Consider the following 56,849-nt stretch of genomic DNA (forward strand, 5'->3'; position numbering starts at 1 on the left):
CGGGTCAAGGAGTTGCACCCCTATTCTTGTCCTTGCGTCGCGGCCTTACCCATCGTCGCCGGAAATCCCGATTTCCTGGGCTGGATTCGCGCCGAGACGGGCTGCTAGATCGCGTTGCGTTTAGATTGAATCGCACTCGTTAGTCTGAGCGGGTAAGAGGGACAAAAGGGCGGGCTTCATCGTCTTATCCCTCGCCCCTTGTGGGAGAGGGAGGGGCCCGCGTTAGCGGGAGGGTGAGGGGGGAAGTCGCACGACGCCTGAGAATTTTCTTCCGCCTGTCGGCGTAATGCCCCCTCATCCCAACCCTTCTCCCACGAGGGGAGAAGGGCTTTTGCCCCAATTACCTGAGTGGCGTTTGAGCATTTGAAAAAACGGAGTTTTTTCAGCGTCACGCAAGCCTAGCGTGGCAGGCGCACCGTTGCCGTGGCTTGGGCGGCGATGCCTTCGCGGCGGCCGGTGAATCCCAGCCCTTCCGTGGTGGTCGCCTTGATGCTCACCCGATGTTCGTCGATTCCCAGGATCTCGGCGGTTCTTGCCGCCATGGCGGCGCGATGGGGGCCGACCTTCGGGCGCTCGCAGATGACGGTGACGTCGAGATGCACGATCTCACCGCCCAGCCCGTTGATCAGGGTTCCCGCATAGGCCAGGAAGATCGCCGAATCCGCACCTTTCCAGCGGGGGTCGGTCGGCGGAAAATGCCGTCCGATGTCGCCCGCCGAGATGCAGCCGAGCAGGGCGTCGGTCAGGGCGTGCAGGGCGACGTCGGCATCGGAATGACCTTCCAGGCCGGCATCGTGCGGTATGGCCAGGTTGCACAAGGTGACATGGTCGCCATCGGTGAAGCGGTGGACGTCGTAGCCGCTCGCCACCCGGATGTCGCCCGGTTCGGCCAGACGGGCGCCGGCGCGGCGCAGATCCTCGGTCGTGGTGATCTTCAGATTGTCTTCGCTGCCCTTGACCAGGACGACCCGCATGCCGGCCTGCTCGGCGACGGCGGCGTCATCGGTCCATTCATGGCCGATGGCGGCCTGATGCGCCGCCAGCAGGGCGGGAAAGTGAAATCCCTGGGGAGTCTGGGCCCGCCAGAGGCCGGCGCGCGGCACGGTTTCCTCGATCAGGCCGGTGGCGCCGGCGCGCTTCAGGGTATCGTGGACGGGCAGGGCCGGAATGGCGCCGGAATGATCCTTCAATCCGGCCAGAACGCGACCGATGACCCCACCGTCGACGAAGGGGCGGGCGCCGTCATGGATCAACACCAGATCGGGTTTCAGCTCGGCGATCGCCTCGAGCCCGAGACGCACCGAATCCTGTCTGGTCGGGCCGCCGGCGATCGGTTCCCCGAGGTGGAGCCCGGCGGCGGCCGTGTCGTAGAAGCCGCGATCATCGGGATGGATGACGGCGCGCACCGCGTCGACCGACGGATGGGCCGCGAAGGCGGCCAGGCTGTGGCGGAGTACCGGCCGTCCGCCGAGATCGCGCCATTGCTTCGGAATCTCGCCCCCGAAACGGCTTCCCCGTCCGGCCGCCACCACCAAAGCCACGCAACGCGTCATCGCCACAACTCCCATATCCTTCACCATCGAAGTGCGAGCGGAGACTATTCGCCGCGGGGAGTTATTGTAAACCCCCCCTTTGCGCCGCTGCCAAGCGACGCTATAGTCCTGGCCATGTGGAACATCATTGCCTGGAATTTGGCGGCATTGTTCGCCTTGATACCGGTCGCCCTGCTGCCGTTGCGGCGGAACGCCGGTCGTGATCTGCCTTATTGGGCGAGCCTCGTTTTGGCCATCGTCGTCCCCCTGGGCTGGGCCCTGGGGCAATTGAGCGACGGCTGGCAAACCAGCCTGTCCGTCGACCTGTGGGTCGGCATCGCCGGCAGCATGGTGGTTTTCGGTCTGATCGCCGCGATCAACCGCCAAGCCTGGCGTCTGACGCCGTTGCTGGTCCCTTATATGATCCTGCTGGGCCTGCTGGCGGTGTTGTTCGCCTTCGTGCCGGCCGAACCGCTGACGGAAGCCATGCCGGAGGCCTGGCTCGACCTGCATATCCTGGTGTCCATGGTGACGTTGGCCTGCCTGACCGTCGCCGCCACCGCAGCGTTGGCCTCCTTCCTGCAGGCCCGGGCGCTGAAGCTCAAGCGCCCGACAAGGCTATCGCGGTTCCTGCCGGCGGTTACCGAAAGCGAGCGGCTGTTCGAACGCCTGCTGATCGTCTCGGAATTGATTCTGGCCATCGGCGTGGTCTCGGGGCTGGCCATGAAAAAGGCCGGCACCGGCAGTGTTTTCACCTTCGATCACAAGAGCCTGTTCGGCATGATCGCCTTCGTCATCATCGGCCTGCTGCTGATCGGGCGAAGGGTCTGCGGTGTGCGCGGACAGATGGCGGCGCGGGTCGTCTTGATGGCCTATACCTTCGTGGTGTTGGGCTATTTCGGGATGAAGTTTGTCCATCAAGTGCTTCTATCCTAGGCAAGTATCGTTTTTTGCGCAAAGATGCGTAAATTTTTTGCATTGCGGTGCTGGCAATGCATATTTATTATGCACGCTCCTTTCATGAACAGTTTTACCAATGCCCCTTAAGATAGGTCCCATTTCTCTCGACAATCCGGTTGTGCTCGCCCCGATGTCCGGGGTCAGCGATATGCCGTTTCGTCGTCTGGTCAAGCGTTGCGGCGCGGGTCTGGTGGTCTCGGAGATGATCGCCAGCCAGGCGATGATTCGCGCCAACCGTCAGACCATGAAGATGTCGACGGGCTGCGCCGAGGAGTTTCCGATGGCCGTTCAGCTCGCCGGCTGCGAGCCCGAGGTGATGGCCGAGGCCGCTCGCCTGAACGAAGACCGGGGCGCGGCCATCATCGACATCAACATGGGATGTCCGGTGAAGAAGGTGGTCAATGGCGACGCCGGCTCGGCCCTGATGAAGGACGAGGCGCTGGCCGGGCGGATTTGCGAAGCGGTGGTCAAGGCGGTGAAGGTACCGGTGACCTTGAAGATGCGGACCGGCTGGGACGAGCGGAACCGCAATGCGCCGCGGCTGGCGAAAATCGCCGAAGAGGCGGGAATCCAGATGGTGACCGTCCATGGCCGGACCCGCAATCAGCTCTATACCGGTTCCGCCGATTGGCAATTCATCCGCCAGGTGAAGGATGCGGTCGGCATTCCCGTGGTCGGCAACGGAGACGTCACCACCCTGGACGACGCGCAGGCGTTGCTGGAGGCCTCGGGCGCCGACGGCGTTATGGTCGGGCGGGGAAGCTATGGGCGCCCCTGGTTTCCGGGGCAGGTCGCGCATTTCCTGATGACCGGGGAACGCCGCGAGGCGCCGCCTCTCTTTGAGCAGTTGGCTCTGCTACTCGAACATTTCGATTCGATGATCGAACATTATGGTCAGGAAACCGGATGCCGGCTCGGCCGCAAGCATGTGGCCTGGTACACCAAGGGTCTGGCGGGTTCGGCCGAATTCCGCGCGGCGGTCAATCAATCACTGGAGGCGGGCGTGGTGCGGCGGATGATAATTGAATATTACGATCCGCTGCTGCAACGGCTGGCAGCATGACGCGGAAACTGGTCTTCCTTCGTGGCCGCCACGCCAATGCCCAGATCGATGCCTCGACGGTCCTGAACGCGCTCACCGCGTCGGTTCTCGTCTTGGACGAAGACGGGGTCATTCAGCAGATCAACGCCGCGGCTGAACAATTGTTCGAATCCTCGGCCAGCCACTTGTGCGGCTTGCAGCTGTCCGAACTGTTGCCGCCGGACTGCCCGTTGTTCGGCCTGATCGAGCAGGTGCGCGCGGAAGCGGTCAACGTTTCGGAATATGGCATGGTGCTGGACAGTCCGCGCACCGGCAACCGGACGATGAATATCCAGATCTCGCCATTGGTCGAGATGAACCGCTGGGTCGTCGTCTCGATGTACGAACAGTCGATCGCCCTCAAGATCGGCCATCAGCTCAGCCATCGCAACTCGGCCCGTTCCGTGACCGCCATGGCCGCCATCCTGGCCCACGAGGTGAAGAACCCGCTTTCCGGAATTCGCGGCGCGGCCCAGTTGCTCGAGCAAAGCTGCCCGCCCGAGGACCGCACCTTGACGCGCCTGATTTGTGACGAGGCGGACAGGATCGTCGGTCTGGTCAATCGGATGGAGGTGTTCTCGGACAAGCGTCCGATCGAGCGCGGCGCCGTCAACATCCACCGTGTTCTCGAACATGTGCGCAGAATTGCCCAGGCCGGATTCGCCCGTCATTTGCGTTTCGTCGAGAATTACGATCCGTCGCTGCCGGCGGTGCTCGGCAATCGCGACCATTTGATCCAGGTCTTTCTCAATCTGGTGAAGAACGCCGCCGAGGCGGCGCCGGCCGACGGCGGCGAGATCGTTCTTACCACTTCGTTCCAGCATGGCGTTCGTCTGGCGGTGCCGGGCAGCGACAGCCGCATGCATCTGCCCTTGGTCGTCAGTGTCCAGGACAATGGCGATGGCATTCCCGATGATCTGAGGCCTCACTTGTTCGATCCCTTCGTCACCACCAAATCCACCGGAACCGGTCTCGGCCTGGCCTTGGTCGCCAAGATCATCGGCGACCACGGCGGCCTTATCGAGGTCGACAGCCAGCCTCGCCGCACGGTTTTCCGCATCATGCTGCCGATGGTCCAGAACGGGGAGGAAGCCTGATGGTTCCCTCGACCATTCTCGTCGCCGACGACGACCGCGGCATCCGGACCGTATTGAGCCAGGCCCTGGGCCGGGCCGGGTACGAAGTGCGGACCACCGGCAATGCATCCACCCTGTGGCGCTGGGTTTCCGACGGTGACGGCGATCTGGTGATCACCGACGTGGTGATGCCCGACGAAAACGGGTTGGATCTTCTGCCGCGGATCAAGAAAATCCGTCCCGATCTCCGGATTGTCGTGATGAGTGCGCAGAATACCCTGCTGACCGCCGTCAAGGCGGCGCAGCGGGGCGCCTTCGAATATTTGCCCAAGCCTTTCGACATTCGCGAACTGGTCAGCGTGGTCCAGCGCGCCCTTGCCGCGGCGAAGCCGGCCTCATCCGAGATCGACGCGGCGGAAGGCGAGGAGGAGCTTCCCCTGATCGGCCGTTCACCGGCCATGCAGGAGATCTACCGCACGCTGGCGCGCCTGATGGGAACGGATCTGTCGGTGATGATCACCGGCGAGTCGGGCACCGGCAAGGAATTGGTGGCCCGCGCGCTTCATGACTATGGCAAGCGGCGCAACGGTCCCTTCGTGGCCATCAATATGGCGGCCATTCCCCGCGAATTGATCGAAAGCGAGTTGTTCGGCCATGAGAAGGGCGCCTTTACCGGCGCCACGCAAAGGGCGGCCGGGCGCTTCGAGCAGGCGGAGGGCGGGACCCTGTTCCTCGACGAGATCGGCGATATGCCGCCCGAGGCGCAAACCCGTCTGCTCCGCGTCCTCCAGGAGGGAGAGTACACCACCGTCGGCGGGCGGACTCCGATCAAGGCCAATGTGCGCATCATCGCCGCCACCCATCGCGATCTCACCTTGCTGATTCGCCAGGGACTGTTCCGCGAAGATTTGTTCTACCGCCTGAATGTCGTGCCGATTCGGCTTCCCCCGTTGCGGGAGCGGACGGAGGACGTCGCCGAATTGGTCCGTCATTTCCTGAATATGGCGGCGGCGGAGGGATTGCCGACCAAGACCATCGATTCCCTGGCCATGGAACGGCTGAAACGCCACCGCTGGCCCGGCAATGTCCGCGAACTGGAAAATCTCGTGCGCCGTCTGGCCGCGCTCTATTCGCAGGAAGTGATCGGCATCGAGGTGGTCGAGGCCGAGCTGTCGGGGGCGGTGACCTCGGGCGAACCGCAGGCCGCCGCGGAAAGCGAGGGTTTGTCGGCCACCGTGGAGAGGCATCTGCGCGACTATTTCGCCGCTCACGCCGACGGATTGCCGGCCGCCGGCGTCTATGACCGCGTGCTGCGCGAGGTCGAACGGCCGCTGATCACCCTTGCGCTGGAGGCCACGCGCGGCAACCAGATCAAGGCCGCCCAGGTTCTGGGACTCAATCGCAATACCTTGCGCAAGAAGATCAAGGACCTGGATATCCAGGTGGTGCGGGGTTTGAAATAGCCTCCTTCCGGGCGGCGAAGCGATCATGATCAAAGCGGACGGGCAGGGACTGATCGAACGGCTGAGCCTTTGGGGGCAACGCAAGGGGCTGGGCCGCAAGCTGGCCATGACCCTCACCCTGGCGGTGATCACCTCGGGCATCGCCACCTACGCGGTGTTGAGCAGCGGCGGTCCCTTGCGGGGACCCAATCCGCAGACCGTCTTCTCCATGCTCACCCTCGATCTGGTGTTCATGCTGCTGCTGGCCGCCCTGGTCGCCCGGCGGCTGCTCAGGGTGTGGGCGCAACGGCGGGCGGGAACGGCGGGCGCCAGACTGCATGTGCGGCTGGTCGTCCTTTTTTCGGTGGTGGCCATTACGCCGGCGATCATGGTGGCGGCTTTTTCCACCCTGGTGATCAATTTCGGCGTCGAGCAATGGTTCAATAAGCGGGTCAGTACCGCCGTCGACGAATCGCTGGCGGTGGCCAAGGCCTATCTTGAGGAACATCAGCAGGTTATCGGCGGCGACGCCCTGGCCATGGCCAACGACATCAATCGCGAAGGTCCGGCCCTGTTGCGCAATCCTTATCGGTTGACCCAGATGGTGGGCGCCCAGGCCGCCGTGCGGGGTCTGTCCGAAGCGATCGTCTTCGATTCGACCAAGCAGGTCCTGGCGCGCGCCGGCCTCGCCTTTTCGATGGAATTGTCCATCGACGGCATTCCCCAGTGGGCGCTGGAACGGGCCCGCTCGGGAGAAGTGGCGGTCTTGACCAATTCGGGGGACCAGAGGGTGCGGGCCCTGGTCAAGCTGGATGGCAGCCTGATCGATTCCTATCTCTATGTCGGCCGCGCCGTCGATCCCAAGGTCATCGACCATATGGACCGCACCAATCGGGCGGTGGCCGAATATAAACAGCTTGAATTGACCCGGTCGGGTCTCGAAGTGACTTTTTCGGCGATTTTCGTGATGGTGGCGCTGCTTCTGCTGTTGGCCGCCATGTGGATCGGCCTGACCCTGGCGACCCAGATGGCCACTCCGATCATCCGTCTGATCGACGCCGCCGAACGGGTACGCACCGGCGATCTGACCTCCCGCGTCGCCGACGAGGGGGCCGTGGACGAACTGGGGTCCCTGAGCCGGGCCTTCAACCGGATGATCGGCCAGCTTGAGACGCAACGGCATGATTTAATGAGCGCCAACCGCGAGTTGGACGAAAGACGGCGGTTCTCGGAGGCGGTTCTGGCGGGCGTGTCCGCCGGTGTCATCGGGCTTGACCGGATAGGCCATGTGGAACTGCCAAACCGTTACGCGGCCGAATATTTGTCGATGGAACCAGAGCTGATGATCGGACATCGCCTCGAGGACCTCGTGCCGGAGCTGGCGGCGCTGTTCGGAATGATCAGAAGACGTCCCGAACGATCGGTCCAAGATGAGTTGAAAGTCGTCCGAAATGGCCGTTCCCGGACACTTTTGGTGCGGATCGTCGCCGAACAGGACGAGTGGGAGGTGACGGGCTTCGTGGTCACCATCGACGACATGACGGAATTGCTGTCAGCCCAGCGCAAGGCCGCCTGGGCCGATGTCGCCCGGCGAATCGCCCATGAGATCAAAAATCCGCTGACGCCGATCCAGCTTTCCGCCGAGCGGCTGAAGCGTAAATATCTGAAACAGATTCAAACCGATCCCGAGACGTTCCTGAACTGTACCGACACCATCATTCGGCAAGTTGGCGATATCGGTCGGATGGTCGACGAATTCTCGGCCTTTGCCCGTATGCCGGCCCCGGTGATGAAGCAGGACGATCTGGTCGAGACGATCAATCAGGCTGTTTTTCTGGCCAAAACGGGCTATCCCCAGGTTTCTTTCGAATGCGCCTTTTCCGGTGCGGCGGTCAGGATTCCTTGTGATACCCGTCAGGTCAGCCAGGCCTTGACCAATCTTTTGAAAAACGCGGTGGAGGCTATCCTGGGGCGGGAAGGGGAGAATCTCCCCAAAGGCCGCGTCGTCGTCGGCGTCGAGCAACGTTTGGGTTGCGTCGTCGTCTCGGTGGGGGACAATGGTCGCGGACTACCGGTTGAACAACGCGATCGCCTGGCGGAACCATATGTCACGACACGTGTCAAAGGAACGGGATTGGGTCTTGCCATCGTCAAGAAAATCATGGAAGACCATGGGGGTGAGCTGGTGCTGGAAGATATGGACGGGGGAGGCGCCCGTGTCAGTTTGGTCTTCCGCATCGAGGACGACCAACCACGCATCGGCGCGACGAACACGGTGACTTCCCATGGCGCATGACATTCTCGTCGTCGACGACGAATCCGATATTCGATCCCTGGTTGCCGGCTTGCTGGGCGACGAGGGATATCAGACCCGCGAGGCCGCCGACAGCGACGCCGCACTGGAAGCCATCCGCGCGCGTCGTCCCAGCCTGGTGCTGCTCGACATCTGGCTGCAAGGCAGCCGCCTCGACGGCCTTTCCATCCTGGCCGAGATCAAGCGTCATCATCCGACCGTTCCCGTGGTGATGATGAGCGGTCACGGCACCATCGAGACGGCGGTCGCCGCCATCAAGCAGGGTGCGTACGAATTCATCGAGAAGCCCTTCCAGTCGGACCGTTTGCTGCTTGCCGTCGAGCGGGCGATCGAGTCGGCCCGGCTTCGTCGGGAAATCGAGGAACTGAAGCAGCGCGCCGGCGGCGACGAGGAATTGCTGGGGCATTCCCCGGCGATCGGTCACCTGCGCCAGGCCATCGAGCGGGTGGCGCCCACCGGGTCGCGCGTTCTGGTCACCGGGCCGGCCGGGGTCGGCAAGGAAGTGGTCTCCCGTCTGCTGCATCGCCTGTCGAAGCGGGCATCCGGCCCCTTCGTCGTGGTCAATTGCGCCGCCATGCATCCGGAACGGATGGAGGCGGAACTGTTCGGCATCGAATCGATGCCCGAGGGCGAACGCAAGATCGGCACCTTCGAACAGGCCCATGGCGGGACCATGGTGCTGGACGAAGTGGCCGACATGCCCCTGGAAACCCAGGGCAAAATCGTCCGCGTCTTACAGGAGCAGACCTTCGAGCGGGTCGGTGGCGGCAAGCGGGTCGAGGTCGACGTCCGGGTGATGGCGACGACCAACCGTGACCTTCCCGCCGAGATCGCCGCCGGCCGTTTCCGCGAGGATCTCTATTACCGTCTGAATGTGGTGCCGCTGCGCCTGCCGGCCCTGCGCGAACGCCGGGAGGATATTCCCCTTCTGGCCAACCATTTCCTCCAGCGCGCGGCGCAGGTTGCCGGTTTGCCCGTGCGAACGATCGCCGAGGACGCGATGGCGGCCCTTCAGGCTTATGACTGGCCCGGAAACGCGCGGCAATTGCGCAATGTGATGGACTGGCTGCTGATCATGGCGCCCGGCGATTCCCGCGAGCCGATGCGCGCCGATATGCTGCCGCCCGAGATCGGCGCCATCACCCCGGCCGTCCTGCGTTGGGAAAAATCCAGTGAGATCATGACTTTGCCGCTTCGCGAGGCGCGCGAGGTGTTCGAGCGGGAATATCTGCTGGCACAGGTGACCCGTTTTGGCGGCAATATCTCGCGGACGGCCACCTTCGTCGGCATGGAACGCTCGGCGCTCCATCGCAAGCTGAAGTCTCTCGGCGTCAACTCGGACGAAAAACCGCGTGTTTGACGGGCTGTGAACGTCCTCGGAGAACCGCCAAGGGGTCGAAACGGCGCCCTGGCGGTTCGGGTTTCTTCCTTTCATCGATTTGATTCGGAAATTACGGTGCGATTATGAAAGTCATCGTCTGCGGTGCCGGCCAAGTCGGATTCAACATCGCGCGCTATCTGTCGAACGAGGACAATGACGTCACCGTCATCGATCAGCGCGCCGATCTGATCCGCAAAATGAGCGATACGCTGGACGTGCAGTGTGTTCTCGGTCATGCCTCCCATCCGCCGGTGCTTGAACAGGCGGGGGCGGCGGATGCCGACATGATCATCGCCGTGACGGCCGCCGACGAGGTCAATATGGTGGCCTGCCAGGTTGCCCATTCCCTGTTCAAGGTGCCGACCACCATCGCCCGGGTGCGCAGCCAGAATTATCTGCAGCCGATCTGGTCCAATCTGTTCAGCCCGGAACATCTGCCCATCGACGTCATCATTTCGCCGGAGATCGAGGTGGCCCGGGCCATCACCCGGCGACTCCAGGTGCCGGGCGCCATCGAGGTGATTCCGCTGGCCGGAGACAAGGTCCGCCTGATCGGCGTGCGCTGCACCGAGGATACGCCGCTGGTCAATACGCCTCTGCGGCAACTGACCGTTCTGTTTCCCGATCTCAATATCGTCATCGTCGGTATCGTCCGTCAGGGCAAGGCCATCGTGCCGACGGCCGAGGACCAGATGCTGCCCGGCGACGAGGTGATGTTCGTCGTCGATACCCTGCATATCGGTCGCGCCATGACCGCCTTCGGCCATGAGGAACCTGAAGCCCGCCGCGTGGTGATCTTCGGCGGCGGCAATATCGGCCAGTTCCTCGCCCAGCAGATTTGCGCCTGCTCGGCCGGATGCGCCGTCAAGGTCATCGAGGCCGACCGGGCCAGGGCCGAGGTCGTGGCGAAAAGCCTGCCCAATTCCATCGTCCTCAACGGCGACGTGCTCGACGCGGCCATGCTGGACGAGGCCAGCGTCGGTACGGCCGAGACCGTCGTCGCCGTGACCAACGACGACGAAACCAATATTCTTTCGGCCCTGCTGGCCAAGCGGCACGGCGCCAAACGGGTCATGGCGCTGGTCAACAAGACCGACTACGGGCCGTTGATGAGCACGTTGGGGATCGATGTGGTGATCAGCCCCAGGGCGATCACCGTGTCGAACATTCTGCATCATGTCCGTCGCGGCCGCATTCATGCCGTTCATTCCATCCATGAGGGGTTCGGCGAACTGATCGAGGCCGATGCCATGGAGACTTCGCCGCTGGTCGGCAAGCCGTTGAAGGAAATCAAACTGCCCAACGGCGTCTTGCTGGGCGCCGTGGTTCGTCAAGGCAAGGTGATCAGTCCGCGAGGGACCACGGTGGTGCAAAGCGGCGATCGGGTCATCCTGTTCGCCGAAAGCGACGTGGTCAAGAAGGTCGAAAAGATGTTTTCCGTGCGGCTGGAGTATTTCTGAGCATGCGGCGCGGCCTCGATGCGCGGATGGAACCGGCGCTGGTCAAGCCCAGGGGCATCATCTTCGATTGGGACAACACCCTGGTGGATAGCTGGGGCTGCATCGGAGAGGCGTTGAACCGGACCTTGTCGGCCATGGGACATGCCGAATGGGGCATGGAACAAATTAAATCGCGCGTCGCCTTGTCTTTGCGCGATTCCTTTCCCGCCTTGTTCGGCGATCGCTGGACCGAGGCGCGCGATATTTTTTACGCCGCCTTCGAGGCCATTCATCTCGATTATCTGAAGCCCCTGCCGGGTGCCGCCGAGATGCTTCGCTCGCTGGGGGCGAGCGGTGTCCGTCTGTCGGTGGTCAGCAACAAGAACGGCGGTTATCTTCGGCAGGAGGCGGCTCGCCTCGGTTGGCAGCCTCTGTTCGACCGTCTCGTTGGCGCGCACGACGCCCCTCGGGACAAGCCGGCCGCGCCGCCCGTGCTGCTGGCGATGGAGTCGATGGGCTGCGAGTCCGGTGACCCGGTTTGGTTCGTGGGCGACGCCGCCGTCGACATGGAGTGCGCCGCCAACACGGGATGCGTTCCGGTTCTGCTGCGCTGCGAGCCGCCGCGTCCGGGAGAGTTCGACGGCTTTCCGTTCCGGCATCGGCTTGAAAATTGTGCCGCTTTGTCCGGGCTTGTCAGCGAACTATAGGTTCCCATATCACTGAATTGATGCTAACGAAGGTACAGGGGCAAATCTGGTCGGCCGTCGGCCTGCCGCAACAAGGCCCGCCGCAATAAGAAAAGAGCCAAACCTATGTCGTCGGAAAAAAATCAAAACGTTCAGGACGTCTTCCTGAATTATATCCGCAAGAACAAGACACCGGTGACCGTTTTCCTGGTGAACGGCGTCAAGCTTCAAGGCATTGTCACGTGGTTCGACAATTTTTCGGTGCTGCTGCGCCGTGACGGACACACTCAGCTTGTCTATAAGCACGCCATTTCCACGGTCATGCCGGGCGGTCCGATCGCCTTGTTCGAACCGACGGGCAAGGACGACGAGGCGACCGAGGAGGCGTGAGCAGCGAACCTTCTGACGGGGACTGCGAAAAAACGCCGTCCCGGGCCATGGTCGTTTATCCGGCGCCCCGGCAGGCTGAAGCCGGACGGGGCATGGATCTTCGTCTTGCCGAATCCCGTCTGGCCGAGGCGGTCGGCCTGGCAGAAGCCATTGATCTCACCATCGTCGGTTCCGAAGCGGTTCCCCTGGGAAAACCCCGGCCATCCACGTTGCTGGGCCAGGGCACCGTCGAACGGTTGGGGCAGGTCATCGACGAGAAGGGGGCTGGCCTCGTTGTCGTCGATGGCCATTTGTCGCCTGTCCAACAGCGCAATCTTGAACGGGCCTGGAACAGCAAGGTCATCGACCGGACCGGGCTCATTCTCGAAATCTTCGGGGCGCGGGCGCGAACCCGGGAAGGGCGGTTGCAGGTCGAATTGGCCTCGCTGTCCTATCAGCGTTCCCGGCTGGTGCGGTCATGGACCCATCTGGAACGTCAGCGCGGCGGCTTCGGCTTTCTGGGTGGGCCGGGTGAAACCCAGATCGAGGCGGACCGCCGCTTGATCGGGGACAGGATCGTCCGTCTGAAGAAGGACCTGATCCTGGTGAAGCGGACCCGCGAACTGCATCGGCAGGCCCGCCGCCGCGTGCCTTATCCGATCATCGCCCTGGTCGGCTACACCAACGCCGGCAAATCCACGCTGTTCAACACCCTGACCCGTGCCGAGGTGCTGGCCAAGGACCAGTTGTTCGCCACCTTGGATCCGACCATGCGGGCCTTGTCCCTGCCTTCGGGGCGAACGGTGATCCTGTCCGATACCGTCGGCTTCGTATCCGATCTGCCGCATGAATTGGTGGCGGCGTTCCGGGCGACCCTGGAAGAGGTGCTGGAAGCCGACGTCATTGTCCATGTGCGCGACGTCGCCCATCCGGACAGCGAGGCTCAGCGCAGCGACGTCGAGGCCGTTCTACGGGAGTTGGGAACCGCCGATGCGGTTGATCGCGGCCTGATCGAAGCCCTGAACAAGATCGATCTTCTGGATCAGGCTCGCTTCGAAGCCCTGGCCAATCAGGCCGAGCGCTCACCGCGGGCCGTGCCCTTGTCGGCTGTCACCGGCGCCGGATTGCCTGATCTTTTGGCCTTGCTTGATAAAACGCTTTCGGCTGAGCGGCGGGTCTTGTCGCTCGACATCCCGCTGACCGACGGCGCGGCCCTTGCCTGGCTTTACCGGCATGGCGAAGTCCTCCATCGCGAGGATGACGAAACCGCGGCCCATGTGACCGTTCGGCTGGATCCCGCCGATGCCGGCCGGTTCGAAAAACGGGTCTGATCCTCTATTTTTTATTATGAATGTGCTTTTGATACTGTCGGTGTGCCCGATGGTATGCCTTGTTATTTGCGATATTACGAGGAATTTTATGAAACATACTGAGTGATGTTTCCGTCAAATGACTTGATAAGGAGTGGTTATACTGTTTTGAGTTGTTAGCTATATATTTCGTATATATAACGATCACCCTGAAGGTGGCGCCGGTCGCGGCTGGACAAATCGCTTGGGTTCCGATTGGCCGGTTCGATGGCCCCTCAAAAGCGCCGCTCGTGGATGCTTAATCAGAAGGGGGATGGTCGGAAATGCTGGGTATCACATCGGGAAAGGCGCTTTCAGCGGGGAAGGGTGTCGGGAAGGTGGCGTTTTCGCCACGGTAGCCGTCGGCGCCTTGAGCGGCGCGGCGCGGGCCGAGGATGTCGGCAAGGTCTTCTCCCTGGGCGAGGTGGCGGTCACCACATCGGCGCCGACCCTCGACGCCCAGGGCGGTTCGACGGTGACGCAGGACGATCTGAAGGAATTCAATCGCGACACCCTCGATCGGGCGATCAACCTGGTTCCGGGAGCCTCGACCAGCGCGGTGGGCGCGCGCAATGAAAGCAATATCTGGATTCGCGGTTTCGACCGCTGGCGCGTGCCGCTGACCATCGACGGGATCCCAATTTATCTTCCTTACGACAACCGCCTGGATTTCAACCGCTTCACCACCTCCGACATCGGCGAGATCCAGGTGACCAAGGGATTCACCTCGGTCATCGACGGTCCCGGTGCCCTCGGCGGATCGGTCAATCTGGTCAGCCGGCAGGTCACCAAACCCTTCGAGGGGGATGCCCGTCTGGGCAGCAGCTTCGACCAGAACGGCGCCTTCAACGGCGTGGTCACCGATATCTTCACCGGATCCAAGCAGGATAAATGGTACGTTCAGGCCTCGGGGACCGAAAACTACCGTAATCATTGGCGGCTTTCCGACGATTACACGCCGACGCGCTATGAGAACGGCGGCAACCGGAACATGTCCTATTCCCAGGACTATAAAATCAATCTTAAGGTCGGTTTCACGCCGTCGGCGCTGGACGAGTACAGTCTCAACTTCATCAACCAGATGGGCGACAAGGAGACGCCGCCCCCCTCGACGGCGACCGCCACCGCCAGCAAATACTGGACCTGGCCCGATTGGGACAAGCAAAGCGTCTATTGGCTGTCGAAGACGGCGCTCGACGACATCGGATCCTATGTGAAGGTGAAGGCCTACTACGACCGTTACTACAACGTGCTGAAGATCTGGGATAACGCCAACTACAACACGATGGCCAGTAAGGGCAGCGAGGTCAGCACCTACGACGACCGCGGGGCCGGAGGCAGCATCGAATACAGCCAGATGTTCCTGGGCGGCCAGGACAACCTGAGGACGGCTTTCCATTACCGCTGGGACGATCATAATGCCCAGGACAAGGGCAATCTGATCAAGGCGGGGTCCTGGATCACCAAGCCATGGACGGAAGACAGCGAAAACACCTATTCCGCCGCCATCGAGAATATCTTCCATCCCGCCCGGGCCTGGGATCTCACCACCGGCGTCAGTTATGATTACCGCCAGATGCTGAAGGCCGAGGACTGGAACGCTCCCAGCAGCGGCAACAGCCTCGTCCATGTGACCTATCCGCTGTCCGACAAGCGCGCGGTCAATCCGGAAGCGGCGCTGGCCTATCATTTCGATTCCACTGGCGTCGCCCATGTCAGCGTGTCGGATCGCACGCGCTTTCCGACCTTGTTCGAGATGTTCAGCAGCCGGTTCGGACTCGCCACCGGCAATGCCTATCTCCAGCCGGAAAAGTCGTTCAATGTCGAGACCGGCGTGGCGAAGAGCTTCGGCCAGACCCGTCTGGGCGCCAACATCTTCCACAGCCGGTTGAGGGATGCCATCGAATCCGTTCAGGTGACGAGTTCCGTATCGCAGAACCGGAATGTCGGCGCCGAGGTCCATCGCGGTTTCGAACTGGAGGCTTCCAGCCAAATCCTGCAGGAATTGGAAGTGGGCGCCAACTATTCCTATCTGCTGCGCCAGATTCAAAGCTACGCCACTTTGGCCACCGAAACCCCTAAACATAAGATCTTCGGCTACGTCAATTGGCAGCCGATCGACAAGCTGTCGGTTGTTCCAAGTATCGAAATCGGTGGTAAGCGGTGGCTGCAAAGCACCGCAAATACATCCTACTATTACCGTGGTGGAGATTCAGCGCTCGTCGATCTGAAAGTCTCCTATAAATTGACGGACAACCTGGAAATTGAAGGTGGCGCCAAGAACCTATTCGATACGAACTATGTCGTCGAGGATGGTTACAACGGTTATGGCAGAAGCTACTTCACCAATATCCGCGTGAAATTCTGACGCGAGGGTGGTCGTCCGTGTGGCTGGAATAATCCACCGCATGGACGACCGGTCGCGGACGGGAGGCTCTTTCCATTCATCCCGTTCGTTCGGTAATCTGTATATATGGCGGCCAGGCGCCCGTCGATCGGGCCCGCGCCGCCCCAAGGGGAAGGAGACCACCGATGTCCGAGTTAACGCTTGATGCCGCAGCCATCATCCATACGCGGGATCAGAAAGTCGAAAGTTTGCTGGCCAATTTCGCTTTCGAACTGAAAGACAAGGGCGTCGTGGTCAAAGGGGTCGTGCAGCGCAACACACCGGACCCCGACGGCGGTCATGACCAGATGGATCTGATCGACATCGAGACCGGGGATATTTTCGGCATTACGCAAAAGCTGGGACGCGCCGCCGGATCCTGCCATCTCGATCAATCGGGACTGGCGGCGGCGAGCACGGTGCTGCGCCGCGCCGTTGAAGAGCGGCCTGCCTTGCTGGTCGCCAACCGGTTCGGCGAGCAGGAGGCCACCGGCCGGGGATTTGCCGATGAAATGCTGGCCGCCATGTCGGAAGGCATTCCCATGGTCACGGCGGTCGGCGATCTGTGGCGGGAAAAGTGGCAGACCTTCACCGGTGGCGGCGCGACCCTGCTGCCCCCGACGCCCGTGGCGCTGCGCCGCTGGTTCGACACTCTGGGTAAAGGCGATCAAAGGGAGTACCCCGGCAGCGTCCTGACTGAAACCGTCCGCGCCCTGTCGACCATTCTCGGCGACGAGATGGACGGGCTGGTGGTCGAACGGGCGGTGGTCGGGCAGTTTTTCACCGCCGTCAAATTGAACAACGGCGCCACGGGGGCCTGTCACAGCCCCGCCAAGGCGCTCATCACCTCGGACTGTTGCGCCAGCCTGCCCAAATCGGTGCTGCTGGCCGGACATTTGACCGGGCGCCCGGTCGGCGAATTTCTCGCCGATCTGTGGGAGGACCTGGGCAATTGCCGGGCTCTCGGCATCGCCGTGATCAACGCCCTCGCCGAGACGGCCTGGCGGCGCCGACCGGCTCCCGGCTGGAAAATGATCACGGGCGTCGATGCCCTGAAAGCCGCCGGATTGCGCCCGGAGGAAAAGATGGTGATGGTCGGCGCCTTCGTTTCCTATATCCGGGCGCTGAAAACCCATCACGAGAAGCTTTCGGTGCTGGAATTGACCACGGCCCCCTTCCTGCCGGACGAGCTGCGCTACTATGTGCCGGCGGACAAGGCGGCGGAGGAAATTCCTGCGGCCGACGTCGTCCTGATGACCGGCTCGACCATCGTCAACGACACCATGGATGACCTGCTGGCCCTGGCCAGGCCCGATGCCCGCGTGATGGTGGTCGGCCCCAGCACCCCGATGCTGCCCGATGTGCTGGCGGCGAAGGGGGCGGATCTCCTGGCGACCATCCGGATCACCGACGGCGACCGCTTCCTCGATGTGTTGGCGGAAGGGGGCGGCACCCAGGGCGTTTTCGACAAGAGCGCCGAACTGGTCGTCCTGTCCAGGCAGCCCTGATGCGCTTCTTTTCCCGGGCGATCGGCTTTCCGGCGGCAAGTCTGGGCGGCCTGATCGGCTTGCTTGTTCTCGTCTCGCCGATGGGCGGCTGGGCGGCGGGTAGAACCGTCGTCGACGATGCCGGGCGCAAGGTGGAGATTCCCGCCGTCGTCGATCATGTTTTTGCGGCCGGGCCCCCCGCCGGCGTGCTGGTCTATGTCGTCGCCCCGGAAAAGCTGATGGGCTGGCCCTATCTGCGCTCCGAGGAGGCAAGAGCGTATTTGGCGCCTCGATACGCCGATCTTCCGGTGATCGGTCGTCTGGCCGGACGCGGCAGCACGGCCAGCAGCGAGATGGTCGCCCGCCTGCATCCCGATATGATCCTCGATGCCGGCTCCATTGATCCGACCTATGTTTCCCTGGCCGAGCGGGTACAAACGCAGACCGGCATTCCCTATCTGCTGATCGACGGCAGGATCGCCGATACGCCGGCCATGCTGCGCAAGGCCGGCGATCTGCTGGGCGTTCCCGAACGCGGCAATACCCTGGCCGGCTATGCCGAGGGGGTGCTTGCTGAGGTGACGGGGCGGATCGCCTCTCATGCCGGCGAAAAGCGGCCGAGCGTTTATTACGCACGCTCCGCCGATGGCCTGGAGACTGGGACGAAAGGGTCTAGCAACGCGGAACTGATCGACTATCTCGGCGCCGTCAATGTCGCCATCGAAGGCGACAAGGGCGGCATGGGGCGCGTTTCCATGGAGCAGGTGCTTCGTTGGGATCCCGATATGATCATCGTCGATTCGCCGGTGTTTTTCGCTGAAATCGCCAAGCTGCCCCTGTGGCGCGACTTGCGCGCCGTCCGCGAGCATCGGGTGTACCAGGCTCCGCCTTTTCCGTTCGGCTGGATCGACGCGCCGCCCGGCGTCAACCGTTTGATCGGCGTGCGCTGGTTGGCCGCCCGGTTCTATCCGTCGCTGTTTCCCGAGGATCTGTCCGGCATCGTTCGTGAGTTCTACCAACTGTTCTATGGCGTGGGCTTGAGCGACAAGGCGCTCGACGGGCTGTTGGGCGCTCGATGACGGCCTGTGCCGGCGTCGGTCGCCCGCCGCGCATCCGCGATTGGGGAAAACGCTGTCTCCCCCTGCTGTTGTTGGTGGCGGCGGTGGCGGTTTCGCTTCAGTTCGGCAAATATCCGGTGTCGATGGGCACGATCGCCGCCGTTCTGCGCGAACATCTGCTGGGAATCCCGGCGTCCCTCGATCCGGTGCTGCATTCGGTCGTCTGGAACATCCGTCTGCCCCGCGTCCTGGCGGCGGTGATGGTGGGGGCCGCCTTGTCGGCGGCGGGAGCGACGTTTCAGGGCCTGTTTCGCAATCCTCTGGTATCCCCGGAAATGCTCGGGATCTCGGCGGGCGCCGGATTGGGCGCCTCCTGCGCCATTCTCTATGGGCTGCCGGTGATCGCCATTCAGGGCGCAGCCTTCGCGGGCGGATTGCTGGCGGTGAGCTGCGCCTGGTATGCGGCGTCCCTGATCAAGCGCCGCGATCCGGTGCTGATGCTGCTGTTGGCCGGCATTTCCCTCGACAAGCTTTTGAAGGCCTTGTCGTCGCTGATCAAGCTGATCGCCGATCCCTACAGCCAGTTGCCCACCATCACCTATTGGCTGTTGGGGGGCTTGAACGGGGTGAGTTGGAACGACGTCGCCGCCTCGGCTCCGGCCCTGGCGGTGGGGCTGGTTCCGCTGTTCGTCCTGCGCTGGCAGATGAACGTCATGAGCCAGGGCGAGGAGGAGGCACGGACATTGGGCGTCGAAACCCGATATATGCGGGCGGCGCTGGTGGCCTCGGCAACCTTGATAACCTCGGCCAGCGTCGCCATCGCCGGACCGATCGAATGGATCGGTCTGTTGATCCCCCATGTCGCCCGCCTTTTGGTCGGATCCGATTTCCGCCGTCTGTTGCCGGCGTCCGTATTGTTGGGGGCCGGTTTCGTCGTCGCCATGGATTGCCTGGCCCGGATGGTCGGCACCACCGAGATGCCGCTCGGCCTCTACACTTCGGTCATCGGGGCGCCTTTCTTCCTTTGGCTGCTGATGTCGACCCGGCGAGGCTGGTGATGGGGCTGGAGGTCGACGGGCTGGCGATCGGATATGGCCGGACGGTGGTGGGGCGCGATCTGTCGTTCACGCTGGCCGCCCGACAGGTGATGTGCCTGCTGGGACCCAACGGCAGTGGAAAAAGCACCCTGTTCAAGACCATCCTGGGTCTTCTGCCGGCCCTGGAGGGCGAGGTGCGCCTAGACGGGGAGCGGGTGCGCGACTGGTCGCGACGGCGCTTCGCCAAGGCCATCGCCTATGTGCCCCAATCCCATCGTTCGTTCTTCTCCTTCACGGCGCTCGATCTGGTGATCATGGGCCGGACGGCCCATATCGGGGCCTTTGCCATGCCCTCGGGCGAAGACCACGATGTCGCCCACGCCAGTCTGGCGCGTCTGGGCATGGATCATCTGGCCACCCGATCCTTTCCCGAGTTGAGCGGTGGCGAACAGCAGATGGTCCTCGTCGCCCGCGCGCTCGCCCAGGAGGCGCGGATCCTGATCTTGGACGAGCCGACGGCCAGTCTCGATTTCGGCAATCGGGTGAAGCTGTTGCGGGAAATAAGGCGCCTGGCCGACGGCGGCCTGGGCGTCATCTTGTCGACCCACGATCCCGATCATGCCTTACAGATCGCCGATCAGGTTCTGCTTCTGCACCAGGGGCGGGCCCTGGCGGCGGGAAGCCCCGCCGAGACGGTGACGGCGGAAACCCTGCGGCAGGTCTACGGCGTCGATGTCGCCATTCTCGATGCCGGCGCCGGCCGGCGGGTCTGCGTCAGTTCCATCCAATCCTGAAGTGCCTTATCGCAACTGCGCGATATCGCGCAGGGGCGGCGCGCCGTAAAGCCGCCGGTATTCCCGGCTGAACTGCGAGGGGCTTTCATAGCCGACGCGATGCCCGGCCGACGCGGCGTCGACGCGTTCGCTCAGCATCAGGCGGCGCGCCTCCTGCAGGCGAAGCTGCTTTTGATACTGCAACGGGGTCATGGCGGTGATCATCTTGAAATGATGATGCAGCGAGGAGACGCTCATGTGGGCGGTCCGGGCCAGATCCTCGATGCGCAGCGGTTGGGCGTAGTTGTTCTTCAGCCAATCGATGGCGCGGGCGACCTGATGGGTCCGGCTGTCGCTCGCCGCCATATGGCGCAACCGTCCCCCCTGATCGCCGGTGAGCAACCGGTAGAGGATTTCCCGTTCGATGACCGGCAGCAGGATGGGAATGTCGACGGGATTGTCGAGCAGGCGGACCAGACGCAGCACCGCGTCTAACAACGGCGATGTCAGGCGGCCGACGCTCATGCCGCGGCGGACGGGTGCGACGGGATCGGAGGGCATCTCGCTCAACAGATCGGCGATCTTGCGGAGGTCGAGGGCGACGCTCAGGCACAGGAAGGGGGCGCCGGGCGTCGCCTTGACCACCTGGCAGACCACGGGCAGATCGACCGAGGTGACGAGATAATTGGCCGGATCGTATTCAAGGATTTCCTCCCCGAGCACGACCTGCTTCGTTCCCTGCGCCACGATGGTCAGCGCGGGTTCGTAGACGCAATAAGTGGGTTCGCTCGGCGCCGAGATGCGATGGAAGCGAAGCGAGGGGATGGCCGTGTGGTAGGAATCGTCGGTCTCGGCGAATCGGGCAATGGTGGCCGCCAAGGGCGCGCAATCGAGCGATGGGTCGGGCAGGGATATCACGGTCTGTAATCGTTGCATCGGCATGGGGATCGCCTAAGTTTTCTCTAAAGGAGTTTAGCCGTATTTTCCGGCCTAACCGATAGGCATCGTGTAGGTTTGCAGGATCGGGCAATAATCTCGGAGGATCGGTCTACCCCTTCCGGGGGCTCGGCGTGCACACTCCGGCAACGCTGGCGATCAGCCGGTTTCAAATGCCTCAGAGGAGAAAGCCATGAGTTTGACGATCCGTGGGTATGCCGCGCAGAACGCGACGACTCCATTGGCGCCGCATAATTTCACCCGCCGCGATCCCCGTCCCGACGACGTGGTGATCGATATTCTTTACTGTGGCGTCTGCCATTCCGACCTCCATCAGGCCCGGGACGAATGGCACAACAGCATTTTCCCGATGGTTCCCGGACATGAGATCATCGGCAAGGTGAGTGCCGTCGGCCAGGCCGTCACCGCTTTCAAGGCGGGCGACATGGTGGGCGTGGGCTGCATGGTGGATTCCTGCCAGCATTGCGCGTCCTGCGCCGAAGACCTGGAGCAATATTGCGACGAAGGGGCGACCTGGACCTACAACGCCCTGGATCGTCGCGACGGCATGCCGACCTACGGCGGCTATTCCGAGCGAATCGTCGTTTCCCATAAATTCGTCGTGCGCGTGCCGGAAAAGCTCGATCCCAAGACCGCCGCGCCACTTCTTTGCGCCGGCATCACCACCTATTCGCCTCTGCGCCATTGGAAGGTGGGCAAGGGGACCAAGGTGGCGGTGGTCGGCCTGGGCGGCCTTGGCCATATGGGCCTGAAATTCGCCAAGGCCATGGGGGCCGAGGTGGCGCTTTTTACCCGCAGTCCCGGCAAGGAGGCCGAGGCCCGGCGGTTGGGCGCCGACCAGGTGATCCTGTCGACCGATCCGGAACAGATGAAGGCGGTCGCCGAACATTTCGACATCGTCCTCGATACCGTGCCGAATGAGCACGACATCAATCCCTACGTGGCGACGCTGAAGCGCGACGGCACCCATATCCTGGTCGGTCTCCTGGGGCCGCTTGATCCGGCGCTGCATACGGTGCCCTTGCTGCTGAAGCGCCGGGCGGTCGTCGGGTCGGCCATCGGCGGCATTAAGGAAACCCAGGAAATGCTTGATTTCTGTGCGGAAAAAGGCATCACTTGCGATACCGAGATCATCCCGATCCAGCAGATCAACACGGCCTATGAGCGGATGCTGAAAAGCGACGTCCACTATCGTTTCGTCATCGATATGGCGACGCTGTAGTTCGGGGACTCACGTCGTTCGCGAGCGGCAGCGACGCAATCCGGAAACCGGCGACCGGACTGGATTGCGTCGCCCAAGGGCTCGCGAGCGACGGCCTATCGGACCAGCGCCAGATGGATGGCCAGCGTCGCCGGCGGAACCAGCCCGCGATTGAAGCCGGTTTGTGCGATGGTACGTTCCTCCCCGCTGTTTTCTTTATTTGTCGCCGCCGGTCCTGAGGCCGATGGTGCTGACCAATTCCCTTTCGTTCAGAGAATCCACCGCGCGGCGTGCCAGCGGGGCCAGGTCCTCGGGCGACTGGCCGGCGTAATCCTTGAGCTGGCGGCGCATCCGCGGATCCCAGAAATCCCTCAAATGCCTGGCTATTCCGACGACCCCCTGTTCCTCGGGATAAACATCGAAGAACTGGGCGATCTGGTTGGCCATTCTGATCAGATCCTGGTGGTGCATGAATTTTCCTCCGTGTCGTCAATCAGCAAGACGGCGCGATGTTTCATTCCGCCGCCGTATCGGGGGCCAGGACGCGCCGGCGCAGGGGATCGGTTTCCCGGCGCAGACGTTGCCAGTCGGAAGGATGGTTGCTGCGCGTCACCTGGACCGCGGTCACCTTGTATTCCGGGCAATTGGTCGCCCAGTCGGAATAGTCCGTGGTCACCACGTTGGCGCCGGTTATCGGATGGTGGAATGTGGTGTAGACCACGCCTTGCGGCATGCGTTCCGAGATGACGGCGCGCAGGCTCGTGGCGCCGACCCGGCTGGCCAGCGAGACGGAATCGCCGTCCCGGATGCCGCGTTCCTCGGCGTCGTGAGGATGAATTTCCAGCAGATCCTCGGGGTGCCATTGGACGTTGTCGGTGCGCCGGGTCTGCGCCCCCACATTGTATTGGCTCAAGATCCGTCCCGTGGTGAGGATCAGCGGGAAGAAACGCGAGGCCCGTTCCTCGGTGGGGACGAATTCGGTGATCATGAAGCGTCCCTTGCCGCGCACGAAACCGTCCCGGTGCATGATCGGCGTGCCCTCCGGCGAGGCCTCGTTGCAGGGCCATTGCACGCTGCCCAACCGGTCCAGCTTGGCGAAGCTGACGCCTTGGAAGGTGGGGGTGAGGCGGGCGATCTCGTCCATGATGCCGGCGGCATTCGGCCAGGACATGGGATAGCCCAAGGCGCCGGCCAATTCGGAAACCACCTGCCACTCCTGCTTGCCGCTCCGTGGCGCCATCACCGGACGGACCCGGTTGATCCGGCGTTCGGCGTTGGTGAAGGTGCCATCCTTTTCAAGGAAGGACGTGCCGGGCAGGAAGACATGGGCGAAGGTCGCCGTCTCGTTCAGGAAGAGATCCTGAACGACAAGGAGTTCAAGGGCTTCCAGGGCGGCGCTGACATGATGGGTGTTGGGGTCCGATTGGGCGATGTCCTCGCCCTGGACGAACAGGCCCTTGAAACTGCCCTCGATGGCGGCATCGAACATATTGGGAATGCGCAAGCCCGGTTCGCCGTCGAGGCCGATTCCCCAGTCGATTTCGAAGAGCCGGCGCGTCGCCTCGTCGGACACATGACGGTAGCCCGTGAATTCGTGGGGGAAGGAGCCCATGTCGCACGAGCCTTGGACATTGTTCTGTCCGCGCAACGGATTGACGCCGACGCCGTCCCGGCCGATGTTGCCGGTGGCCATGGCCAGGTTGGCCATGGCCATCACCATCGTCGAGCCCTGGCTGTGTTCGGTGACGCCCAGGCCGTAATAGATGGCCCCGTTCGCCGCCCCCGCGTAAAGGCGGGCGGCCCGGCGGACGTCTTCGGCGGGGACGCCGGTGACGGCCTCCACCGTTTCGGGGGCATGGCGGAGATCGGCGATGAAGTTTTCCCAGCGGATGAAATCCCGTGGGTCGCAGCGCTCCTTGACGAACGGCTGATCGACCAGTCCCTCGGTGACGATCACATGGGCAAGGGCGTTGATCATCGCCACATTGGTTCCCGGCCTGAGCGGCAGATGGGCGGCGGCCCGGACATGGGGCCCGCGCACCAGGTCGATGCGGCGCGGATCGACCACCAGCAACTGGGCTCCCTGACGCAACCGCTTTTTCAGGCGCGAGGCGAAGACCGGGTGGCCGTCGGTCGGATTGGCTCCGATCAGCAGGATCACGTCGGCCTTGGCGACGCTTTTGAAGTCCTGCGTGCCGGCCGAGGTGCCGAATGTCTGCTTGAGCCCGTAGCCGGTCGGCGAATGGCAGACGCGGGCGCAGGTGTCGACGTTGTTGTTGCCGAAGGCGGCGCGGATCATCTTCTGGACCGCATAGACCTCCTCATTGGTGCAACGCGACGAGGTGATTCCGCCGATGGCGCCGCGACCGTGCCGCCGCTGGATATCCTTGAACTGCCGGGCCGAATAGGCGATGGCCTCGTCCCAGCTCACCTCGCGCCAGGGGTCGGTGACCCTCTCGCGGATCATCGGCTTGGTCATGCGGTCCTTGTGGGTCGCGTATCCCCAGGCGAAGCGTCCCTTGACGCAGGAGTGGCCCTCGTTGGCGCCGCCGTCTTTCAGCGGCACCATGCGCACGACGCGGTCGCCCTGCATTTCAGCCTTGAAGGAGCAGCCGACGCCGCAATAGGCGCAGGTGGTGATCACCGAATGTTCCGGCTGACCCTGGGCGATGACCGATTTTTCCATCAGGGTGGCGGTCGGGCAAGCCTGCACGCAGGCCCCGCAAGAGACGCATTCGGAGTTCATGAAATCGCCGGCGCCGGCTGCCACCTTGGAGGCGAAGCCCCGGCCGTCGATGGTCAGCGCGAAGGTGCCTTGCGTCTCGGCGCAGGCCCGCACGCAGCGCGAGCAGACGATGCATTTCGACGGATCGAAGGTGAAGTAGGGGTTGCTCTGGTCCTTTGGCTGGTCCAAATGGTTGGCGCCCTTGAACCCATAGCGGACGTCGCGCAGGCCGACCACGCCGGCCATGTCCTGCAACTCGCAACCGCCGTTGGCGGGGCAGGTCAGGCAGTCCAGCGGATGGTCCGAGATGTAGAGTTCCATCACCCCCTTGCGCAAGGCGGCCAGACGGTCCGTCTGGGTGCGCACCGTCATGCCTTCGGCGACCGGTGTCGTGCAGGACGCCGGCGTGCCGCGCCGCCCGTCGATCTCCACCAGGCACAGCCGGCAGGATCCGAAGGGTTCCAGGCTGTCGGTGGCGCAAAGCTTGGGGATGGCGATGCCGGCCTCGGCGGCGGCACGCATTACCGAGGTTCCCTCGGCGGCTTGCAGCGTCCGCCCGTCGATGGAAAGCGTGACCAGATGTTCGGATGGGCGGGCGGGGGTGCCGAAATCGGTTTCCTGGATCAGGGCCATGTCGCTCTCTCCGTCATTCGGCCGCTCGGGCGTCCGGTTGCCGATGAAAATCGTCGGGAAAATGCAGAAGCGCGCTCAACACCGGTTGCGGCGTCAGGCCTCCCATGGCGCAGAGCGAGCCATCGGCCATCACCGCGCAAAGGTCCTTGAGCAGGCTGATATTGGCCTCGCGGTCGATGCCGGCGGCGATGCGGTCCATCACCTCGACCCCGCGCACGGCGCCGATCCGGCACGGCGTGCATTTGCCGCAGGATTCCTCGGCGCAGAATTCCAGGGCGAAACGGGCCTGGACGATCATGTCGACGCCGTCGTCGAAGACCACGATGCCGCCGTGGCCGACCATCGCCCCATGGGCGGCGAAGGTCTCGTAATCCTTGGCCATGCCGAACTGATCGGGGGGGATGTAGGACCCCAACGGCCCGCCCACCTGGACGGCGCGGATCGGCCGGCCGGTGGCGCTGCCGCCGCCGAAACGATAGATCAGATCCGAGAGCGAGACGCCGAAGGCCTTCTCGACGAGGCCGCCGCGCCGGATGTTGCCGGCCAGCTGGAAGGGCTGGGTGCCGCGCGAGCGGCCCATCCCATAGTCGCGATAGAAGGCGGCGCCTCTGGCCAGGATCACCGGGACCGAGGTCAGGGTGAGCACGTTGTTGATTACCGTCGGCCGGCCGAACAGGCCTTCGATGGCGGGAACCGGCGGCTTGACGCGGACCACGCCGCGCTTGCCCTCGATGCTTTCCAGCATCGAGGTTTCCTCGCCGCAGATGTAGGCGCCGCCGCCGACGCGGACCTCCAGATGGAAGGTCTTCGGGTGCCCGTGGATGGCGTCGCCCAGCCAGCCCGCCTCATAGGCCCGGGCGACGGCCTGGCGGAAGGTGTCGATGGCGTGCGGATATTCGGAACGGATGTAGACATAGCCCCGCGTGGCGCCGACGGCGAGTGCGCAGATGGTCATGCCTTCGATCAGCAGGAAGGGATCGCCCTCCATGATCATGCGGTCGGCGAAGGTGCCGCTGTCGCCTTCGTCGGCGTTGCAGCAGACGTATTTTTGCGGCGCCTCGGCCTCCAGCACGGTCTTCCATTTGAGGCCGGTGGGAAAGCCGGCGCCGCCGCGTCCGCGCAAGCCCGAATCGGTGACGGTGGCGATCACGTCGGCCGGCGTCATGGTCAATGCCTGATCGAGGCCGCCGCCGCCGCCATGGGCCCGGTAATCCTCGATGGACAGGGGATCTATGATGCCGCAGCGGGCGAAGGTCAGGCGTTCCTGATGTTTCAGGTAGTCGATGTCCTCGGTCGGGCCATGGCCCAGCGGATGGGCGTCGCCTTGCAGAAAACCCGCGTCGAACAGGGAGGGCACGTCCTCGGCCGCCACCGGGCCATAGGCCACGCGCCCTTTCGGCGTCGTCACCTCGACCAGCGGTTCCAGCCACAGCAGGCCCCGCGAACCGTTGCGGACCAGGCGCAGGGAAGCGCCCCGGCGGGTCGCCTCGCGACGGATGGCGTCGGCCACCGCCTCGGCGCCCATGGACAGCGCCGCGGCGTCGCGCGGCACATAGACGGTGACCGGACCGGCCGCCGTCATGGCGTTTGCTCCGGCGCGGCCGTCGACTGCCCGGCCGAGGCCAGGATGGCGTCGAAACGTTCGGGGCTGACCCGTCCGTAAAGCTCGCCGTCGACCATCACCGCGGGGCTGAGCGCGCAGTTGCCGAGGCAAAAGACCGGCTCCAGGGTGAATTCCCCGTCTTCCGTGGTTTCGCCCCAGCCGATCGCCAGATGATGCCGGGCATGGTCTTCCAGGCTGGCCGATCCCATGGATTGGCAGGCCTCCGCCCGGCACAGCTTGACCAGATGGCGTCCGGGAGGCGTGGTGCGGAAGTCGTGATAGAAGGTGATCACGCCCTGGACGTCGGCCCGGGAAAGCGTCAAGGCCTCGGCCAGGAGCGGAATCGCCTCGGGGGCGATGTGGCCGAATTCCACCAGCAGGGCATGCAGCGCGGGAAGCAGCGCCCCCGAAGTGTCGCGATAGTCGTCGATGATGGCCCGCGCCCGCTCGGCGCTCCAGGCGGCAAATCGTGGCATCGGCTCTCCCGTCCCGGGCCGTACGTCCGCCTTTTTCCGGTATGGAAGGGCGGTGATCCTTGTCGTTCGCGGATCCGACGGCGATTGCTAGGGCAGGTTGGGAGCGGTGGGAGCTGTTACAATTTTAATTTTCACATGCCGCAATAGCACAAAGCTATCAATCGATCACTCTGCGTCTTCTGCTGGCGGCCACGGCCCGTTTTTCGGTTTTAGCCGGGCCTTTGGGCTTCCGTCGGCAGGAAGATGGCAACAATGTCGCGCGCCAGCCGAACAGGTTTTTTGGTGACGGAATCCAGGCAGCACCAGCAGCTTTTCACCTCCGCCAGGACCTCGTCGCCGTGATGGATGATCGTTTCATAGAAGGCGCGGGCGCCCTGCAGTTTTTCCAGGACCACCCGGACCACCACATGATCGTTGAGAAAGGCGGGATGCCGGTAGCTGATCTCGTGTTTCAACGCGACCCAAAGATGGGCCGCGGCGACATCCTTCGGGGCGAGGCGGTACCAATGCCGCAGCACTGCCGCCTGCACCCATTTCAGATAGACGGCGTTATTGACGTGGCCCATTTCGTCGATGTCGTCCGCGGCGACATCGACGTCGTATTCGTAGGTTTGGATTGTTTGAGATGTCATGGCTCGATCCTCGAAAGGAACGCCGGCAGATTGCCGCAAGCAATCATAGACGCTCTTACCCGGCCTGTTAAGGCTCCCTATTGGCTAAGAACGTCGGTATATTATTATAACTATATGATTTTACTAATAATATTATCATGTGAGATATTTGTTTTTTCAACTTTCCGATAGCGGTCGGGCAATAGGGCCGGGCTATCGATACCCGCTTTCATCAATGCCTGTCGGGTCATCTCGGCGATGCGGCGCGGGACGTCGTCCTCGGTCAGCGTCTTGGCCAGGGCCAGCGCGCTGGGGATGGCGGGGGTCCGGTCGGCATAGACCAGTCCGACCACATGGGCGATATCGGGTCCGGTCAGATGCAGCGCGATCAGATTGTCGCCCGGCGGCCACAAGGCCACCAGCTGACCGGGAATGATGCTGGACCACGGGCCGTGGCTGACCATCGTGCAGAGATTGATCAGGGAATTGGTTTCCATGGCCGGGCGCACCGCGCATCCCGCCATCCGGAAGGCGGATTCGACGATGCGCCGGTTCTGCATGTCCGGGGTCAGCAGGCAAAGCGGCAGGCCGGCGGCCTCCGTCCAGGTGAGCGAAGTCCGTCCGCCGAAGATGCCGGAGCGCTGGGTCAGCAGAAAATAGTGTTCGGAATAAAGCGCCGCCATGCGGACATTGACCAGGGCTTCGTTGTCGAGATAGGTCACGGCGGCGTCAAGGGAGAATTCGTCGAGGCCCCGCTGGATATCGCGCGAACTGGAAGAAAGGATCTGCGTCCTGACATGGGGATGGCGGGCCGAGAAGGGGGTCACCAGATGGGCCACGGCCGGAAGCGCCGTCGGAATGACGCCGATTCGGACGACGCCGCTCAAGCCCTGGCCGAAAGACCCCAGTTCCTGGCGCAATCCCGCGCAATCGGCAAGAATTTGCCGGGCGTATTCAAGGACCTTCTCTCCTTCCGGCGTAAACCCCTGGAACACGCGGCCGCGAACGACGATGGGGACGCGCAGATCCTGCTCCAACTGCCTGATGGCGTTGGACAGGGTGGGTTGCGAGATGTGAACCGCCGCCGCCGCCCTGCCGAAATGCCGTTCGCGGGCCAGCGACAAAAGATAGCCGAGCTTGCGGATCACGCGGCGCGGCTGTCTTGGATCTGGTTGGTCATGTCGTCATCTCCCCGAATTTTCCAGAGAGATGGGGAGAGGTCGCAGGCTTTGCTACCGGTGGGGTGCATATGATCCGTCTAAAGTCGAAAAGGCGGCTTCGATATGACAATTTTGTTGCGGGAACGGGTGATCGCGGGGATAAGGCCGGACAGGGCCATATGGACGAAGCGGAACCATGGGCGACGGAAGAACGAAAGAGAAGTTGTTCCAGCAATATGCGGCACTACCGTATGCGGTACGGGATGGCGAGCTGATGGTCGCCCTGATCACGTCGCGGCAGAGCGGGCGCTGGATCATTCCGAAGGGGTGGCCGGAAAAAGGTCTGTCGGGCCATGAGGTCGCCGCTCGCGAGGCCTTCGAGGAGGCCGGACTGGTCGGCGAGGTCGATCTGGTCCCCTTGAGTTCCTTCCGTTATGCCAAACGTCTTGACGGCGCCGTTCGCAAATTGTGCGAGGTCGAGGTCTATGCCCTGGCGGTGCATCAGGTGCTCGACGATTGGCCGGAACGCCACCAGCGACAACGCGAATGGCTGACGCCGGGACAAGCCGCCATGCGGGTGACCGATGCCGGCCTGATCCAGTTGCTGCTCGACCTTACCGATTACGGCGAGGAAGAGGCGGAAAAACCCGTCGGTTTGTCGATGATCCGCTTCCGGTAAGGGCCTGTTATAAATTATCGAATCAACCGGCCTCCAGCCGCTTGAGGACATTTGGCCAGCTTCTCTTCGTTCTCTTATGGTTCCTGTGCGCTCCGGCTTTTGATTAACCACCAAGGCACCAAGACACCAAGGTGGCGGAGCGTGCCACAGGCATTTTCCCGTCCCGTCATCGGCTGTCGGCCGTATGCCTGCGGCGCAGATTGGCCGCCGCCGACCGATCCGAAAGACGCCTTGGTGTCTTGGTGCCTTGGTGGTTCAAAATATCCGGGGTTGCCTAAGGTCTCGTCCGTTCCTCTCACGGACCGGTCGAGCGGTCACCGCTGCGGACCCACTGGTCGAGCGTGGCGGAAAGGTCGTCCCAACCATAGCCCAGGGCGTCGACCAATCGGCCATCGAAAGGGATCTGCCGGTTCATGACCAATCTGGCCCCCAGCCGTTCATAGAAGAAACGGGCCGGATTGGCCCGCAGCACCCAGACCAGGGCCGACGGATAGTTCGAGGCCACGAGATTGGCCATCAGCGCCAGCAGCAGTTGCCGGCCGATTCCCATTCCCTGCGCATCCGGCGTCACATAGAGCATGAAGACTTCGCCCTTGTAGGGCAGGGCGGGATCGCGCTGGCGGCCGCATTGCCCATAGCCCAGCAACCCTCGTTCGTCACCGTCCCACACGACGATTCCCCTGGGCCAGCGGCGTAGTTCCGCCGTCCAGGAGGTGGTGAGCCGGGCAACCGACATGTTCAAAAGGGATTTGTCGGTCAGAATGCCGGCATAGGTTGTCTGCCAGGTTTCGACCTCGATGCGGGCTATCGCCGGAGCGTCGAGGAGTCTCGCTTTTCTAACGCCGCTCATGGTCCCCTCCTGGTCGGTCAGCATAGCACAAGTCGGAATAGGCCTCATGGGGGAGGAAAGGCCCCCAACCCCATTCACGGCCGCTGGAGAGAGAATTCGATGGGCACCTGCAACCGCAAACGATTGCCGGTGATGGATTCGGGGAACGGTGGAAAGGTCGTTCGCCCGATCATCTCGCCGACCTCCCCGTCCAAGGCGGGATAGCCCGATCCCCGAACGATTTTCCACGTCGTCACCTGCCCCGATCGGTCAAGATCGAACGCTAGCAGAACCGTTCCTTCCTGACCGTATTTTCTGGCCGCCGAGGGATAACGTTTGTTCCTTTCGATCCGTGCCCGCACTTGGCCTATGTAATCGGCCGGCGGGCCGCCCGCCGCCGAGGCCAGGGCGGGTGGCGCGGAAGGGGGCGGCGCGGCGGTCTCGCCGTCGGGCGTGGCTGGGGCGAGACGCGATTGGGCTTGCGATGCCATTTCCGTCTGCTCCTGGCTGGTGGACAACGGAGTCTCCGTAGCGGCTGGCGCCGGCCTGGGATTTTGTCGTTTCGGAAGCGCGGGCTTTAGCGGTTTCGAAATGGGTTTTGGCGGCGCGGGATCCGGTTTCACCTCAGGTTTCGGGGCTTCCTCCGGTGCCTTGCCAGGCTTTTCCTCACGTATGTCGGGCGGGAGCATCGCCAGTGACAGCTCGATTCCCGGCACGGGCAAGGGCGGGGGGAAAACCGCTGCCCGACCGAAAAGGAACAAAATTCCCGCCACATGTAGAAGGACGGACGCCGGCAGCGGCCAGCGGCGGCGCCAGGGCGACGGTTTCATCAGGGCTCCGGCGGCGCGTTCGGGGGAAGCTGGCCCTCGGCGACCAGGGAAAGGCGCGCCACGCCGGCGCTTCCGACCTTGCCCAGCAGATCCATGATCCTGCCGTAGTCGATGGTCTTGTCGGCACGGACATAGACCACGGTCTCGGGATCGGCCTTGATCGCCATCGACAGTCGTTCGGACAGTTTGTCCGGGGCCAGCCGCTCCTGGTCGAAAAACAATCCGCCATCCTTGTCCAGGCTGACCACCACCGGTCTTTGCGGCTTATGGACGGTCTGGGCCGTCGTTTTCGGCAGTTTCAACGGCACGCCCACCATCATCAACGGCGCCGCCACCATGAAAATGATCAGCAGGACCAGCATCACGTCGATGAAGGGCGTGACGTTGATTTCGGAAAGCAACGGCGTCTTGGCGCCGTACCAGTCCTCCAGCGGGTCGTTCATCGCGCCGCTCCGTTCGGGGCGGTGCCGCCATCCATGCGGCGGACCATGCGGCCGATGGCCAGGGCCAGGCGCCGGGCCAGGCTACCGAAATCGGCGGCCAGCTTGTTGTAGGCGATGGAGGCCGGAATGGCGGCGGCCAGGCCGACGGCGGTGGTCGACAGGGCTTCGGCGATGCCGGGCGCCACCACCGCGAGACTCGTATCGTTGGCCGAGGCGATGGCGGCGAAACTATGCATGATGCCCCAGACAGTGCCGAATAATCCGATGAAGGGCGCCGAGGAGCCGATGGTGGCTAGGTAGGGCAGGCGGGTTTCCGATTTGACCAGCGTTTCATACATGGCGTCGCGCATGGCCCGCTCGATGCGCTGCCGCCGTTCCGAGACGCTTTCACCGGATTTCGTCTCCTCCGCCTCCTCTTTTCCGGCGAGGGCGATGGCGCCGGCCAGTCCGTTCGCCGGCAGACCGGCCAGGGACCCGCCGGTCAGGCTTTTTTCCAGGGCCCGGGTCTGGCGGGACAAGCCAATCAGCAGCACCGCCTTTTCTAAGATGATGCTCCAGCAGAGCACCGAGCAGAGGGCTAGAATGACGAGAACCGCCTGCACCACGCCGGTGGCTTGTTGAAAGATCGTCGTCAGGGAAAGATCGATGGGGGACATGGCGCAAACTTTCAGCGGGAAGGGCGGAAGGGCAGCAATACCGGGGCGAAGGTTTCCACCGGTTGTCCGTCATGTTCGAAGGACAGGCGTTTCAGCGGTACGCCGTAAAGCGCCGCCAGATTGGTTTCGGTGAGGGTTTCGCAGCCGGTCCTGGTCGTCAGCAGAACGCGGGGCAGTCGGATAACCTGGACGGACACCTGCTCCGCATCGGTCCACGCGGGCGTTCGTTTCCGTTGGCGGCGAAGCTGAAAGCCTCTCACAATCGTCATATATCCGAAGAACATATCGATTCGATAAACCAGCAAAATACTGCGGTCAAGTTTGATTTACCGTATACGGAATACGACATGTTTGTTATTTTTAGTACAAACAAATAAATGTATTTTATTTTTTCGTCGTAAATATGAGTTTTTACAAAAAATTAGTGTCATTATATGAATTATTTATATAATAAATTTTTATTTTTGTGGTGCGATATTCTTCTCATTTCTCATTAAGTAATATCCCAGTGAATCTCCTTCTGCCGAACCATTGGGAGGGGTGGAGCCAACCCCGGAAAATATTCCGGAAATGCTTTTTCCGGATCCGATCCGGAGCGTCGGTGTGATGAACATCCTCGTCGGCTGCCACGCTTTCGGGTATAGGAGGGGCCCGGTCGCGGGCATCGGAATCGACCGCGGCCGAATAGGTAAGGATTTTGAACAAGCAATGACGGTTCGTATCGACATGGGGGTGACGACGTCGGGTGCGACGGCTAACCTCGATCTCGAGGAATTGCTGGCGACACGACTGCTGGTTCAGGGAAATTCCGGTTCGGGAAAATCCCATCTGCTACGCCGTCTGATCGAACAGAGCGCCCCCTGGGTGCAACAGGCGATCATCGATCCGGAAGGTGATTTCGTCAGTCTGGCCGACGCTTTCGGCCATGTGGTGATCGATGCCTCGAGCTTGACCGAAAATGCCCTTCAGATGGTGGGCGGACGTGTCCGTCAGCATCGCGTCTCGGTCATCCTCAACCTGGAAAATCTCGACGCCGAGGCGCAGATGCGCCATGCGGCGGCATTTCTCGGCGGCCTTTTCGATATCGAAAGGGATTACTGGTTTCCCATGCTGGTCGTCGTCGACGAGGCGCAGATGTTCGCGCCCTCCGCCGCCGGCGACGTGTCGGACGAGGCGCGCAAGGCCTCGCTGGGAGCCATGACCAATCTGATGTGCCGCGGCCGCAAGCGCGGACTGGCCGGCATCATCGCCACCCAACGGTTGGCCAAGCTGGCCAAGAACGTCGCCGCCGAGGCGTCGAACTTTCTGATGGGGCGGACCTTTCTCGATATCGACATGGCCCGCGCGGCCGATCTTCTGGGCATGGAACGCCGTCAGGCCGAGGCGTTCCGCGATCTTCAGCGCGGTCATTTCATCGCGCTCGGTCCGGCGCTGGCCCGGCGGCCGTTGTCCATCCGCGTCGGGGGCGTGACCACCCAGCCTCGCGCCGTCAGCCCCCATCTGCTGCCGCTGCCCGAAACCCCGCGCGAGGATGCCCGCGACCTTTTGTTCCAGCCGGGGCAGGGCGAGGCGCCCCGCTATTCGGCGCGGCGTCCGGTCGGCATGTCGACCAGCGAAATCCTCCAGCAGTTGGCCCATTCCCGCCCGCCGGCCCGGCCGCCCGTCCCGCCGACGCCACCGGCCGAGATCACGGAGGAGGGGGGCGAGCGCATTGCCGGCGATGTCGATGACGACAGCGCATCGCCAACCGCTTCGTCCGAAGGTGAAAGCCATCGGGCAAAGGTTGCTTCGAAGCCGTCCGCGTCCGAACCGGCGGCGGCGGGGCGTGAAGGCTATGACGGGGTCCTGGCCGACCTGCTGGGCGATCAGGATGCGGTTTTTCGTTCCGTCTCGGTGCTCTATCAGGATTTTCTGGTGCGGTGCCGGAAGCATGGATTGAATGGGCGCATGCTTGATCTTGTGGCTTTTCGCCGGAAGCTCGCCGGTGCGCGGGCCGGCGCGGCCACCGCCGGCTATGACGAGGCGACGGCCCACGACGAGACCGACGGCGAATGGCAAAAGGCCCTCGATGTCGCCGCCGGTTTGGCGGAGGATGTGCACGGCGTATTCCTGCTTCTGGCTCGCACCGCCCTGGAAGGAAGGGATTGCCCGTCGGATCTGTTGATCGCGCGCGCCCTGGGCAGCCGTTCGCCCCGCCGGGCGCGCAGCATGGTCGGCTACATGGAGCAGCGTGGGCTGATCGTCTGCCGCGAGGAAATGGACGGCAGTCGGGTCATCGTCCTGCCCGGCCTCGATTGGCAGACCGCTCCCGGCGATCCCTCGGCCCTGGATGACGTTGCGGAAGAGTAACGAATCGGCTCGTGCGTCGCCTCTATTGGAGTGGTGATCACGACCAAAAACCGTCATTGGCGGGTTTGATCCGGCAATCCATGGTTGCATAGATCGACCGACATCATTTGAAGCGGGCACGTGGATGCCCGTGTCAAGCACGGGCATGACGACCTTTGGTGGTTAAACTCGGCCCAATTTTTCCTAAATATTGAGGGCAAAATCCGTGCCGGACAGCCGTGTGTCGCCGCCGCTGTCAACAAAATCGAAACCTGAGTTCGGAGCCTTGGCCGCCTGGAGCAACGTTCATCTGCGCCCATCTGTGTCTATCTGTGCTCCTTTTGACAAGACCCCGGTCCCGGACCGGGCCTTTGGGCGCGGCCCGATTGGCCCCGGGATGACCCGCCGGAATCGATCATAAGGAAACACAGATCAGCACAGATGCGGATCGAAGTGGACTGCCCCCCATGCCTGAGACACGAAACTACGGCCAGACTGAACTTGAGCGGCGTTTCTTACGCCGCCCGGCCAGACAGTCCCACCCGTCAACCTGAACAGGTTGCCATGGCGATTGTCCTGCCCCCTTGTCTTCCACCAGGTTTCATGTTTCAACGGAAGACATGCCGAACATCGATCCCCTCCGCGTCGCGACCATCCTGGGTGAAATTAGCGCCGAAGTCATCCTTCCGCGCTTTCAGAAGCTGGCGTCGGGCGACGTGCGGGAGAAGGGGCCCGGCGATCTGGTGACCATCGCCGACACCGAGGCCGAGGCCGTTTTGACCAGGCGTCTGGGCGCGCTTCTGCCCAGCTCCCGCGTGGTCGGCGAGGAGGCGGTCAGCGCCGACGCCAAGGTGTTGGGGCATCTGGATGGCGAGGATCCCGTGTGGATTCTCGATCCGGTCGATGGCACGGCGAATTTCGTCAAGGGCAGCAAGCGGTTCGCCGTCATCGTCGCCTTGGTGGTGGCGGGGCGGACGATGCAGGGATGGATCCACGATCCCATGGCTGGCCGCACCACCATCGCCGAACAGGGAGGCGGCGTCTGGCGGGACGGCCGGCGGCTGGGCATCGCGGCGGCGGGGGCGTTGGCCGGCATGACCGGAGCGGCCGGATATCGCGGCACCGCGCGACTGGCCGCCGAGGTCGGCGGCCTGCTCTGCCAGGGCAGCGCCGCCCATGATTATCTCGATCTGGTCGATAACAAGCTGCAATTCGCTTATTTCCGCCGCCTGCATCCCTGGGACCATGCGGCGGGCGTTCTGCTGCATGCCGAGGCCGGTGGCTACAACGCCCTGCTGGATGGCCAGGCCTATCGGCCGGTGCCGACCCCGGGAAGCATTCTGCTGGCGCCCGATCGCCCATCCTGGGACCGGTTGGCGCAACTGATCGGGGCTTAAGGGTGAGGACGTCGCGGCGTCCTCAGCGGATCCTTTTGATCAACCCCAACAGCTCGTCGGCGACGACGGAGATGATGCTCGCCATCGCCGCCGGGACGGCCGGCGGCGACTTCGAGGTGACGGGAGCGACTGCCACCCGAAGCCCTTCGATGATTACCCATCCCCGGGCTCTCGCCGCCTCCGCCGCCGAGGTGATTGAAATCGCGCGTGCGAACGCGGAAGACCATGACGGCATTATCGTCGCCGCCTTTGGCGACCCCGGATTGACCGAAATTCAAGCGGAAATCCGCATCCCGGCCGTGGGTATCGCCGAGGCGGCGATGTTTGAAGCCTCTGAAAAGGGCCGGAAATTCGGCATCGCCACCACAACGCCGGACCTGACGGCCGCCATGGGCGCGAAAGTCGCCTCCCTGGGCCTGCTCGCCAAATTCAGCGGAATCAGGCTTACGCCGGGCGATCCCCATGACCTTGTTGCCCATCCCGAGCGATTGCAGTCGGCTTTGGCCAAGGTTGTCGCCGATTGCATCGACGTCGATGGAGCGGAGGCCGTGATCATCGGCGGCGGTCCCCTGGGGCAGGCGGCCCTTCATCTTCAACCGATGTTTTCAATACCGATCGTGGCGCCGATCCCCGCCGCCGTCAGGTGGATAATAAAGCTGATCAGGCGGTAGTAATTCGGCAAAAAGGAGCCTGCCCATGTCCGCGTCACTCGCTCTCTTCGGCATCCTCGGAGCACTTCTGGTCGGAGCCGTTAGTCCTGGCCCGAGTTTCGTTCTGGTCTCGCGCATCGCCGCCAAATTCTCCCGCATGGACGGCCTGTCGGCGGCCGCCGGCATGGGGCTTGGAGGAGCGATCTTCGCGACTCTTGCCCTGCTAGGTCTCACCGCCATTCTCACGCAGGTCGAAGGGCTTTACCTTGCCCTTAGGGTGTTCGGCGGCCTCTACCTTGTTTATCTTGGTATCCGTACCTGGCGCGGCGCTTCCGATCCCATAGACATCCCTGATTCGACCACGGTTCCTCCGGCGTCCACCCTGCGGTCGTTCGCCATTGGGCTCGTTACTCAGCTCAGCAACCCGAAGACGGCCGTCGTCTACGCCAGCATCTTTGCCGCTCTCCTGCCCCCCTCGGCTCCATTGTGGCTACTCCTGGTCCTCCCGCCCTTGGTCTTCACGCTTGAAGCGTCGTGGTATGCGATCGTGGCGCTTGCCTTTTCGGCACAGGGGCCGCGATCCGTCTATCTACGCTCGAAAAGCTGGATTGATCGGGTCGCCGGATCTGTCATCGGCGCCTTGGGTGCGCGTCTGATCTCCGAGACCTTTCTCTCACGGAACTGAACCTGAGAGTGGTGGCATTTGCCTCTCCATCATCGTAAATCCCATATAATGGGATTGATGTTTATATATTGAACTATCGCCGTCACCCTGATATTTTTCCTGACCATCAGGATAAGGGAGGTTGGCGGCATGCCCGGAACAAACGGTCGGCGGCGGAACCAGCGGTTCGATAAAAAAGCGTCGTGTTTTTCCCGGAAGGGGGACGTGCGATGAGCGCGTCGGCCCGATTGATCGCTCTCGATTGGGGCACATCCTCCTTGCGGGCTTATCTGCTGGGTGATGGCGGCGCGGTTCTTGACGAGGTTTCCCTGCCCTGGGGCATCATGGCGACGCCGGACGGCGATTTCGCCAAGGCCCTGGAAACCGCGACCGCGCCATGGCGGCGGGTCCACCCCGATCTTCCGATGATCGCCGCGGGCATGATCGGCAGCGCCCAGGGGTGGCGGCAGGTCCCTTACGTTTCCTGTCCGGCGGGCCCGTCCGAATTGGCGGCGGATATCGGCCGGCAGGCGGCCGACCCGAACATTCCGCTGCCGATCGTGCCGGGAGTATCCATCGATGGCGACATTCCCGACGTCATGCGCGGCGAGGAAACGCAGGTTTTAGGCGCCCTCCATCTGGCGCCCCACTTGTTTCACCGTTCCCTGTTGGTGATGCCGGGAACCCATTCCAAATGGGTCTCGGTTCAGGATGGCGCGATCACCGATTTCACCACCTATCTGACCGGGGAATTGTTCGCCGTCCTGGCCAGGCATTCGATCCTCGGCCGTCCGGCAATCGAGGCGGCCAGGGACGTGCCGCCCGCAAACGCGCCGGTCTCGTGGGACTCCTTCGAGCGGGGTGTGCGGATGGTGCGCGATACGCCCTCGCGCGGACTGTCCTCCCTGTTGTTTTCGGCACGAACGCTGGTGTTGGCCGGTCGCTTGGCGCCATCGGACAGTCTTGATTACCTCTCCGGTCTGGTGATCGGCGAGGAGCTTCGCGGCGCTCTCGCCCCAAGGAAGGCCGGGGATGGGGGGCCGCTCGCCCTGATCGGCGAGAAGACGCTGTGTGAACGCTATCGGCGGGCGCTCGTCCTGTTCGGCATCGCCGAGGCGCCGATCATCGCCGGAGCCTCGGCCGCCGGGCTGTGGCGAATCGCCGCCCAATCCTTTCCCCATGTCGCATGCGCATAGACGCGTGCCGGAGGTGTCCATGACCATCGACGTCAATGATTATCTGAACCGCCTGCCTCTCATCGCAATTCTCCGGGGAATCACGCCGGACGAGGCGCTGCCCGTCGGACATGCCCTGGTCGAGGCCGGGTTCGTCATCATCGAGGTTCCCTTGAATTCGCCGGATCCCATCGAAAGCATCCGACGCCTGCAGGAGGCCTTCGGCGCCACCTGCCTGATCGGCGCCGGCACGGTGATGTCCCCGGCCGGGGTGGCCGAGGTCGCCGGTGCCGGCGGGCGCCTGATCGTCATGCCGCACAGCGATCCCGTGGTGGTCAGGGCGGCCAAGGCGGCCGGACTGGTCTGCCTTCCCGGCGTCGCCACGCCCACCGAGGGCTTCGCCGCCCTGGCCAACGGCGCCGACGGATTGAAGCTGTTCCCGGCCGAGCAATTGGGCACCGCCGTGGTCAAGGCCTGGCGAGCGGTGTTCCCGAAGCAGACGCATCTGATGCCGGTGGGCGGCGTCACGCCGGAGAACCTGGGCTCCTACGTTGCCGCAGGCGCCGACGGCTTCGGCCTCGGCGGGGCCCTGTACATGAAGGGGTTGAGCGCCGCCGAAACCGGCGAGAACGCGCGGGCTTTCGTCGCGGCCTGGCAAAGGACCGGCCGCCGGGTTTAGGGGCCTGTTGATAAATTATCGAATCAACAGGCGCTTAAGCCCGAGCGGTGATTGAACCTTGGGTACCGTCACTCATTCAGACGAAGAAACGAAAAAGAGAGACATCATGAAAATCACCAAGATGACCACCTACATCGTTCCTCCCCGGTGGTGTTTCCTGAAAATCGAAACCGACGAGGGCATCGTCGGCTGGGGCGAACCGGTGCTGGAGGGCCGCGCCGCCACGGTAGCGACAGCCGTCGAGGAGCTTTCCGATTATCTGATCGGCAAGGATCCGTTCCTGATCGAGGACCATTGGACCGTGATGTATCGCGCCGGATTCTATCGCGGCGGCGGCATCCACATGAGCGCCATCGCCGGTATCGACCAGGCGTTGTGGGATATCAAGGGCAAGGCCCTGGGCGTTCCCGTCCATCAGTTGCTGGGCGGCAAGCTGCGCCAGAATATCCGCGTCTATTCCTGGATCGGCGGCGATCGTCCGGCCGATACCGCCAAGGCGGCGCGCGAGGTGGCGGCGCGCGGTTTCACCGCCGTCAAGATGAACGGCACCGAGGAGATGCAGATCGTCGACAGCCACGCCAAGGTCGATGCCGTGCTCGAACGGGTGGCGGCGATCCGCGAGGCGATGGGGCCGCATTTCGGCATCGGCGTCGATTTCCACGGCCGTGTGCACCGTCCGATGGCCAAGGTGCTGGCCAAGGAACTCGAACCCTTCAAGCTGATGTTCATCGAGGAGCCGGTGCTGAGCGAGCACTCGGAAGCCCTGAAGGAAATCGCCAATCATTGCAGTACGCCGATCGCGCTCGGCGAGCGGCTGTTCTCGCGCTGGGATTTCAAGAAGATCCTGAGCGAAGGCTATGTCGACATCATTCAGCCCGATCCATCCCACGCCGGCGGCATCACCGAGACCCGCAAGATCGCGGCCATGGCCGAGGCCTACGACGTCGCCCTGGCCCTGCATTGTCCCCTGGGACCGATCGCCCTGGCCGCCAATCTGCAGATCGATGCCGTCAGCTACAATGCCTTCATCCAGGAACAAAGCCTGGGGATTCACTATAACAAGACCAACGATCTCCTTGATTATCTTAAGGATCCCAAGGTCTTCGATTATAGCGACGGTTTCGTGGCCATTCCCGACGGGCCGGGGCTCGGCATCGAAATCAATGAGGAGTTCGTCGTCCGCCAAGCCGCCATCGGGCATCGCTGGCGCAATCCGGTCTGGCGGCATGCCGACGGCACATTCGCCGAATGGTAACGATAAAACAATGACTTAAAAGAAAGTCCTGTTGATCGGGGTCCGTCATCGCCAGCGATTGGCGAAGCGATGATGGCCCCCCTTCGATCAATAGCGAAGCCTTCTAAAAGGAGAAAACCCATGTTGGAACCTGGTCGGCTGGCGGCCGGGCAGGCGCCCACGCGCGCCCGCTTCATCATTATGCTGCTCCTGTTCGCCACCGTGGTGCTGAATTATCTCGACCGTGCCAATCTTTCCATCGCCGCCCCGTTGCTCACCAAGGACCTGGGCGTCGATTCGGTCAAGATGGGTCTGGTCTTTTCGGCCTTCGGCTGGACTTACGCGATCTGCCAGATCCCCGGTGGCTGGCTGGTCGACCGCTACGCCCCCCGGCGCTTCTATGCGCTTCTCATCCTGCTGTGGTCGATTGCCACTTTCGCGCTCGGCTTCGCCGGTGGATTAACGGCGCTTTTCGTCCTTCGTTTGGCGGTCGGCGGGTTGGAAGCCCCATCCTTTCCGATCAACAACCGCGTGGTGACCACTTGGTTCCCGGAACAGGAACGCGCCACCGCCATCGGCTTCTATACATCGGGGCAATTCGTCGGCCTGGCCTTTCTGACTCCGGTCCTGGCCTATCTGCAGGCCAATTTCGGCTGGCATATGGTGTTCGCCGTCACCGGTGGCATCGGTGCCGTGTGGGCCGTGGTCTGGTTCCTCGTCTACCGTGATCCCAGGCATTTCAAGGCAGCGAACGCCGCCGAGATCCAGTTGATCCGCGACGGGGGCGGCCTGGTCGACCTCGGCGAGCAGACCGGCGTCAAGCCCAAGTCGGCCTTTTCGCTGCGCGATCTCGCCACGGTGTTGAGCAGCCGCAAGCTGTGGGGCATCTATTTCGGTCAATATGCCCTGACCTCGACCCTTTGGTTCTTCCTGACCTGGTTTCCCACCTATCTGGTGCAATACCGGGGTATGAGCTACGTCAAGGCCGGCTTCCTCGCCTCCTTGCCCTTCCTCGCGGCCTTCTGCGGAGTGCTTTGCTCGGGCTTGATCTCCGACTTTCTGGTCCGCAGGCAATGTTCTCTCGCCCTGGCCCGGAAGACGCCGATCGTTTGCGGCCTGTTGCTGTCCACCTCGATCGTCGGGGCCAACTTCGTCGACAGTCCGGCTCTGGTCATCACCTTCATGACCGTGGCCTTCTTCGGCAACGGCCTGGCGTCGATCACCTGGTCGCTGGTGTCCGCCATCGCGCCCAAGCGGCTCCTGGGCCTGACCGGCGGCGTGTTCAATTTCATCGGCAATCTGTCGGGAATAACCGTGCCGATCATCATCGGCATCCTGGTCAGCGGCACCGATTTCTCGCCGGCCCTGACCTATATTTCGGTGATGGCCCTGTTGGGAGCCATGTCCTACATCTTCATCGTCGGCCGCGTCGAGCGGCTGCCGGATACGGGGGAGAACCTCGGATAGGGGCCTTTCGAGGCGAAGCGGCGCGGGCTAAACGCCCACGCCGCTTGCTGTTTCAGGCGGACAGGGACCCGATCACTTGCCTTCGCGATGGACGGCGAAGGGCGAGAACGCCTGATCGACCGGCATGATTTCCAGTTCGTTGATATTCATATGCGCCGGCAATGCCGCCACCCAATGGATGCATTCTGCGATGTCGTCGGCGGACAGCGGCTTCATGCCGGCATAGACATTGTCGGCCTTGGAGGCGTCGCCGCGGAAACGGACCACCGAGAATTCGGTCTCGCACATGCCCGGCTTGATGTTCGTCACGCGCACCTTCGACCCCAACAGTTCGGCCCGCAGATTGAGCGAGAACTGCTCGACGAAGGCCTTGGTGCCGCCATAGACGTTACCGCCGGGATAGGGATAGGTGCCGGCCACCGAGCCCATGTTGATGATATGCCCGCGCTTCCTTTCGACCATGCCGGGCAGGGCGGAGCGGGTACAGTACATCAGGCCCTTGATGTTGGTGTCGACCATGGCGTCCCAGTCGTCGAGATCGGTCTTCGGGGCCATCTCGAGGCCGACCGCCAGGCCGGCGTTGTTCAGCAGGACGTCGATTTGGGCGAAATCCTTGGGCAGGGTGGCGAAAGCCTCGGTCACCGCCTCGCGATCGCGGATGTCGAGGGCGAGCACATGCACGGGCACCTTCAATTCGCTTTTCAGGGCCTCCAGGCGGTCGGCGCGCCGCCCGAGAAGGACGAGGCGGGCCCCGTCACCGGCGAATCGCCGGGCCGCCGCCGCGCCGAAGCCTGACGTGGCGCCGGTAATGAAAATGGTGGCGGTGGAAAGATCGGTCATTTCTGCTCCTGCTTCTGGGAAGGCCACACCCCTTCGCGCTGCATGACGAAATGGGGCGGTGGGGAAAACGCGTTCTGGATGGTCCAGATATAAACCTGGTAGCGGCCGAAAGGTTTGACCTCCGAGGCATTATGCTCCTTGACCAGTCCATCGGCGACGATGCGGAATTCGCCTTTGACGTCGAGCCCGAGCGTCGTCGCCTGCTGGGCCTCGGACGGCTTCATGGTGTGGCCGTTGACGATGACGCGCCCATCCGGTTTCGAAACGATTTGGATGATGATGGCGTTGCGCCGCACGAAGGTGACCATGTCGTTGTCGTCCAGGTGACCTTCCCGCTGATATTCGACCCTGAAACGGCCCTTGCCAAGGGATTCGACTTTTTTGAAATGCGAATCGCGCTGCAGATCCTTTTGGATTTCGGCGACCTTGGTCGGGATTTCGGCCGCCGGAATGCTGTTTTTCTGGATGTCGCGGTAAAGCGGCGCCCAGATCAGATCGCCCCAGAAGGCGATGGCGTAATCGCCGGTTCGGCCGAGGCGGATTTCCGACTTGAAATTGTCCGGCACGTAGCAAGCGGACAATGCCAGAAGCAGGGCGCCCGCCAGGGCGAGAAATCCCTTTCGGCGCCTGCTCCACATGAAGAATTTCCTCATGGTTCCCCCCGTTCCAATTTCTTGGCTTCGACCCAAAAGGCCTCCATCTCGGCCAGGCTCGATTCGCCGGGCGTCCGCCCGCGCTTGGCGAGCTCGGCCTCGATGTGATGAAAGCGCCGTTCGAATTTGCGGTTGCCGCGGCGCAATGCCGTTTCCGGATCGATTTCCAGCTTGCGGGCCAGATTGACGCAAGCGAACAGCAAATCGCCCACTTCGTCCTCCAGGCGGTCCCGATCGACGGTCTCTCCCAGTTCGGCGCGAACCTCGCCGATTTCCTCGGCGATCTTGTCGAGGACCTGTTCCGCCTCCGGCCAGTCGAAACCGACGCGGCCGGCCCGCGCCTGAAGTTTCAAGGCCCGGGTTTGCGCGGGCAGGGCGGTCGAGACGCCGGCAAGCGCGCTTTGCGGCGCCTCTCCGGCCTTTCTTTGACGCTCGCGGGCCTTCTGGGCCTCCCACTGCGCGGTTTGCGCCCGGGCGTCGGCGATGGAGGCGTCGGCGAACACGTGGGGATGGCGGCGCTCCATCTTGTCGCAGATGGCCCCGACCACATCCTCGAAATCGAAGCTGCCTTCCTCCCTGGCCATCTGGGCGTAGAAGACCACCTGGAACAGCAGATCCCCCAATTCATCCTTCAGGGCCGTCTTGTCGTCCGCTTCGATGGCCTCCACCACCTCATAGGCCTCTTCGATGGTGTGTTGCGCGATGGTCTTGAAGGTCTGGGCGATATCCCATGGACAGCCGCCTTCGGGCGCCCGCAGGCGGGCCATGATGGAGAGAAGCCGGTCGATGGCGGATTGGCTGGAATGGGGAAAATGCTCGGAAGAGGACATGGAAAAAGCCTAAGGGGAAGACGGGGGGAATGATCGCCGAGCGGGGATGGCTTGGCAAGCACGGGAAAAAGAACGATTTTCGAGGGGTAATACCGGCGAATCGTCGATCTGGGCTTTTCGCCCTTGATGTTGGTGCCGGTTTCCGCTTGCATTCGGCGAAACCATGACGCCGGGGGCTTTCGGTGAGCGGCGTTTTTTTGTGACGGGGTGAACATCATGGACGGATTGCAGGGACTGGCCCAGCCGGGGTTGTTTGTCGAGGAAGCCCAGGCCGGACATAGTCTGGAATGGTCGCTGGAAGGCGATCCCGCCGCCGCGCTGGCGGCGCTGAAGGCGTTGGATCCCGCCGGCGCCGTCATCGGCATCGGCGCGCCGCTGGCCGCCGCTCTGGGCCGAAGCGTTCCCGGGCTGCGTCCGTTCAGCCCATTGGAGGGCCCGGCCAGCATGCCGGCGACCCAGCGGGCGCTGTGGGCCTTCATCCCCGAACAGACGGCCGGGGCCGCTTTCGACCGCGCCGAGGAACTCGACCGCCAACTGGCCGGGCCTTTCAGCCTGGTCGAGACTCTGCCGCTGTTCCGCTACCGGGATGGACGCGATCTCACCGGCTACAAGGACGGCACCGGCAACCCTCCGCCCGAGGAACAGGCCGAGGTGGCCGTGATTCCGGAAGGTCCGCAGGCGGGCGGATCCTTCGCGCTGGTTCAACGCTATGTGCATTTCCGCGAACGCTTCAATCATCTGCCGGAAGCCCAACGTGACGACATCATCGGGCGCCGGCTTTCCGACAACGAGGAGTTCGACGAGGCGCCGGAGACGTCGCACGTCAAGCGGACGGACCAGGAAGGTTTCGACGAGCCCGCCTTCATGCTGCGCCGCTCGATGCCCTGGGGAGACCTGAAGGCCCATGGCCTGCTGTTCGTCGCCTTCGTCGCCGATCTCGGCGTCGTCGATCTGGTTCTGCGTCGCATGTGCGGTCTGCTCGACGAGGTGCCCGATTCCCTGCTGAAATACACCCAGGCCGAAACCGGCGCCTATTATTACTGTCCCCCGCAGAAGGACGGACGGCTCAATCTGGCTGGTCTGCTGTAGCGGCGTTCCGGGCGATATCGAGTTTCCGCATGGTGACGAAGACCAGGCGGAGATGGTTGCGCAGTTCGGTCTGCGCCGTGGCGACGTCGCCCTTGGCGACGGCATTGGCGATGGTGGTGTGCTGCTTCAGGAGAAGCGCCATATGTTCCGGGCGGCGGTCGCTGATCTGGCGGACGCGATCCAGATGCACCTTGGACTGCTGGATGACCCGCCAGACGCCGCTGTTGCCCGACGCCGTCGCCCAGATGGCGTGCAGCGCCTCGTCATAGCTGTAGAAGCTGTCCCAGTCGCCCTTCTGGGCGGCGATGGCCTGCTGTTTCAGATTGTCGGACATCTGGCGGTTGACGCCGATGTCGATATGCTTGGCGGCCTCGGCGATCAGGGCGCATTCGAGATGTTCGCGGATGAATTGGGCCTGACGGACCGCGTCGAGGGAAATGGGCGCGACGAAGGAGCCGATCTGCGGAACGATCTTGACCAGGCCTTCCTCGGCCAGACGGATCAGCGCCTCGCGGACGGGAGTGCGGCTGACCCCCAGTTTTTCGGACAATTCGACTTCGGAAAGCCGCGTGTCAGGGGGATAGACGCCGGTGACGATCTGGCGCCGCACCGCATCGAGGGCCTGTTCCGAAAGTCGCCTGTGCCGATTTTCGAGCGGCATGGTCGGTGCCATTCAATAAACCTTCTCTCCGTTTGCCGCCGGATTCCCGCGACCGGCGCCCCGTTCTATTTAACGGCAATATGGGACCAGGGCAATCCATCGCCGAAACGATCCGGTTCCAGGCGCCGGGCCTGGAACCGGATGACGGCGGGACGGGACGCGGTCTTTGGCGTCAGGCGATCTTTCCGGAGCGGAAAGCCTCGACCGTGCGCATCACGCCGCGCAATTCGGCCAAGCCCTTGAGGCGTCCGATGAAGGAATAGCCGGGATTCATCTTCTTGCCGACGTCGTCGCCCAGAAGATGTCCGTGATCGGGACGCATCGGAATCTGCGCGTCCGATCGACCGCCGGCGGTACGGCGGTCCTCTTCCTTCATGATCGCCGCGGCGACGCCGATGAGATCGGTGTCGCCATCGAGATGATCGGCTTCATAGAAGGAGCCATCGGCCTCGTGCTTGGTGTTGCGCAGATGGACGAAATGGATGCGGGGCGCGAATTCCTTGGCCATGGCCACCAGATCGTTCTTCGGATTGGAACCGAAGGATCCCGTGCACAGCGTCAGGCCGCATGCCTCCTCGGGCACGGCGGAGAACATGGCGCGGACGTCCTCGGCCGTCGACATGACCCTGGGCAGGCCGAAGATGGGAAAGGACGGATCGTCGGGATGGATGCACAGGCGCACGCCCACTTCCTCGGCGACCGGGGTGATCTCCTTCAGGAAGGCCACCAGATTGGCCCGCAGATCCTCGGTATCGATTTCCTGATAGATCTCCAGCATCTTCTTGAAGCTGGTCCGGTCATAGGCGAAATCGCGCGCCGGCAGCCAGTCGATCAGCACCTTTTCGAGGGCTGCGACCTCGTCGGGGCTCATCGCCTTGAAACGCGCCTCGGCCAGCTTGACCCGCTCGGGCGTGTAGCTGTCGGCGGCGCCTTTGCGCTGTAAGGCGAAAATGTCGTAGGCCGCGAAATCGATGCTGTCATAGCGCAGGGCATAGCCGCCGTTGGGCAGCCGATACATCAGATTGGTGCGGCTCCAATCGGTGATCACCATGAAATTGTAGCAGATCACCTTGATCCCGGACTTCGCCACGTTGCGGATCGACTGCTTGTAATTGTCGATCTTCTCGCGGAAGTTGCCGCTCCGCGTCTTGATCTCTTCGCCGACCCCGATGCTTTCGACCACCGTCCATTCCAGACCGGCCGCTTCGATCATCCTGCGGCGCTTCTCGATCTCGTCCTCCGTCCAGACGCCGCCGGTGTTCATGTGATGCAGGGCGGTGACGATGCCCGTCGCCCCGGCTTGCCGGGCATTTTCCAAAGTCACCGGGTCGTCGGGACCAAACCATCGCCATGTCTGAAGCATAAAATTTTCCTTTTCGTTGCTGAGGGCTTAAGGCCCGGCGGCCTCGCGCCGCCAGGCCGGTGTTTGAACAAAGATCAGTGGAAGGCCACGGCGGACGCCGTGGCGTGGCGTGGCGCCGATTCGTACATCAGGAAGACGCTGACGGTGGTCACCACGCCGGTAAAGGCGACGAAACCGGCCAGAAGCCACGGGGTACCGTTGCCGACCTGGAGAAGCCAGCCGGCGCCGAATCCGAAGATGGTGCCGATCAGGGCGCCGAACTGCTGGACGATGGCCACACCGGTGGCGCGCACCGAGGTCGGGAACAATTCGGCGAAGAAGGCGGCCTGGGGCGCGTACATGGCGGCATGGCCGACCGCCAGGGCGCCGACCAGTCCCAGCCAGATCAGGCCGCGCACGTCGTAATAGACGAGACCGAAAACCGGGAAGGCCAGCAGGATGGTCATCACCGACCCCAACATATAGACCGTCCGCCGGCCGATGCGATCGGACAGGGCGCCGAACAGCGGCAGAGTCACCACTTCGATCACGATGGCGATCAGAATGGCGGTGGTCATCAGGGACTTAGGAATGCCGCGGTTGACCGCATAGGCCGAAATCATCACGGCATAGATGGAGAATATGGAGGACTCGCACAGCTTGGCGCCCCAGCCTAGCAGAATGCCGCGCGTATGTTTCGTCAGCATCGCCACCATGGACGGCCGCGGCCCCTTGTGCTGGTGAGCCGAGGCGAACAGGGGGGATTCGGAAAGATTGACGCGGATATAAAGGCCGATGCCGATCAGCAGAATGCTCACCAGGAAGGGCAGGCGCCATCCCCAGTCGAGAAAGACATCGTCGGTCATCGTCGCCGTCAGAAGGGCGAACAGCCCCAGCGGTATGATAAAGCCGGCCGGGGCGCCGATTTGCACGAGCGAGCCGTAGAAGCCGCGTTTTTCCGCCGGAGCGTGCTCGCAAACGATGAGGATGGCATTGCCCTGTTCGCCGCCGATACCGAAACCATGCAGCATGCGGATGCAGATGAGGATGATCGGGGCCGCCAAGCCGATGGCGGCATAAGTCGGCATCAAACCGATGACGAAGGTGGCGATGCCGACGATCAAAAGGGTGGTGACCAGGGCTTTTTTCCGGCCCAGACGGTCGCCGACATAACCGAAGACCAAGCCACCCACGGGACGGGCGATGAAGCCCGCCGCATAGGTGCCCAGGGCCACGAGCGATCCGACGAGCGGGTCGAACTGCGGAAAGAAGAGTTTATTGAAAACCAGGGCTGCCGCGGTGGCGTAGACGAAAAAATCGTACCACTCCACCGTGGTGCCGACGCATGAGGCCATGGCGACGCGTCTCAACATCGCCGGGGACGAGACCTCTTGCACGGTCGTTTCGGCCGCGCCCGTCATCGTAAGCTCGATCTCATTCATGGAAACGTTCCTTTAACCATTTTTTTTGTCTTTTGACGTTCGGGCCGATCAGCCCAGAAAGGTTTTCAACGTCGGGCGGACCCCCTTGGTCAGCAGGCTGTGCAGGGTCTTCTCGACCGCGTCGCGGAACGCGGAGTAACCCAGCAGCTCCGGCGGGAAGATGTCGGCGATGGCGAACAATTCGCCGGCCAATCGCTTGGCGTCGTGGCCGTTGCGCTCGCCGATGGCGCGCAGACGGGCCGCCATGGGGTCGGCGATGTCATAGCTTTCCTGGCGTTCGTTCACACCGGTGGTGAAACGCATCCAGGCGGCGACGGCCAGCACGATGGCCTGCGGCAGGGCTCCGGCTTGCAGCCGCGACAGGGCCGGCTCCAGAAGACGGGGCGGCAGCTTCTGCGATCCGTCCGAGGAAATTTGCAAGGTCCGATGCCGCACGCCCGGATTGAGGAAGCGTTCCTCCAGCGCGGCGGTATAGGCCGTCACATCGGTCCCGGGGACCGGTGGCAGGGTGGGGATCAGGTCTTCCTTCCACAAACGGTGGACGACGGCATTCAAATCGGCGTCACCCATCGCCTCGGCGATGGTCTCGATGCCTGCGGCCACCGATAGATAGGCCAGGGTCGAATGGGCACCGTTCAGGCAGCGCAGCTTCATCAGTTCGAAAGGGTGGACGTCCTTGACCAAGAGGGCGCCGACATCTTCCCAGCGCGGCCGGCCGAGGGGGAAATTATCCTCGATGACCCACTGACGGAATGGCTCGCAGACCACCGGCCAGGCGTCCTCGATGCCGAAGCCGTTGGCGATGGCGGCGCGGTCCTCATCGCGCGTGGCCGGTGTGATGCGGTCGACCATCGTGCAGGGAAAGGCGATGTTTTCGGCGATGAAACGGCTGAGTTCCGGATCGATCAACTCGGCGAAGCGGACGACGATGCGCCGTGCCGTCGCGCCGTTTTGCGCCAGATTGTCGCAGACCAGCACAGTGAAGGGGGCAACCCCGGCCGCACGGCGCAGGCGGATGGCTTCGGTCAGCACGCCGGGAACGGTGCGGGGGGCGGACGGGTTGGCGATATCGGCCTTGATGGCGGGATTATTCTCATCGAGGGCGCCGGTGGCGGCATCCTGGCAATAGCCTTTTTCCGTGACCGTCAGGGTGACGATGCGGGTGGTGGGCGCGATCATCAAAGAGAAGGCGCGACCGAGATCGTCGGGCAGGGCCAGGGCGTCCAGCATGGAGCCGACGACGCGCAATTGGTCGCCGCCGGCCTGGCGGCTGAACACCGAATAGAGGCAATCCTGCGGTTTCAAGGCATCGCGGATGGCGGGGGAAAGCAGGTCGACGCCGACGATTCCCCAATCAGTGGCGCCAGCGGCCAGGATATCGTCGGTATAGACCGAGAGATGTGCACGGCAGAAGGCTCCCAGGCCCAGATGGACGATACCGGGGGAAACGGCGGCACGATCATAACTGGGGCGCGCGACCTCCTTCGGCAAAGTGGGCAGACTTTCCATGGAAAGACGGTGGAGTGCCGCAGTCTCGTCCGCGCGACCTGTCTTAGACATTTTCGGATATATCCTCACTAAACGAACCAATTTGGATATACTACCATACAAGCTTGAAAAACGACAAGCCAGAAGGCATGGGTGCGCTGGTGAAATGCCTCCGATGGTCATGCCTCAGGTCGTGCGATATGTATAAAAAAATGTTATTAACTAGTAATTTATGATATTTTTTTAATGTCATATGATAATAATTCGGGTTTTGACCCATCAAAACGCAGTTGTTGACAAACTACCATACTAGAATGCTAATGTTGCGGACGCACCCACCGCGATGGGCTGTCAGGCACCGCGCGTTAAGGATTGAGCGTGGGTGGGGAAGTGGAGGGATTCGTGGTGAAAGCGGTCTGCCGTGAGACATCCGCGCCGCCACATCGCAACAATGGGAAGCCACCAGGTCCTGGCGCGTTTTCGCAGGCCTGGTATCGAGGCACCCGAAGGTCATCTGGGGATGAAACATGTCGCAGTCGAAAGCAGCCACTCTATCAAGTATTGCTGACACAGCGCTGACCGTCGTCGGTAAATATCGATGGCGGATTTGCGCGCTTTTGTTTTTTTCGACGACCATCAATTACATGGATCGCATGGTGTTCGGTTTATTGAAGCCGACATTGATGAATGATCTGCATTGGACGGAAACCGAATATGGCGACATCGTCGCCGTCTTTTCCCTGTTCTATGCGTTCGGTTATCTTGGCGTCGGGCGTTTCATGGATAAGATCGGTGTCCGCATCGGTCTGCCCGGCGCGGTTGCCGCCTGGAGTTTCTTCGCCTGCCTGCATGCCGGCATGAGCAGTATTTTCGGCTTCAAGGTGGCGCGTGCCGGTCTCGGCCTGACGGAAGGCGGAAATTTCCCTGCCTCCATCAAGACCGTGTCGGAATGGTTCCCGGCCAAGGAACGGGCCCTGGCCACCGGCATCTTCAATGCCGGCAGCAACGTCGGCGCCGTGGTGGCGCCCATTCTCGTTCCGCTGCTGGTGATGGCTTGGGGTTGGCAGGCCGCCTTTCTGGTGACCGGCGGCATCGGTTTCCTTTGGGTGATCTTCTGGTTCCTGACCTATCGCAAACCGGAGGAGCATCCGAAGCTGTCGGCCGCCGAACTGGCCTATATCCGCAGCGATCCGGTGCAGCCCACCGTGAAGATCCCCTGGTTCAAGCTGCTGGGCTACCGCGGCACCTGGGCCAATGTGGCCGGGACCTGCTTCAGCGCCCCGGTCTGGTGGTTCTACCTGAATTGGGTGCCGGGTTTCCTTTCGAAGCAATACGGCGTCAATCTGATGGCCGCCATGCTTCCCCTGGTCGTCATCTATTGCATGGCCGACGTCGGCAGCATCGGTGGCGGCTGGTTGTCGTCCCACCTCATCAAGCGGGGGGTCCGGACGCTGACCGCCCGCAAGATCACCTTCCTGGTCTGCGGTCTGTGCGTCGTACCGGTGTTCATGGCCTCGCAGGTCTCGAGCATGTGGTGGGCGGTGATCCTGATCGGCATCGCGGCGTCGGCGCACCAGGGCTATTCGGCGAACGTCTATACCATCGTGTCCGATACCATGCCGCAGAACGCGGTCGGCTCGGTGGTCGGCATCGGCGGCTTCTGCGCCTATATCGTCGGCATGTTCGTCTCGATGGGGGTCGGCCGGCTGCTCGACGCGACCAACGGCAATTATCAACTGCTGTTCGGTATCGCCTCGTCGCTCTATCTGATCGGACTGGTGGTCATGCATCTGATCCTGCCGAAAGCCGGATCCGGCAAGACTCCGGCCGGTATCGAGGCCTGACACAAGGAGCGGCCCCGAACGATGACATCCGGGGCCGCTCCCCTTCGCTTCATCCTCTCCCCTCGATGATCTATAGTCTCGTCGGAGACCAGTGATTATTGCCAACCCATAATGATCGGCGCGGCTGGGGGAGTGGGGGAATGGGATCGACCGAGGCGGCCAAGGAAATCCTGCTGAACGTGGGAATCATCCTTGCCGTCGGAACTTTTTTCGCCGTCGTGGCGCAAAGGATCAAACTGCCCGACGTCGCCATCTATCTGCTCGTCGGTATCGCGCTGGGGCCGGGGATGCTGGGATGGGTGAACATTCCGGCGGCCAGCACCACCAACCAGATCATCCTCATCTTCGGGGCGTCCTATCTTCTGTTCGACGGCGGCGCGTCGCTGCGTTTCGCCGTCTTGAAGGAGGTCTGGATCACCATCGTCATTCTGGCGGTCCCGGGCGTGGTGGTGACGGCGCTGATTACCGCCGCCGCCGCTCATTACCTGCTGGGATTGCCGATGATCGTCGCCCTGCTGCTGGGCAACGCCATCGCCTCGACCGATCCGGCGACCCTGGTGCCGGTTTTCAAGCAGGTCCATGTGAAGGACCGCATCGCCCAGACGGTGATCAGCGAATCGGCTTTCAACGACGCCACCGGCGCCGTCATGACCTTCGGCGTCCTGGCGGTCGCCATGGGGTCTGGCGAGGTTTCGCTCGGCCATTCCGTCCTGGATTTCATCCGGCAGACCGCCATCGGCCTGGGGGCCGGGGTGATCATCGGTTATGCCGCGGCGTTTCTCGTCGCCCATTCGAAATATGGCCATTTCGCCGAGTTCGCGCCGGCGGTATCCATTCTTGCCGCCATCGCCACCTATCTTCTGGCCGATCGCATGGACGGCAGCGGCTTCATGGCCGTCTTCGTGCTGGGCATGATCGTCGGCAATCGCCGCTCCTTCGGTTTCGCCATGCCCGGCCGGCACGAGGACAGTTTCGACAGTTGGATCGGCAATCAGACCGCCATGCTGCGCATGTTCGTCTTCATTCTGCTGGGCTCCCAGGTGGATTTCGCCGTGATGAACAGAAATCTCGCGGGCGGCGTGGCGGTGGTCGCCGTCTTCATGCTGGTTGCCCGCCCGGTGACCGTGTTTCTGTGCGCCACCCCGGACCGGCGGGCCAAATGGAGCCTGAAAGAGTTGTTGTTCATGTGCTGGGTGCGCGAAACCGGGGTCATTCCGGCGGCGTTGGCCGGCATGCTGGTCGGCATGAAGGCCCCCGGGGCCGATGTGATCGCCTCGGTCACCTTCATCGCCGTGCTGATGACCATCCTCATCCAGGCGACCACCACGAAATGGTTGGCGCGAAAATTCGATTTGCTGGTGGAATGAAGTCGAGGGCGGTTATCGAGCCGTCTTCTTCGCGCGTTTTATCCACCACAAGGCCACGCCGGTTACCGAAAAGAGCAAGGGAAGTCCTCCCGACAGGAAAACCAGGGTGGTCCATGCGCCGCCGAGGCCCCTTGCGGAATGCAGGGCGTGCTGCCAGGCGAGCAGGCTCTCGCCGGCGCTGAAATCCCGGGGATCGAGCACCGTGACGACATCGCGGCGCCAGGGGTCGATGAAGACGCCGATCTGCGGCGAGCCCTGTAATCCGCCGGACGGCAGCAAACCGATACGGAACGGTTGATCGGGACGCAGCGGCAGGGCGACGGAGGCCAGCCGTCCGTCGGGGATTGCCGTCATCGCCAGGGTGATGGCCTCGTCCACCGTGATCGGCCGGCTGCCGGGGATTGGCTGAACCCGGATGGCGCCGGCCAGCGCTCGCAAATCGCGGGCCGGCGAAAAGACGTCGACCAGATCGCGCATGGTCTGCGGAAAGGCGAGGGCAACGCCGGAAAAGCCGACCGCCAGAAAGACGATCAGCGTCCAGATGCCGACCACGCCGTGCAAGGCGCGGTGAAAAGCGGCGCCCCTCAAGCCCCGGCGCATGGTCAAGGCCGCCCGCCATCGATTGCGACGTGGCCACCAATTGATCAATCCGCTGATGCCGAGCGTCAGCATGACCAGCCCGAACCAGCCGACGATGTGCCGGCCGTCCTCGCCCATCAGAAGATTGGCGTGAAGCATATGCAGCCAACGCAGCGCCGTGCCTTCGGGACGGGTGACGGGGGTGAGCGTCGCGCCGTCGATTTCCATGCGGATGGGGGGCGTTCCCCGTCCGGCGGCGGATTGCAGGCGTATGGAGGCGGGCTCTCCCGGTTCCGGCGGCGCGGCGTAGAGGGAGGCGATGAACCCGTCCGGCGCGGCGGCCCGGGCGGCTTCGATGATCTCACCCACCGAATGGACGGCGGCACCGGCGGTTTGCCGAGCCGGATCTTTCACCGGGCCGCCGAGATGATCGGCGCCGACCAGGATGGTTCCCGTCACTCCCAGCAGGATCAGCGGAAGGCAAAGGAGCAAGCCGGCCCACAGATGGATTTCCCCGACGATTCGCCGCCAGGAAATGGTGCGAAACGATCGGTCGGTCATGCTTCGGCCCATCGGCGCAAGAGATTGTGATAGACGCTGGTGACCAGCGGAACCGCCTGATGCTCGGGGAGGACCTGGGCGAGTTGCTGGATCGCCGAATCGAGATCGAACAGCATCCGGCGCTGGCCGTCCTCGCGGATCATGCTCTGGATCCAGAAGAAGGAGGCGAGCCGGACGCCCCGGGTCACCGGTTCGACCCGATGCAGGCTGCTGCCGGGATAAAGCACCATGTCGCCGGCCGCCAGCTTTACCCGATGGGCGCCAAAACTGTCCTCGATGACCAGTTCGCCACCATCATAGTCGTCGGGCGGGCTCAGGAAGAGCGTCGCCGAAAGATCGGTACGTACCCGTTCCGACGATCCCTCCACCGGCCGGACCGCGCCGTCCACATGATTGCCGTAGGTCTGGCCGACGGCGTAGCGATTGAACAGCGGCGGCACGACCTTGAGCGGCAGCGCCGCCGCGATGAACAGGGGAGTCCGGGCCAGTTCCGCCAGGATGAGGGCGCCCAGCCGTTCGGCGGTGGGATCGCCGGGAGCGAGTTGGTGGTTGTTCTTCACCCGGCTCGACTGGTATCCGGCGGTGACGCGCCCGTCGATCCAGTCGGCCTGGTCGAGAGCGTTCCGGAACGCTGTCAATTGATCGGCGCCGAGGACGCCCGGAATGTGAGTGAGCATTTTTTCCGCTTAATATTTGTAACTGATGGTGAATAAGGCCGAGCGGCCCGGCCCGGGGACGACATGGGACGGGTGAAGCTGGTCGTAATAGAATTTGTTGGTGATGTTGTAGACGTTGAGTTGGAGGCTGACGTTGTCGGTCAGCGGATATTTCGCCATGGCGTTGGCCGTCCAATAGCTCGGCACCTGTTTCCAGAAATTCACCCCGCCGACGGTGCTCGGCGTCGCGCTGGCGAAACGGCTGGAGACATAGTTGACCCCGCCGCCGATCTGCATCAGCCAGGGCAGTTTATAGGTGGTCCAGACATTGCCGGAGTGCCGGGGCACATTGGCCAGCGGACGGCCGAGATCGCTGGTCGCCGAGGTATTGGGAGATTTGACGATTTCGCTGTAGGTGTAGGCGTAGCCGCCGCTGACCTGCCAGCGATCCGTCAGCCGGCCGATCGCTTCCAATTCCACCCCTTTGGCCACGGCGTCCCCGGCCAGGATCTGGTAGCTCGAATTGTTCGGATCGGTCTCCCGCTGATTGAGCTTCTCCGTGTGATAGAGCGCTCCGTTGAGGGTCAGGCTTTCACCGAACAGGTCCCATTTACTGCCGATTTCATAGGTTTCGTTGCGTTCCGGCGCCAAGGAGGCGGTACTGCTTTGCAAGGATATCGCTTCGGCCGACGGATTGAAGGACGTGCCGGCCGAGAAATAGATGCTGCCG

52 protein-coding genes (2 of these 52 only partly in view) are annotated in these 56,849 nt (G+C 62.9%); 29 read left to right on the forward strand and 23 right to left on the reverse strand.

Going from position 1 to position 56,849, the window contains the following annotated elements; all coding sequences use genetic code 11:
- Nucleotides 1-108: the 3' portion of a divalent-cation tolerance protein CutA gene (gene cutA, locus CWS72_RS05850; protein WP_101249639.1), read on the forward strand. 225 nt of this gene lie to the left of the window's left edge; the window shows 108 of its 333 coding nt (coding positions 226-333); its start codon lies beyond the left edge, outside the window; its stop codon occupies nt 106-108.
- Between the two features lie 290 nt (nt 109-398).
- Here the strand turns inward: cutA and CWS72_RS05855 are convergent, their stop codons facing one another.
- Nucleotides 399-1,553 (reverse strand): bifunctional 2-C-methyl-D-erythritol 4-phosphate cytidylyltransferase/2-C-methyl-D-erythritol 2,4-cyclodiphosphate synthase, encoded by a 1,155-nt coding sequence (locus tag CWS72_RS05855; RefSeq protein WP_101249741.1) that lies wholly within the window; start codon nt 1,551-1,553, stop codon nt 399-401.
- A gap of 114 nt (nt 1,554-1,667) precedes the next feature.
- Between CWS72_RS05855 and CWS72_RS05860 the strand changes: the two genes are divergently transcribed.
- From CWS72_RS05860 to CWS72_RS05930, 15 genes are all read left to right on the forward strand, one after another.
- Entirely contained in the window at nt 1,668-2,468 is an 801-nt protein-coding gene (locus CWS72_RS05860) for a cytochrome C assembly family protein (RefSeq protein ID WP_101249640.1), read from the forward strand.
- 100 nt (nt 2,469-2,568) lie between these two features.
- Nucleotides 2,569-3,555, forward strand: coding sequence for a tRNA dihydrouridine synthase DusB (gene dusB, locus CWS72_RS05865; RefSeq protein WP_101249641.1), 987 nt, complete (start codon nt 2,569-2,571; stop codon nt 3,553-3,555).
- Entirely contained in the window at nt 3,552-4,670 is a 1,119-nt protein-coding gene (locus CWS72_RS05870; RefSeq protein ID WP_101249642.1) for a two-component system sensor histidine kinase NtrB, read from the forward strand. The genes dusB and CWS72_RS05870 overlap by 4 nt, the downstream gene beginning before the upstream one ends.
- On the forward strand, nt 4,670-6,112 hold the full coding sequence (ntrC, locus tag CWS72_RS05875; RefSeq protein WP_101249643.1) for a nitrogen regulation protein NR(I): 1,443 nt from the start codon (nt 4,670-4,672) through the stop codon (nt 6,110-6,112). The genes CWS72_RS05870 and ntrC overlap by 1 nt, the downstream gene beginning before the upstream one ends.
- Before the next feature lie 25 nt (nt 6,113-6,137).
- Complete coding sequence (locus CWS72_RS05880) at nt 6,138-8,387, forward strand: sensor histidine kinase NtrY-like (RefSeq protein WP_101249644.1); 2,250 nt, start codon at nt 6,138-6,140, stop codon at nt 8,385-8,387.
- Entirely contained in the window at nt 8,377-9,765 is a 1,389-nt protein-coding gene (gene ntrX / locus CWS72_RS05885; RefSeq protein WP_101249645.1) for a nitrogen assimilation response regulator NtrX, read from the forward strand. The genes CWS72_RS05880 and ntrX overlap by 11 nt, the downstream gene beginning before the upstream one ends.
- Before the next feature lie 104 nt (nt 9,766-9,869).
- Nucleotides 9,870-11,246 (forward strand): Trk system potassium transporter TrkA, encoded by a 1,377-nt coding sequence (gene trkA, locus CWS72_RS05890; protein WP_101249646.1) that lies wholly within the window; start codon nt 9,870-9,872, stop codon nt 11,244-11,246.
- 2 nt (nt 11,247-11,248) lie between these two features.
- Nucleotides 11,249-11,932, forward strand: coding sequence for an HAD family hydrolase (locus tag CWS72_RS05895; protein ID WP_338056160.1), 684 nt, complete (start codon nt 11,249-11,251; stop codon nt 11,930-11,932).
- Nucleotides 11,933-12,037: 105 nt separating this feature from the next.
- Nucleotides 12,038-12,301 carry an RNA chaperone Hfq gene (gene hfq, locus CWS72_RS05900; RefSeq protein WP_101249647.1) on the forward strand — a complete coding sequence of 88 codons (264 nt, stop codon included), beginning with the start codon at nt 12,038-12,040 and terminating at the stop codon, nt 12,299-12,301.
- 47 nt (nt 12,302-12,348) lie between these two features.
- Complete coding sequence (gene hflX / locus CWS72_RS05905) at nt 12,349-13,611, forward strand: GTPase HflX (protein ID WP_101249648.1); 1,263 nt, start codon at nt 12,349-12,351, stop codon at nt 13,609-13,611.
- Between the two features lie 292 nt (nt 13,612-13,903).
- Complete coding sequence (locus CWS72_RS05910) at nt 13,904-15,997, forward strand: TonB-dependent receptor plug domain-containing protein (RefSeq protein WP_101249649.1); 2,094 nt, start codon at nt 13,904-13,906, stop codon at nt 15,995-15,997.
- Nucleotides 15,998-16,161: 164 nt separating this feature from the next.
- On the forward strand, nt 16,162-17,523 hold the full coding sequence (locus tag CWS72_RS05915) for a DUF2478 domain-containing protein (RefSeq protein WP_101249650.1): 1,362 nt from the start codon (nt 16,162-16,164) through the stop codon (nt 17,521-17,523).
- Entirely contained in the window at nt 17,523-18,581 is a 1,059-nt protein-coding gene (locus CWS72_RS05920) for an iron ABC transporter substrate-binding protein (protein WP_101249651.1), read from the forward strand. The genes CWS72_RS05915 and CWS72_RS05920 overlap by 1 nt, the downstream gene beginning before the upstream one ends.
- Nucleotides 18,578-19,618 (forward strand): FecCD family ABC transporter permease, encoded by a 1,041-nt coding sequence (locus tag CWS72_RS05925; protein ID WP_101249652.1) that lies wholly within the window; start codon nt 18,578-18,580, stop codon nt 19,616-19,618. The genes CWS72_RS05920 and CWS72_RS05925 overlap by 4 nt, the downstream gene beginning before the upstream one ends.
- A complete protein-coding gene (locus CWS72_RS05930) occupies nt 19,618-20,391 on the forward strand; it encodes an ABC transporter ATP-binding protein (RefSeq protein ID WP_101249653.1) in 774 nt (257 codons plus the stop codon). The genes CWS72_RS05925 and CWS72_RS05930 overlap by 1 nt, the downstream gene beginning before the upstream one ends.
- Before the next feature lie 6 nt (nt 20,392-20,397).
- On the opposite strand, the gene CWS72_RS05935 is transcribed toward CWS72_RS05930, so the two are convergent.
- Nucleotides 20,398-21,312: an AraC family transcriptional regulator gene (locus tag CWS72_RS05935; protein WP_199175555.1), complete on the reverse strand. Its 915-nt coding sequence runs from the start codon at nt 21,310-21,312 to the stop codon at nt 20,398-20,400.
- Between the two features lie 187 nt (nt 21,313-21,499).
- Here CWS72_RS05935 and CWS72_RS05940 point away from each other — a divergent pair, with 187 nt between their 5' ends.
- On the forward strand, nt 21,500-22,549 hold the full coding sequence (locus CWS72_RS05940; protein WP_101249654.1) for an NAD(P)-dependent alcohol dehydrogenase: 1,050 nt from the start codon (nt 21,500-21,502) through the stop codon (nt 22,547-22,549).
- 195 nt (nt 22,550-22,744) lie between these two features.
- Here CWS72_RS05940 and CWS72_RS05945 read toward each other — a convergent pair whose 3' ends face one another.
- From CWS72_RS05945 to CWS72_RS05970, 6 genes are all read right to left on the reverse strand, one after another.
- Entirely contained in the window at nt 22,745-22,999 is a 255-nt protein-coding gene (locus CWS72_RS05945; protein ID WP_101249655.1) for a formate dehydrogenase subunit delta, read from the reverse strand.
- A gap of 43 nt (nt 23,000-23,042) precedes the next feature.
- The gene (gene fdhF, locus CWS72_RS05950) at nt 23,043-25,886 is read right to left on the reverse strand and encodes a formate dehydrogenase subunit alpha (protein WP_101249656.1); all 2,844 of its coding nucleotides are present in this window, start codon (nt 25,884-25,886) and stop codon (nt 23,043-23,045) included.
- Between the two features lie 13 nt (nt 25,887-25,899).
- Nucleotides 25,900-27,468: a formate dehydrogenase beta subunit gene (locus CWS72_RS05955; protein ID WP_101249657.1), complete on the reverse strand. Its 1,569-nt coding sequence runs from the start codon at nt 27,466-27,468 to the stop codon at nt 25,900-25,902.
- Nucleotides 27,465-27,965, reverse strand: coding sequence for a formate dehydrogenase subunit gamma (locus CWS72_RS05960; RefSeq protein ID WP_101249658.1), 501 nt, complete (start codon nt 27,963-27,965; stop codon nt 27,465-27,467). The genes CWS72_RS05955 and CWS72_RS05960 overlap by 4 nt, the downstream gene beginning before the upstream one ends.
- 209 nt (nt 27,966-28,174) lie before the next feature.
- Nucleotides 28,175-28,597: an acyl-CoA thioesterase gene (locus CWS72_RS05965; RefSeq protein WP_101249659.1), complete on the reverse strand. Its 423-nt coding sequence runs from the start codon at nt 28,595-28,597 to the stop codon at nt 28,175-28,177.
- Between the two features lie 110 nt (nt 28,598-28,707).
- Nucleotides 28,708-29,724 carry a LysR family transcriptional regulator gene (locus CWS72_RS05970; protein ID WP_101249660.1) on the reverse strand — a complete coding sequence of 339 codons (1,017 nt, stop codon included), beginning with the start codon at nt 29,722-29,724 and terminating at the stop codon, nt 28,708-28,710.
- 208 nt (nt 29,725-29,932) lie between these two features.
- Between CWS72_RS05970 and CWS72_RS05975 the strand changes: the two genes are divergently transcribed.
- Nucleotides 29,933-30,415, forward strand: a complete 483-nt coding sequence (locus tag CWS72_RS05975; RefSeq protein WP_101249661.1) for an NUDIX hydrolase — start codon at nt 29,933-29,935, stop codon at nt 30,413-30,415.
- Between the two features lie 295 nt (nt 30,416-30,710).
- Here CWS72_RS05975 and CWS72_RS05980 read toward each other — a convergent pair whose 3' ends face one another.
- The 5 genes from CWS72_RS05980 to CWS72_RS27365 all read right to left on the reverse strand — a co-directional run bounded on the left by CWS72_RS05980 (nt 30,711) and on the right by CWS72_RS27365 (nt 33,370).
- On the reverse strand, nt 30,711-31,265 hold the full coding sequence (locus CWS72_RS05980; RefSeq protein WP_158240523.1) for a GNAT family N-acetyltransferase: 555 nt from the start codon (nt 31,263-31,265) through the stop codon (nt 30,711-30,713).
- A gap of 74 nt (nt 31,266-31,339) precedes the next feature.
- Nucleotides 31,340-31,762 carry an energy transducer TonB gene (locus CWS72_RS27695; protein WP_158240524.1) on the reverse strand — a complete coding sequence of 141 codons (423 nt, stop codon included), beginning with the start codon at nt 31,760-31,762 and terminating at the stop codon, nt 31,340-31,342.
- Nucleotides 31,763-32,073: 311 nt separating this feature from the next.
- Nucleotides 32,074-32,517: an ExbD/TolR family protein gene (locus CWS72_RS05990; protein ID WP_101249664.1), complete on the reverse strand. Its 444-nt coding sequence runs from the start codon at nt 32,515-32,517 to the stop codon at nt 32,074-32,076.
- Nucleotides 32,514-33,173 (reverse strand): MotA/TolQ/ExbB proton channel family protein, encoded by a 660-nt coding sequence (locus CWS72_RS05995; protein ID WP_101249665.1) that lies wholly within the window; start codon nt 33,171-33,173, stop codon nt 32,514-32,516. Before CWS72_RS05995 ends, CWS72_RS05990 begins: the two co-directional genes overlap by 4 nt.
- Nucleotides 33,174-33,184: 11 nt before the next feature.
- Nucleotides 33,185-33,370, reverse strand: a complete 186-nt coding sequence (locus CWS72_RS27365) for a hypothetical protein (RefSeq protein WP_146002640.1) — start codon at nt 33,368-33,370, stop codon at nt 33,185-33,187.
- A gap of 511 nt (nt 33,371-33,881) precedes the next feature.
- Here CWS72_RS27365 and CWS72_RS06005 point away from each other — a divergent pair.
- The 8 genes from CWS72_RS06005 to CWS72_RS06040 all read left to right on the forward strand — a co-directional run bounded on the left by CWS72_RS06005 (nt 33,882) and on the right by CWS72_RS06040 (nt 42,767).
- On the forward strand, nt 33,882-35,522 hold the full coding sequence (locus tag CWS72_RS06005; RefSeq protein WP_101249743.1) for a helicase HerA domain-containing protein: 1,641 nt from the start codon (nt 33,882-33,884) through the stop codon (nt 35,520-35,522).
- A gap of 599 nt (nt 35,523-36,121) precedes the next feature.
- Entirely contained in the window at nt 36,122-36,898 is a 777-nt protein-coding gene (locus CWS72_RS06010) for an inositol monophosphatase family protein (protein WP_199175556.1), read from the forward strand.
- A gap of 2 nt (nt 36,899-36,900) precedes the next feature.
- Nucleotides 36,901-37,569: an aspartate/glutamate racemase family protein gene (locus CWS72_RS06015; protein WP_101249667.1), complete on the forward strand. Its 669-nt coding sequence runs from the start codon at nt 36,901-36,903 to the stop codon at nt 37,567-37,569.
- Between the two features lie 25 nt (nt 37,570-37,594).
- Complete coding sequence (locus CWS72_RS06020) at nt 37,595-38,233, forward strand: LysE family translocator (RefSeq protein ID WP_101249668.1); 639 nt, start codon at nt 37,595-37,597, stop codon at nt 38,231-38,233.
- 209 nt (nt 38,234-38,442) lie between these two features.
- A complete protein-coding gene (locus tag CWS72_RS06025) occupies nt 38,443-39,408 on the forward strand; it encodes a 2-dehydro-3-deoxygalactonokinase (protein WP_101249669.1) in 966 nt (321 codons plus the stop codon).
- 19 nt (nt 39,409-39,427) lie between these two features.
- Complete coding sequence (locus CWS72_RS06030; protein ID WP_101249745.1) at nt 39,428-40,066, forward strand: 2-dehydro-3-deoxy-6-phosphogalactonate aldolase; 639 nt, start codon at nt 39,428-39,430, stop codon at nt 40,064-40,066.
- A 106-nt stretch (nt 40,067-40,172) separates the two neighbouring features.
- The gene (gene dgoD / locus CWS72_RS06035; protein ID WP_101249670.1) at nt 40,173-41,321 is read left to right on the forward strand and encodes a galactonate dehydratase; all 1,149 of its coding nucleotides are present in this window, start codon (nt 40,173-40,175) and stop codon (nt 41,319-41,321) included.
- Between the two features lie 120 nt (nt 41,322-41,441).
- A complete protein-coding gene (locus CWS72_RS06040; protein ID WP_101249671.1) occupies nt 41,442-42,767 on the forward strand; it encodes an MFS transporter in 1,326 nt (441 codons plus the stop codon).
- Between the two features lie 72 nt (nt 42,768-42,839).
- Here CWS72_RS06040 and CWS72_RS06045 read toward each other — a convergent pair whose 3' ends face one another.
- The 3 genes from CWS72_RS06045 to mazG are packed head-to-tail and all read right to left on the reverse strand — an operon-like array spanning nt 42,840 to nt 45,090.
- Nucleotides 42,840-43,607, reverse strand: coding sequence for an SDR family NAD(P)-dependent oxidoreductase (locus CWS72_RS06045; RefSeq protein WP_101249672.1), 768 nt, complete (start codon nt 43,605-43,607; stop codon nt 42,840-42,842).
- Entirely contained in the window at nt 43,604-44,245 is a 642-nt protein-coding gene (locus CWS72_RS06050) for a hypothetical protein (protein ID WP_146002641.1), read from the reverse strand. Before CWS72_RS06050 ends, CWS72_RS06045 begins: the two co-directional genes overlap by 4 nt.
- A gap of 11 nt (nt 44,246-44,256) precedes the next feature.
- Entirely contained in the window at nt 44,257-45,090 is an 834-nt protein-coding gene (mazG, locus tag CWS72_RS06055; protein WP_101249674.1) for a nucleoside triphosphate pyrophosphohydrolase, read from the reverse strand.
- 216 nt (nt 45,091-45,306) lie between these two features.
- Between mazG and CWS72_RS06060 the strand changes: the two genes are divergently transcribed.
- Complete coding sequence (locus CWS72_RS06060; RefSeq protein WP_101249675.1) at nt 45,307-46,179, forward strand: Dyp-type peroxidase; 873 nt, start codon at nt 45,307-45,309, stop codon at nt 46,177-46,179.
- On the opposite strand, the gene CWS72_RS06065 is transcribed toward CWS72_RS06060, so the two are convergent.
- The 4 genes from CWS72_RS06065 to CWS72_RS06080 form a co-directional block, all read right to left on the reverse strand.
- Entirely contained in the window at nt 46,157-46,852 is a 696-nt protein-coding gene (locus tag CWS72_RS06065; RefSeq protein ID WP_101249676.1) for a GntR family transcriptional regulator, read from the reverse strand. The two genes, CWS72_RS06060 and CWS72_RS06065, sit on opposite strands and share 23 nt — an antisense overlap.
- 160 nt (nt 46,853-47,012) lie before the next feature.
- Nucleotides 47,013-48,203, reverse strand: a complete 1,191-nt coding sequence (gene uxuA, locus CWS72_RS06070; protein ID WP_101249677.1) for a mannonate dehydratase — start codon at nt 48,201-48,203, stop codon at nt 47,013-47,015.
- Nucleotides 48,204-48,277: 74 nt separating this feature from the next.
- Entirely contained in the window at nt 48,278-49,624 is a 1,347-nt protein-coding gene (locus CWS72_RS06075; RefSeq protein WP_241911602.1) for an MFS transporter, read from the reverse strand.
- 48 nt (nt 49,625-49,672) lie between these two features.
- On the reverse strand, nt 49,673-51,184 hold the full coding sequence (locus CWS72_RS06080; RefSeq protein WP_101249678.1) for a mannitol dehydrogenase family protein: 1,512 nt from the start codon (nt 51,182-51,184) through the stop codon (nt 49,673-49,675).
- A 455-nt stretch (nt 51,185-51,639) separates the two neighbouring features.
- On the opposite strand from CWS72_RS06080, the gene CWS72_RS06085 reads away from it, so the two are divergent.
- Nucleotides 51,640-52,956 (forward strand): MFS transporter, encoded by a 1,317-nt coding sequence (locus CWS72_RS06085; protein ID WP_101249679.1) that lies wholly within the window; start codon nt 51,640-51,642, stop codon nt 52,954-52,956.
- Between the two features lie 140 nt (nt 52,957-53,096).
- Nucleotides 53,097-54,323 (forward strand): cation:proton antiporter, encoded by a 1,227-nt coding sequence (locus tag CWS72_RS06090; protein ID WP_101249680.1) that lies wholly within the window; start codon nt 53,097-53,099, stop codon nt 54,321-54,323.
- Nucleotides 54,324-54,335: 12 nt separating this feature from the next.
- Here CWS72_RS06090 and CWS72_RS06095 read toward each other — a convergent pair whose 3' ends face one another.
- The 3 genes in view from CWS72_RS06095 to CWS72_RS06105 are tightly spaced (at most 9 nt apart) and all read right to left on the reverse strand, a layout consistent with a single transcriptional unit that may run on beyond the window.
- Nucleotides 54,336-55,463: a PepSY-associated TM helix domain-containing protein gene (locus CWS72_RS06095; protein WP_101249681.1), complete on the reverse strand. Its 1,128-nt coding sequence runs from the start codon at nt 55,461-55,463 to the stop codon at nt 54,336-54,338.
- On the reverse strand, nt 55,460-56,140 hold the full coding sequence (locus CWS72_RS06100) for a Fe2+-dependent dioxygenase (RefSeq protein ID WP_101249682.1): 681 nt from the start codon (nt 56,138-56,140) through the stop codon (nt 55,460-55,462). The genes CWS72_RS06095 and CWS72_RS06100 overlap by 4 nt, the downstream gene beginning before the upstream one ends.
- 9 nt (nt 56,141-56,149) lie before the next feature.
- On the reverse strand, nt 56,150-56,849 hold the 3' end of the coding sequence (locus CWS72_RS06105; RefSeq protein WP_101249683.1) for a TonB-dependent receptor. The gene runs 1,577 nt beyond the window's last position; the window shows 700 of its 2,277 coding nt (coding positions 1,578-2,277); its start codon lies beyond the right edge, outside the window; its stop codon occupies nt 56,150-56,152.

Source organism: Telmatospirillum siberiense (genome assembly GCF_002845745.1).
Classification (GTDB): Bacteria; Pseudomonadota; Alphaproteobacteria; order Rhodospirillales; family Magnetospirillaceae; genus Telmatospirillum; species Telmatospirillum siberiense.

What these genes read in the sequence shown, in the direction of transcription:
- CWS72_RS05855 (WP_101249741.1), bottom strand. Translation starts at nt 1,553, where the DNA reads ATGACGCGTTGCGTGGCTTTGGTGGTGGCGGCCGGACGGGGAAGCCGT.
- CWS72_RS05860 (WP_101249640.1), top strand. Translation starts at nt 1,668, where the DNA reads ATGTGGAACATCATTGCCTGGAATTTGGCGGCATTGTTCGCCTTGATA.
- dusB (WP_101249641.1), top strand. Translation starts at nt 2,569, where the DNA reads ATGCCCCTTAAGATAGGTCCCATTTCTCTCGACAATCCGGTTGTGCTC.
- CWS72_RS05870 (WP_101249642.1), top strand. Translation starts at nt 3,552, where the DNA reads ATGACGCGGAAACTGGTCTTCCTTCGTGGCCGCCACGCCAATGCCCAG.
- ntrC (WP_101249643.1), top strand. Translation starts at nt 4,670, where the DNA reads ATGGTTCCCTCGACCATTCTCGTCGCCGACGACGACCGCGGCATCCGG.
- CWS72_RS05880 (WP_101249644.1), top strand. Translation starts at nt 6,138, where the DNA reads ATGATCAAAGCGGACGGGCAGGGACTGATCGAACGGCTGAGCCTTTGG.
- ntrX (WP_101249645.1), top strand. Translation starts at nt 8,377, where the DNA reads ATGGCGCATGACATTCTCGTCGTCGACGACGAATCCGATATTCGATCC.
- trkA (WP_101249646.1), top strand. Translation starts at nt 9,870, where the DNA reads ATGAAAGTCATCGTCTGCGGTGCCGGCCAAGTCGGATTCAACATCGCG.
- CWS72_RS05895 (WP_338056160.1), top strand. Translation starts at nt 11,249, where the DNA reads ATGCGGCGCGGCCTCGATGCGCGGATGGAACCGGCGCTGGTCAAGCCC.
- hfq (WP_101249647.1), top strand. Translation starts at nt 12,038, where the DNA reads ATGTCGTCGGAAAAAAATCAAAACGTTCAGGACGTCTTCCTGAATTAT.
- hflX (WP_101249648.1), top strand. Translation starts at nt 12,349, where the DNA reads ATGGTCGTTTATCCGGCGCCCCGGCAGGCTGAAGCCGGACGGGGCATG.
- CWS72_RS05910 (WP_101249649.1), top strand. Translation starts at nt 13,904, where the DNA reads ATGGTCGGAAATGCTGGGTATCACATCGGGAAAGGCGCTTTCAGCGGG.
- CWS72_RS05915 (WP_101249650.1), top strand. Translation starts at nt 16,162, where the DNA reads ATGTCCGAGTTAACGCTTGATGCCGCAGCCATCATCCATACGCGGGAT.
- CWS72_RS05920 (WP_101249651.1), top strand. Translation starts at nt 17,523, where the DNA reads ATGCGCTTCTTTTCCCGGGCGATCGGCTTTCCGGCGGCAAGTCTGGGC.
- CWS72_RS05925 (WP_101249652.1), top strand. Translation starts at nt 18,578, where the DNA reads ATGACGGCCTGTGCCGGCGTCGGTCGCCCGCCGCGCATCCGCGATTGG.
- CWS72_RS05930 (WP_101249653.1), top strand. Translation starts at nt 19,618, where the DNA reads ATGGGGCTGGAGGTCGACGGGCTGGCGATCGGATATGGCCGGACGGTG.
- CWS72_RS05935 (WP_199175555.1), bottom strand. Translation starts at nt 21,312, where the DNA reads ATGCCGATGCAACGATTACAGACCGTGATATCCCTGCCCGACCCATCG.
- CWS72_RS05940 (WP_101249654.1), top strand. Translation starts at nt 21,500, where the DNA reads ATGAGTTTGACGATCCGTGGGTATGCCGCGCAGAACGCGACGACTCCA.
- CWS72_RS05945 (WP_101249655.1), bottom strand. Translation starts at nt 22,999, where the DNA reads ATGCACCACCAGGATCTGATCAGAATGGCCAACCAGATCGCCCAGTTC.
- fdhF (WP_101249656.1), bottom strand. Translation starts at nt 25,886, where the DNA reads ATGGCCCTGATCCAGGAAACCGATTTCGGCACCCCCGCCCGCCCATCC.
- CWS72_RS05955 (WP_101249657.1), bottom strand. Translation starts at nt 27,468, where the DNA reads ATGACGGCGGCCGGTCCGGTCACCGTCTATGTGCCGCGCGACGCCGCG.
- CWS72_RS05960 (WP_101249658.1), bottom strand. Translation starts at nt 27,965, where the DNA reads ATGCCACGATTTGCCGCCTGGAGCGCCGAGCGGGCGCGGGCCATCATC.
- CWS72_RS05965 (WP_101249659.1), bottom strand. Translation starts at nt 28,597, where the DNA reads ATGACATCTCAAACAATCCAAACCTACGAATACGACGTCGATGTCGCC.
- CWS72_RS05975 (WP_101249661.1), top strand. Translation starts at nt 29,933, where the DNA reads ATGGGCGACGGAAGAACGAAAGAGAAGTTGTTCCAGCAATATGCGGCA.
- CWS72_RS05980 (WP_158240523.1), bottom strand. Translation starts at nt 31,265, where the DNA reads ATGAGCGGCGTTAGAAAAGCGAGACTCCTCGACGCTCCGGCGATAGCC.
- CWS72_RS05990 (WP_101249664.1), bottom strand. Translation starts at nt 32,517, where the DNA reads ATGAACGACCCGCTGGAGGACTGGTACGGCGCCAAGACGCCGTTGCTT.
- CWS72_RS05995 (WP_101249665.1), bottom strand. Translation starts at nt 33,173, where the DNA reads ATGTCCCCCATCGATCTTTCCCTGACGACGATCTTTCAACAAGCCACC.
- CWS72_RS06005 (WP_101249743.1), top strand. Translation starts at nt 33,882, where the DNA reads ATGACGGTTCGTATCGACATGGGGGTGACGACGTCGGGTGCGACGGCT.
- CWS72_RS06010 (WP_199175556.1), top strand. Translation starts at nt 36,122, where the DNA reads ATGCCGAACATCGATCCCCTCCGCGTCGCGACCATCCTGGGTGAAATT.
- CWS72_RS06020 (WP_101249668.1), top strand. Translation starts at nt 37,595, where the DNA reads ATGTCCGCGTCACTCGCTCTCTTCGGCATCCTCGGAGCACTTCTGGTC.
- CWS72_RS06025 (WP_101249669.1), top strand. Translation starts at nt 38,443, where the DNA reads ATGAGCGCGTCGGCCCGATTGATCGCTCTCGATTGGGGCACATCCTCC.
- CWS72_RS06030 (WP_101249745.1), top strand. Translation starts at nt 39,428, where the DNA reads ATGACCATCGACGTCAATGATTATCTGAACCGCCTGCCTCTCATCGCA.
- dgoD (WP_101249670.1), top strand. Translation starts at nt 40,173, where the DNA reads ATGAAAATCACCAAGATGACCACCTACATCGTTCCTCCCCGGTGGTGT.
- CWS72_RS06040 (WP_101249671.1), top strand. Translation starts at nt 41,442, where the DNA reads ATGTTGGAACCTGGTCGGCTGGCGGCCGGGCAGGCGCCCACGCGCGCC.
- CWS72_RS06045 (WP_101249672.1), bottom strand. Translation starts at nt 43,607, where the DNA reads ATGACCGATCTTTCCACCGCCACCATTTTCATTACCGGCGCCACGTCA.
- CWS72_RS06050 (WP_146002641.1), bottom strand. Translation starts at nt 44,245, where the DNA reads ATGTGGAGCAGGCGCCGAAAGGGATTTCTCGCCCTGGCGGGCGCCCTG.
- mazG (WP_101249674.1), bottom strand. Translation starts at nt 45,090, where the DNA reads ATGTCCTCTTCCGAGCATTTTCCCCATTCCAGCCAATCCGCCATCGAC.
- CWS72_RS06060 (WP_101249675.1), top strand. Translation starts at nt 45,307, where the DNA reads ATGGACGGATTGCAGGGACTGGCCCAGCCGGGGTTGTTTGTCGAGGAA.
- CWS72_RS06065 (WP_101249676.1), bottom strand. Translation starts at nt 46,852, where the DNA reads ATGGCACCGACCATGCCGCTCGAAAATCGGCACAGGCGACTTTCGGAA.
- uxuA (WP_101249677.1), bottom strand. Translation starts at nt 48,203, where the DNA reads ATGCTTCAGACATGGCGATGGTTTGGTCCCGACGACCCGGTGACTTTG.
- CWS72_RS06075 (WP_241911602.1), bottom strand. Translation starts at nt 49,624, where the DNA reads ATGAATGAGATCGAGCTTACGATGACGGGCGCGGCCGAAACGACCGTG.
- CWS72_RS06080 (WP_101249678.1), bottom strand. Translation starts at nt 51,184, where the DNA reads ATGTCTAAGACAGGTCGCGCGGACGAGACTGCGGCACTCCACCGTCTT.
- CWS72_RS06085 (WP_101249679.1), top strand. Translation starts at nt 51,640, where the DNA reads ATGTCGCAGTCGAAAGCAGCCACTCTATCAAGTATTGCTGACACAGCG.
- CWS72_RS06090 (WP_101249680.1), top strand. Translation starts at nt 53,097, where the DNA reads ATGGGATCGACCGAGGCGGCCAAGGAAATCCTGCTGAACGTGGGAATC.
- CWS72_RS06095 (WP_101249681.1), bottom strand. Translation starts at nt 55,463, where the DNA reads ATGACCGACCGATCGTTTCGCACCATTTCCTGGCGGCGAATCGTCGGG.
- CWS72_RS06100 (WP_101249682.1), bottom strand. Translation starts at nt 56,140, where the DNA reads ATGCTCACTCACATTCCGGGCGTCCTCGGCGCCGATCAATTGACAGCG.